This window comes from Metapseudomonas resinovorans (genome assembly GCF_002003485.1).
Classification (GTDB): Bacteria; Pseudomonadota; Gammaproteobacteria; order Pseudomonadales; family Pseudomonadaceae; genus Metapseudomonas; species Metapseudomonas resinovorans_D.
Map to the genome: position 1 here is coordinate 1 of NZ_BDMA01000081.1, position 55,216 is coordinate 55,216.

Consider the following 55,216-nt stretch of genomic DNA (forward strand, 5'->3'; position numbering starts at 1 on the left):
CCCGACAGGCGTTACCCATGTATCCCGGCTGAACACACAGCGCACCCTACGGTCCAGCGCAGTGAGGCTTTTCGTGCCTTCACCGTACGTCGCCAAGACCTTGGCACGCCGACGCATGGCAGCCCGAAGTCAGGTTTACAACTGATCAAAAACTATACTGATCGTGCGGTGGTAAAGGCCGGGGGGACCATGCAGGAGGGCTCGCCATGCGTATCCTCAAACCGTTCGTCTTCTTCCTGGCCTGCGCGGCCAGCGGGCTGGCCCTCGCGCAGCAACCTTGGCCAACCTCCAGCAGTTCTGGCGAAACCCTGCTTGCCTGGAATGGCGGCGGTCACGGCGGTGGCAAGCACTTCAAGGGCAATCGCCACGGCTATGGCCACAAGCACTACTACCGCCACCGCGGCTACTACAACCACGGCCCGCGCGTGATCTACGCACCACGCTACTACGGCGGTTACTACCTCGGTGAACGCCCCTATTACTACCAACGCTACGGCAGCCCCCGGATCGTGATCCAGTACTACGACCCGAGGCTGGGGATATTCATCGGGTCGGATATCGGGGGGTATTGAGCAGGTACCTGAATGGCTGGCCGGCACTTGCCGGCCAGCAACCGAGCGAGCGCTCCTGACGTAGCCGTACGTTACTTCGCAGCAGCCAGGTAATGCGCCACCAGCGCATTGGCATGTCCGTGGCCCAAGCCATGTTCGGCCTTGAGCCAGGCCACCATTTCCATGTGCTTCTTGCCGCTCAGGGTTCCCAGCAGATTCAGCCAATGGCTGATCGGTTGTCCGTATTTCTTTTCGATGGAGGGGAAGTAGGAGGCCGGTCCTTTTACCTTGGTGTCTTCCGACATGATGAAACTCCTTTGGATGCATTTGGGCGTATCTACGTTAGTTCAGGACTGAACGTGTCGCCTATCGGCCGTGTGCTGATTGCTCCTACAAGTGTCTTGCGTTCGATGCCGCTTGCCGTTCGGGCGCGCTTGAGCGTCAGCTGGAGACATGCCGACAGCTGGCAGGGAAGTGTGAGATTGGAGATTGTTGGAAAAGGGGTAGAGCGGGGAGAAAGCAGGCGCCGCCAAGCGGCGGCGCCCTGGAACCATCAGTCTTGACGGCTGGTGACTTCCAGCAGGTGGTAACCGAACTGGGTTTTCACCGGGCCTTGCACGACGTTCAGCGGGGCGCTGAATACGACGGTGTCGAATTCCTTGACCATCTGGCCACGGCCGAAGGAGCCGAGGTTGCCGCCGTCGCGGCTGGAGGGGCAGGTGGAGTGTTGTTTGGCGATTTCAGCGAAATCAGCGCCGCCTTCGATAGCGGCTTTCAGTTCGTTGCACTTCTCTTCGCTGGAAACCAGGATGTGGCGGGCGGTGGCGCGTGCCATGGTGGGTACTCCTCGTCTATTGAGGGGGCAGAGCCTAGCGGATTTGGCTGCTGATTCAAGATGCCTGGTTGGTCGGAGTGCGGTCGGGGCGGGTATTGGCCGGTCCTGCGGACCGGTTAGCGAATGAACTCGCCCCCACAAGGCAGTGATGGGCTCCGAGCGGTGATTGTTTCCCTCACCCCCGGCCCCTCTCCCGGAGGGAGAGGGGAGAAAAGCGAAGGGGGAGGGGACCTGGGCGCGCATCAGGCGAAGACGAAGTCGTCAGCGGTGATGTTCGCGGCGGGGACCCCGGTCAGGGTGATGCTGCCGATCTCGCCATTTACGTCGGCGGTCACCGTGATCTGGGTGCTGCCGAAGAAGTCCGCGATGGTGAGGTCGGCGAAGGTCTGACCGCTGGCGCTGAGGTCGACTTTCTCGACGCCGTCTTCGAAGTCGAATATCTCGTCCTGCCCCCAGATCGCGCCGAACTTGAACTGGTCCGTCCCTGCTGGTGGCTCGAAGAAGACGTCACCCACCATGAAGTCGTTGGCGCTGCTGCTCACCAGCACGTCGTCGCCCGTACCCCCCTGCATGACCGCACCAGCTTCGCCTGAAGTCAGGGTGTCGTTGCCGGCGTCACCGTTGAGGTTGGTCTGGAAGCCGAAGGGGTCGGCCCCGCCGAACAACTGGTCGTCACCGTCGCCGCCGTTGGCATTGGCGAATTCCTGGACGATGAGGGTGTCGTTGCCGGTGCCACCGAACAGCTCGTCGAAGCCCGGCCCGCTGTCGATGACGTCGTCACCACTGCCGCCGTCGAGGAAGTCGGCGCCTTCCAGGCCGAAGATCTGGTCATTGCCGCCCAGGCCGAAGATGCGGTCATCGCCGGGGGTGCCGATGAGCACGTCGTTGCCGTCGGTGCCGGCGACGATGAAATCGGTGTTTCTACCGAAGTCGTCCTGCGTCAGGTTGTGTGTGCCTTGCAGGCGCAGGGTGAAGTCGAGGCTGTCGAGCAGGCCATCGTCATTCTCGTCGGCGATCAGCCAGGTGTTGCCTTGGCGCAGGGTATAGAACAGGTCGGTCACGCCGTTGCCACCGCCGACCAGCACGGCACCCAGTTGCGGATTGATGTTGACCTGGCCGCGGAAGAAGAACTCGTTGTTGAGTTCCAGGGTGTCGCCGCCCACTGCGCCGGCGCCCTGGAAGTCGGTCAGGGTGTCGAAGGTGGCGAATGGCGAGCTGGGGTTGAAGCCGGTGAAGAATTCGAACTCGTCGTCGCCAGTGCCACCGGTGAGGGTGTCCCGGCCCGCTTCACCCATGATCAGGTCATTGCCGGCGCCGCCATTGAGTACGTCGTTGCCGGGGCCGGCGAAGATCTCGTCGTTGCCGTCTTCGCCGAAGATCTGGTCATTGCCGTCTCCGCCGAAGAAGTCGTCATTGCCCACGCCGCCGTTGAGGACGTCGTTGCCATCGTCGCCGTCGAGGGTGTCGTTGCCTTCGCCACCATTGACGATGTCATTGCCATCGCCACCGGACATTGTGGTGTCGTTGCCGGCGCCGCCGTTGAGGATGTCGTTGCCAGCGTTGCCGATCAGGAGGTCGCGGTCGGCTTCGCCATTGAGTATGTCGTTGCCGGCTCCGCCGGTGAGGCGGTCGATACCCGCGCCGCCGTTGAGGGTGTCGTTGCCGGCGCCGCCATCGACGATGTCGTTGCCGCCGAGGCCGTTGATCACGTCGCCGCCGCCGAGGCCGAAGATGGTGTCGGGGTCGTTGGTGCCATTGATCACTTCGCCGCCTTCGGTGCCGGCAATGACGAAGGCGGTGGCGCCGAAGTCGCTCCTGACGAGGCTGTGGATGCCATCCAGTTGCACGGCGAAGTCGGTGGCGTCGAAGATGCCGTTGTCGTTGGAGTCGGCGAACAGCAGGGTGCTGGCGGCGCCGATGGCGTAGAAGACATCGGTGAAGCCGTTATTGCCGAAGCCGAGATTGCTTCCCACCGTGGGTACCCCGTTGCGGGCGCCCTGGAAGACCAGGCGGCTGGGGAAGCTGGAGATCCGCAGGATGTCGCCGCCGGGCGCGCCCGAGCCTTCGAAGTCGGTAACGCGGTCCAGGCTCACGGAGCTGGATTCGTTACCGGTTTCGACGGTCCAGAAGTAGCTGTCGACGCCGGCACCGCCGGTGAGAATGTCGGCGCCACCAAAGCCGAACAGGTTGTCGTTGCCGGCCAGGCCGGATATTTCGTCGTCTTCCTCGGTGCCGAACAGGTCGTCGTCACCAGGGGTGCCAGGGATAGTAGCCATGGATCATTCCTCCCACAGGGGAAAGAGCGAACCGTTACGGCGGGTTCGAGGTTAGGTATAGACAGGCCAGTCCGGGTGGTCTGAGCGGCTGGACGCCCGGTGTGGCGACCGACGGGCAAGCCATGTGACACCTCATATCAACGCGCCCGATGGGCTCGGGTGTTGCCGGCCGGCATGTGCACTTTTGCGGTGCACCGATCATGAAGTGCTCTGTTACATCTGCTCGTCGTGGGCTTCGACCACCAGCCATTCAGCCAGTTCAAGCAATTGTGGGCTGGCGCCTGGACGCTCCGGATAGACCAGGAAATAGGCGCCGCCAGTGGGCACCTTGAGGTCGAAGGGGGCCACCAGCCGGCCGGTAGCGATGTCCTCGCCGATCAGCGCCCAATCGCCCAGGGACACGCCATTGCCCTGGGCCGCGACGGACAGGGCCAGGTCGAGGGTGTCGAAGTGGTGCCCGCTACCGAGTTTGTCGAGGGTGGCGCCAGCGGCCAGCAGCCAGGTTTTCCAGTCCTGGTCATCGCGGGTGGGGTGGAGCAAGGTGTGCAGGGCCAGGTCGGCGATGCTGGTGAGCGGCACGGGGCCGTTCATCAGTTGCGGGGAGCACACGGGCGTGAGCTGTTCATCGAACAGGTGGTGGGCGACCTGGGCGCTGCCGGGCTGTGTGCCGTAGATGACCGCGGCGTCGAACTCTTCGCGGCGAAAATCCACGCCGTATTGCACGGTGGTGGTCAGCTCCACCGGTACGTCCGGGCGTTCCGCCTGCCAACGCATCAGGCGCGGCAAAAGCCAGCGCATTACGCAGGTAGGGGCTTTGAGTTGCAGGGCTTCGCGCTTTGCGCCCACTTGTTCGACGGCCTCATCGATCAGGTTGAACACCTGCTGAATGCGCGGCAGGAGTTCTCGACCCTGGGTGGTAAGGCTGAGCCCCCGCGCCTGACGCTGGAAGAGTGGGTACCCCAGGTGGCTTTCCAGCCCGGAAATCTGCCGACTCACGGCGCCCTGGGTGAGGTGCAGCAGTTCAGCGGCACGGGTGAAGTTGCAGCACTGGGCGGTGATCAGAAAGGTATGCAGGGCGGGCAGGGGAGGCAGGCGTTTCATTGTATGAGCCATGACGTTAGGGCATGGCTAGTATGACGATTTTTGCCTTGTCAGGCACACCGCTCGACGGCTCAATAGGCGCTAGTTGTGGTCCTCCAGCCGTTTTTTGTTCCTTGCGCAGGGAGTGGCCGCCATCAGTCTCTCTCATGGAGCCCATACAATGTCGAATACCTTCCCGACCTTCCCCGAGACCCTGGCCGGCGTTTATATCAACGGCCAATGGCTGCCCGGTGGCACCGTGCTGGATGTGGTGAATCCGTCTACCGAAGAGCGCCTGGCGAGCATCGGCACCGGTGATGCCAATGACGTCGACCAGGCCGTGCAGGCTGCCAGCCAGGCGTTCCCGGCCTGGGCACGTAGCAGCGGTGCCGAGCGTGGCGCGCTGCTGCGCCGCATCGCCGAAGGCGTACGCCAGCGTCGTGAAACCCTGGTCCAGCTGCAGTCGCTGAACAACGGCAAGCCGCTGTTCGAAGCGGCCATCGACGTCGATGACGTGATCGGCACCTTCGAGTACTACGCCGGTCTGGCCGAAGGCCTGGACGCCCAGCAGGACCGTCCGGTGGAATTGCCGACCGAAGACTTCGCCGCTCGCCTGCGCCGCGAACCCGTTGGTGTCGTGGGCCTGATCGTGCCGTGGAACTTCCCCATGGTGACCACCGCCTGGAAACTCGCCCCCGCCCTGGCCGCCGGTTGCGCGGTGGTGCTGAAACCTTCCGAAGTGACGCCGCTGCCGGAGCTGGAACTGGCACGCATCATCGCTGAGGCCGGCCTGCCGGCAGGTGTGCTCAACGTCGTATGCGGCACCGGCCTGGCGGTGGGTGCGCCGTTGTCGTCCCATCCCAAGGTGGCCAAGGTGTCCTTCACCGGCAGCAACGCGGTGGGGCTACAGGTGATGCAGCGCGCGGCGGAAACCGTCAAGGGCATCAGCCTGGAACTGGGCGGCAAGTCTTCGCTGCTGGTGCTGGAGGAGGCCGAGCTGGACCTGGCCGTCGAACTGGCCTGCGGTGGTGCCTTCTTCAACGCCGGGCAGATGTGCTCGGCCACTAGCCGCGTGCTGGTGGCAGAACCCCTGGCGGCCGATTTCCTCGCCCTTGTGCAGGCTCGCGCTGAAGCGACCCAGGTGGGTGAGCCCTTCAGCGAAGGCGTGGAGATGGGCGCCTTGGTGAACCAGGCGCAGTATCAGCGCGTGCGCGGCCACATCGAGCGCGGCATCGCTTCCGGTGCGCGCCTGGTGTGTGGCGGTGGGCGTCCGGCCGAGCTGGAGCGCGGTTTCTTCCTCAAGCCCACCGTGTTCACCGATGTGCCCAAGGACAGCGCCTTGTGGAACGAGGAAATCTTCGGACCGGTGCTCTGCGTGCGCAGCTTCTCCACCGAGGAAGAGGCCATCGAACTGGCGAACGACAGCGAGTTCGGCCTGGTAGCCAGCGTGGTGAGTCGCAACCTCGAAGCGGCTGAGCGCGTCGCCAATGCCCTGCAGGCCGGTATGGTGTGGATCAACTCGCCGCAGGTGATCTTCCCGCAGACCGCCTGGGGTGGTTACAAGCAGAGCAGCATCGGCCGCGAACTCGGTCCGTGGGGCCTCTCCTCCTTCCAGGAAATCAAGCACGTGGTAAGGGCTGTCTGATGCCTGCGCTGGTTGTGGGAGCGAACTTATCGCGAATGAATTCGTTGCGCCTTCTCCTGTAGGGGCGATTTCAATCGCCAAGCAGAGCGAAGGCCTGCCTCTCGATGCGTGAAGGGGCCCTGCGCGGCCCTTCGCGAATGAATTCGGCCCCACAAACAACTGCATCAAGCCCAACAGAGCCGCCTTCGGGCGGCTTTGTCATGTCTGGGTCCCAGCCATGCATTCAGGACATGGCTCCGATGACGAATTTTCGATTGTTGCGCCCTGCGGTGCGACGCAGGATGACCGCGCCGGCCACTTCGCTGCCGTAGCTCCATACAAGAACAAGAGGAGTCCTCAATGGGCGAGCATGATCTGAGCAGAAGAAATTTCATCAAGACGGTAGGTGTCGCTTCGGTGGCCGCTGCCACCCTGTCGATGCCCTTCATCCGGGCCAGTGCCAGCGATACCCGTTTCCAGGGCAAGACCTTGCGTCTGCTGACCTGGTCGGACGACACCGGGCTCGCGGCATTGCGCAATATCGCAGCCACCTTCGAGGCCAAGACTGGTGCCAAGGTGATTGCCGACCGCACCGGCAGTACCTCGGAAATGGTCGCCAAGCTGAAGGCCGGTGGTGATCGCCCGCAGTACGACATCATCACCCTCGCCGGGGTGGGCGCCGAAGGCCTGGCCAGCGCCGGGCTGCTGGAAAAACCCGACCTCAACCGCATTCCCAACCTCAAGGACGTGCCCGCCCAGTACCAGACTGGCGCCAACGGTCACGGTATCGGCTACCTGTTGTGGTGCAACAGCCTGGTGTACAACACGCGCACCGTGAAAGACGTACCGGACAGCTACGCCGCGCTCTGGGACCCGGCCTACGAAGGTCGCCTGTTCCTGCCGCCGCCGAACTGGACCGAGGCCATGGACCTGATCATCATCGCGGCGAAGCTGGCCGGTGGTGATGTGCATAACATCGAGCCGGGCTTCAAGAAGCTGGAAGAGCTGAAGGACCGCGTGATGACCCTGGGGGAAAACCCCAATCAGATCGCCGAGTTGTTCCGCACCAACTCGCTGGATATGGGCGGCCTCTACGCCCCGGCGTTCTTCCCCAAGCAGATCCGCGACCCCGCCTACAGCCTGGGTGCCACCTTCGGCATGAAGGAAGGCTTCTACACCGACCTGATGCTCTCGGTAATGCCCAAGCATCGTCCGGGCGATACGGACCTGGCCTACGCCTTCCTCGACCATTCGCTGGACCCGCTGGTGCAGGGCAAGATGGCCGAAGACATCTTTAACGGTCCGGTCAACTCCAAGGCGATCATCTCCGCTGAGGCGCGCAAGAGCCCCTTCATCCTCACGCCGGAGCAGATCGCAGAGAAGGCGATCATGCACGACAACGCCTTCCTCGCCACGGTCCACGACCAGTGGATTCGCCGCTACACGGAAATCTTCTCTTCCTGATGCAGCCACGGCGCCTGCCGTGAGTCGCGCTGGGCGGCTGGCCTTCGGCCGTCCGCCCGGACGCGTGGTTTCCCTGTTCTGACGAGACGAGCGATATGGAACACATTGATCTGACCGATCCGGTCGGCGCGGCACCCCTGCGCCCGACAAAGGCGGTTTCCCCTACTGTGCGGGCCTGGCTCTTCCTGACTCCTTCGATGCTGTTCCTGGCCGTGCTGGTGGCTGCCAGCCTCCTGGTGCTGCGCATGAGCATCGGGGAGAAAGGCGCTGAGTGGAGCGGGTTCAGCCTGGCCAGCTATGCCCAGCTGGCCGAGCCCTACTACCTGAAGTCCCTGTTGCTGACCTTGCGCCTGGCGCTCTTCAGCGCGCTGATCGCGGTGGCCCTGGCGATTCCGGTGGGCTACTGCATGTCGCGCCTGCAGTCGCCGTTCCTGCGCCGGATATTCCTGGCCGCGGTGCTCCTGCCATTGCTGGTGAACCTGCTGCTGCAAAGCTACGGCTGGCTGGTGATCCTCGGTCCGGCGGGCATGCTCAACCAGGCCCTGATGGGGCTGGGGCTGGTCGACCGGCCGATGATGCTGCTCTACAACCAGACCGGCGTGCTGATGGGCCTGGTGCAGACGGCCTTCCCTCTGGCGGTGCTGCCGATTGCCAGCGCCATGCGCGGCGTGTCGCGTACCTACGAAGAGGCCGCCGCGACCCTGGGCGCCAGCCGTGTGCGGGTGTTTTGCCAGGTGGTGTTGCCGATGAGCCTGCCGGGCGTCTTCACCGGCGCCACCCTGGTGTTCGCCTACAACGCCAGCAGCTTCGTGGTACCGCTGCTGCTCGGTGGGCGGCGCGTGCCGATGCTGGCGGTGATGGTGCATGACCAGATCGCCCCGCTGATGAACTGGCCCGCGGCCTCCGCCGCTGGCGTAGTGCTGATCGTTACCACCCTGGCGATCATGACCTTCTCCGAGTACGTCACTGGCCGTCGCCGCCGCATGCTGGAGGCTTCGCAATGAGCAATCCGTTCCGTTCCCACGCGGCGCTACCGGGGGAAACCGGCCGCTTCGCGATGATTCTTTCCGGCATCATCCTGCTGCTGGCGGTGCTGCCGATCCTGACCATGATCGTGATGTCCTTCAGCGGCGCGTCGAACCTCGACTTCCCGCCGTCGAGCTACAGCCTGCAATGGTACGAGGCGGCCTGGCGCACCTTCGTATCGCCTGACGCCAGCGATGTGCTGAGCCTGGGCCAGGCGCTGACCACCAGCCTGCTGGTGTCCTGCCTGACCATGGTGTTGGCCACCCTGGTCGCGGTGCCGGCGTCCTACGCGCTGACCCGCTGCGAATTCCGTGGCAAGGCCGTGGCGCTGCAACTGATGTCGCTGCCCCTGGTGTTCCCCATGGTGGTGCTGGGGCTGGCGTTGTTACTGGTGTTCGACAGCCTGCCGTTCCACATGGATACCTCGCGGCTGGTGATCGCCCACGTGATCCTCGCGCTGCCCTTTGTGGTGAAGAACTGCACGGCCGCCATGGTTTCCATCGGCACCGAAGTGGAGGAGGCCGCGCAGATGCTCGGCGCGTCGCCACTACGGGCAATCCGCGATGTGGTGGTGCCGCTGATGCGCTCGGGCATCCTGGCCGGGATGCTGCTGGCCTTCATCGTGTCGTTCAACGAGTTCACCGTTACCTACTTCCTCTACAACATCGATGTGATGACCGTGCCGATCTGGATGTACAGCCGCACGGTGTCGTCTCTCGATCCCACCGTATTTTCCTTTGCCGTGCTGATCGTGCTGATCGACTTCGCCCTGATCTGGGCGTTGGAGAAGCTGGTTGGCGATGGCGGCGTGTCGTTCTGAGTCGAGGTGAAGCATGTCTGGACTGATTCTGCAAAATGTCGAAAAACGCTATGGCTCCATCTGTGCCGTGACGGACGTCAACCTGCACCTGCCAGAGGGAAAGCTGGTGTGTTTCCTCGGCCCCTCGGGCTGCGGCAAGACCACCCTGCTGCGGATGATCGCCGGCCTCGAGAGCCTGAGCTCCGGGCAGATCCTCCTGGATGGCAAGAACATCGGCTACACCCCGGCGCACGAGCGCAACTTCGGCATGGTGTTCCAGTCACTGGCGCTGTTCCCGCACATGACGGTCGGCGAAAACATTGCCTATCCGCTGCGCCTGCGCAATGTGCCCAAGGCCGAGCAGCAGGCGAGGGTGGCCGAGCTGCTGCAGATGATCCAGTTGCAGCAAATGGTCGACCGGCCGGTGTCGCGGCTTTCCGGCGGGCAGCGCCAACGCGTGGCCATTGCGCGTGCTATCGCCTCGCACCCCAAGCTGTTGCTACTGGATGAGCCTTTGTCGGCGCTGGACGCCAAGTTGCGCGAGTCGATGCAGATCGAGATCCGCCAGCTGCAGCAGCGCCTGAACATCACCACCATCATGGTCACCCACGACCAGCGTGAGGCCATGACCATGGCCGACATCGTTGTCGTACTGGGCGAGCACCGAGTGCAGCAGGTGGGTACGCCGATCGAGATCTACCGCAACCCGGCCAACGAGTTCGTTGCCGACTTCATTGGCACTGGCAACATTTTCCCGGCCACTGCCCTGGGCAGCGGGCGCGCGGGCCTGCCCGGTGGCGCGGCGATCCAGGCACCGATCTGCAGCAGCATCCAGGCCGGCGCACCGATCAAGCTGCTGGTGCGCCCGGAAGACCTGCAACTGTCGGCGCCCCAGGCCGGCGGGGCCAACAGCGTGCCGGGTACGGTGACCTTCGTCCGGGACATCGGCGCCACCATCGAGACCACGGTGGAGTGCTCCGGCGTTTCCCTCACCGCGCTGACCACGCCTTGCCAGGATATTGGCCTGGCCATCGGCAACCCGGTGTCGGTGACCATTCCGGAGCATGCCTGCCGGGTGCTTTCGGCATGAGTGAGGCAGCGTCGATTGCGCATTGGCCTGCGCCACTGCTGGGTGCACACTGGCGGGTGAATCTGGAAATGGAGTGCTGATCATGGACCTTCAACTTGAGAACCGCAGTGCCCTCGTATGTGGCGGAAGCTCCGGGTTGGGATTCGGTGTGGCCGAGGCCCTGGCCAGGGAGGGGGTGCGGGTCTGCCTGCTGGCGCGCAACCTGTCCAAGCTTGACCTGGCCGTGGAGCGCATCCGCCGGAACGGTGGCGAGGCGCAGGCGGTTGCGGTGGACTTGAACGACCTGGGTGCCGTGGATATGGCCATCGAGCAGGTGGTCGCGGCCATCGGCGCGCCGGACATTCTGATCGCCAACAACGGTGGGCCGCCGCCGATCAATGCCGTGGAGTTCGATCCGCAGCTTTGGCACGGCCAACTGGACGCCATGCTGCTGAGCACCATGGCGCTGGTGAACGCATTCCTCCCCGGCATGCGCCAGCGTCGTTACGGTCGCATCCTGATGATTTCGTCCACCAGTGTGGTGGAGCCGATTCCCGGCCTGGTGCTCTCCAGCGCCTTGCGCAGCGCCCTGGCCAACTGGGCCAAGACGCTCTCCGCCGAAGTGGCCGCCGATGGTGTGACGGTGAATACCCTGATGCCCGGTTCGTTCTGGACCGAGCGCACCGAAACCCTGTTGCTGCGTGCAGCCGAACGCAGTGGTGCGTCGGTTTCCAGCCTGATGGCCAAGGAGCAGGCGGCGATTCCGGTGGGGCGCTATGGCGCGGCGGAGGAGTTCGGTGCGATGGCGACTTTCCTGGCCAGCCCGCTTGCCAGCTATGTCACCGGGACGCTGATTCCGGTGGATGGTGGGGTGCTCAAGGGGTGACTCTGTTTCGCGATGAGGCCGCGCGCGGCCCTTATGGACTCACCACGCGCACGACGGCTCGAAGCTGTCCGCGCGGGCCATGGCCCACATCCGTTCGTAGAAGTCCGCCTCGATCTTTTCCTTGAGCAGGTCCCCCGGCTGCAGGAACACGTGAATCTGCGAGAACAGGCGGATTTCCTTGTCCGAAACGCGCCGTACCAGGTGGCGGGGTTCCAGTTGGTTGGGATGATCCAGGCCGGCGGCGGCGAGCATCTCGGCCAGTGCTTTCAACGTGTTGCGGTGGAACATCTGCACCCGCTGTGCCTTGTCCGGCACCACCAGGGCACGCTGGCGCAGTTTGTCCTGGGTAGCGACGCCGGTGGGGCATTTGTTGGTGTGGCACGACTGCGACTGGATGCAGCCAATGGCGAACATGAAGCCGCGTGCCGAGTTGGCCCAGTCGGCGCCAATGGCCAGCACACTGGCGATGTCGAAGGCGCTGATGATCTTGCCGCTGGCGCCCAGCTTGATCTTGTCCCGCAGGTTCAGCCCCACCAGGGTGTTGTGCACGAAGAGCAGACCTTCACGCAGGGGCACGCCGATGTGGTCGGTGAATTCCAGCGGCGCCGCGCCAGTACCGCCTTCCTTGCCGTCGACGACGATGAAGTCGGGGAGGATGCCGGTTTCCAGCATGGCCTTGGCGATCCCCATGAACTCCCAGGGATGACCCAGGCAGAACTTGAATCCCACCGGCTTGCCGCCCGACAGCTCTCGCAGTTTCGCGATGAACTGCATCATTTCGATGGGGGTGGAGAAGGCGCTGTGGCGCGAGGGGGAGATGCAGTCTTCGCCCATGGGCACGCCACGGGTGAGGGATATTTCCTCGGTGACCTTGTGCTTGGGCAGGATGCCGCCGTGCCCGGGTTTGGCGCCCTGGCTGAGCTTGATTTCTATCATCCTTACCTGCGGGCTGCGCGCCTGGGTGGCGAAGCGCTCGGGGTCGAAGTGGCCGTCGCTGGTGCGGCAGCCGAAGTAGCCACTGCCCAGTTCCCAGACGAGGTCGCCGCCGTTTTCGCGGTGGTAGGGGCTGATGCTGCCTTCGCCGGTGTCGTGGTAGAAGTTGCCGAGCTTGGCGCCACGGTTGAGCGCGCGAATGGCGTTGGCGCTGAGCGAGCCGAAGCTCATGGCCGAGACGTTGAAGACCGAGGCCGAATACGGTTGGGTGCATTGTGGCCCGCCGACCACCACGCGGAAGCTGGACGGGTCGCTGAGTGGCGCCGGGCGCATGGAGTGGCCGATGAATTCGTAGCCGGCGCGGTAGACGTCGATCAGGGTGCCGAAGGGTTTGTCGCCACCTTCATTCTTGGCCCGCGCATAGACCAGCGAGCGCTGGGCGCGGGAGAAGGGGAGGCGGTCGTCATCGGCTTCCAGCAGGTACTGGCGGATCTCCGGGCGGATGCCCTCCACCAGGTAGCGGATGTTGCCGAGGATCGGGTAGTTGCGCCGCACCGCATGGCGCGACTGCAGCAGGTCGAACACGCCCAGGGCGCTGAGTACCGCGCCGAGCAGGGTGAAGGGCCAGACCCAGTCGTGGCCGATGAAGGGCAGGCTGAAGAGAGTGAACAGCACGCAGAAGGCGAAGAAGGCGTAACGGCTCAGCAGCGAAAGGCTCATGCGGACTCCTTGTTTGCAGGTACCGGCACAGCGTAGTGCGAATGCGCGGGAATTGCCTTGCCGGGGCTCAAGATCGGGATTCCTGGGCGCTTCCTGTAGGTTGGTCTGAGGAACGAAGCCCAACACAGCAAGGCTGGACTACGCATCGTTGGGCCTCGCTGCGCTCGGACCAACCTACGGTTTGCAGTCGTGAATGAACGCGTTCCCTTAAACAAGAAAAGCCCGGCATTTGCCGGGCTTCGAGGTTTTGTAGCGAGTTGCGATCAGCTGACGCGTTGGGCTTGCGGCAGGCGGTCGGAGCCCCCTTCAGCAACGCGGAAGGCATTGGTGCGATCGGAGCCGCTTTCGGCGATGCGGTTGGCACCGGTGCGGTCGGAACCACCTTCAGCGATACGGTTGGCACCGGTGCGGTCGGAGCCACCTTCAGCGATGCGGTTGGCACCGTTGCGGTCAGAACCACCTTCGGCGAAACGGTTGGCACCAGTGCGGTCGGAACCGCCTTCGGCAACGCGATCCAGCACCATGTAGCCTTCAGCAACAACCGGGTTGGTGGTCTGGGAGGAGGACGGCAGAGCGAAAACAGAGCTGCTCAGGGTGGCGATGAACAGTGCGGCGATGGCTTGAGTTTTCATGGTCTGGGCTCCTCGAAGGGGGGCTGGAAACTGAGTACGGAGCCAATCTTACGGATGGGTGGATGATTAAAAAGTGATCACGCCCGATAGAGACCATCAACGCCGTTGATGGTTGGTTTAATCCTTTGGCATCAATGGCTTGTGTTGTTTTATCCACCGGAGGGTGGCCGAACCAGACTCCGCTGGTGGACCGGAAAGGCGTGGTCCACCGTACGAAAGCAGCCCAATGTTGGGAGTCGGAAGGAAAAAGCCTTGTAGGGTGGAAATCGCTTTTCATTTCCACCGCTCGTGCCTGAGTCGGGCTCCGATGGTGGACCGGTGGAGCGTGGTCCACCCTACGAAATCGCCCGTGCGCAGAAAAAGAAAACGGCCCCGAAGGGCCGTTTCTTGTGCAGCGAGGTCGTTAGCCGCCGAGGTAGGCGTCGCGGACCTTGGGGTCGTTGAGCAGGTCGTCGCCGCTGCCCTGCATGACGATGCGTCCGTTCTCCAGCACGTAGCCACGGTCGGCCAGCTTGAGCGCCTGGTTGGCGTTCTGCTCCACCAGGAAGACGGTCACGCCGTCCTTACGGAGCTGTTCGATGATGTCGAAGATCTGCTGGATGATGATGGGCGCCAGACCCAGGGACGGCTCGTCGAGCAGCAGCAGCTTGGGCTTGCTCATCAGCGCACGGCCGATGGCGAGCATCTGCTGTTCGCCGCCTGACATGGTGCCGGCGCGCTGCTCGAAACGTTCCTTCAGGCGCGGGAACAGGTGCAGCACCTTGTCCATTTGCTCCTGGTAGTCGCCCTTTTCGGTGAAGAAGCCGCCCATGGCCAGGTTTTCTTCGACCGTCAGGCGGGCGAACACGCGGCGGCCTTCCGGCACGACGGCGATGCTCTTGCGCATGATGTCGTAGGACTCCTGGCCCACCAGCTCTTCGCCTTCATAGCGAATGCTGCCGCTGGCCGCGCGCGGCGAGCCGCAGAGGGTCATCAGCAGGGTCGACTTGCCGGCGCCGTTGGCGCCGATCAGGGTGACGATCTCGCCCTTTTTCACATCCATGCTGACGCCGTGCAGCGCCTGGATCTTGCCGTAGAAGGTGGAAACCTTGTCGAAAGTAAGCATGGTTCAGGCCTCCCCCAGATAGGCTTTGATCACGTCGGGGTTATTGCGGATCTGCTCCGGCGTGCCGTCGGCCAGGGGGGTGCCCTGGTTGATCACATAGATGTGGTCGGAAATGCTCATCACCAGCTTCATGTCGTGCTCGATCAGCAGCACGGTCACGTTGTGCTCGTTACGCAGCATGGCGATCAGTGCCTTGAGGTCGTCGGTCTCACGCGGGTTGAGGCCGGCGGCCGGCTCGTCGAGCATCAGGATGCGCGGACGGGTCATCATGCAGCGGGCGATTTCCAGGCGGCGTTGCTGACCGTAGGCCAGGGTACCGGCCGGACGGTTGGCGACGTCGGTCAGGTTGACCTTCTCCAGCCAATGCGCGGCGTAGTCCATGGCCTCGCGTTCGCTCTTGCGGAAGCCCGGAGTCTTCAGCAGGCCGGCGAGGAAGTTGGTGTTGAGGTGGCGGTGCTGGGCGACCAGCAGGTTCTCCACCGCAGTCATTTCCTTGAACAGGCGGACGTTCTGGAAGGTCCGCACCACGCCCTTGCGAGCGATCTTGTGGCCCGGCAGGGCTTCGATCTGCTCGCCATCCAGGCGGATGCTGCCCGAGGTCGGCTGGTAGAAGCCGGTCAGGCAGTTGAACACGGTGGTCTTGCCGGCGCCGTTCGGGCCGATCATGGAGACAACCTGCTTTTCCTGTACGGTCAGACCCACCCCGTTGACGGCCAGCAGGCCGCCGAAGCGCATGGTGAGACCGCTTACTTCGAGAATCGCGCGGCTCATTGTTTCAGCTCCAGGTGGGGGCGTTGCATCGGCAGGAGACCCTGCGGACGCCAGATCATCATCAGCACCATGAGGGCGCCGAACATCAGCATGCGGTACTCGCTGAACTCACGCATGAGTTCGGGCAGCAGGATCATCACGACGGCCGCGAGGATCACACCCAACTGGGAACCCAGGCCACCGAGCACCACGATGGCGAGGATGGTCGCCGACTCGATGAAGGTGAAGGACTCGGGCGTCACCAGACCCTGGCGTGCGGCGAAGAAGCTGCCGGCAAAGCCCGCGAAGCAGGCGCCCAGGGTGAAGGCGGAGAGTTTGATGAGGGTGGGGTTCAGACCCAGTGCGCGGCAGGCGATCTCGTCTTCGCGCAGGGCTTCCCACGCACGGCCGAGCGGCATGCGCAGCAGCCGGTTGATCACGAACAGGGCCAGCAAGGCCAGCAGCAGGGCGACCAGGTAGAGGAAGACCACCTTGTTCACCGAGTTGTAGGCAATGCCGAAGTACTCGTGGAAGGTCTGCAGGCCTTCTTCGGCGCGGCGCTCGAAAGACAGGCCGAACAAGGTCGGCTTGTCGATGTTGCTGATGCCGTTCGGGCCGCCGGTGAGCCAGGTCAGGTTACGCAGCAGGATACGGATGATCTCGCCGAAACCCAGGGTCACGATGGCCAGGTAGTCACCGCGCAGGCGCAGCACCGGGAAGCCGAGGATGAAGCCGAAGAAGGCGGCCATCAGGCCGGCGATCGGTAGGCACACCCAGAAGCCCAGGCCGTAGTAGTGCGAGAGCAGCGCGTAGCTGTACGCGCCGACGGCGTAGAAGCCGACGTAACCCAGGTCCAGCAGGCCCGCCAGGCCGACCACGATGTTCAGGCCAAGGCCGAGCAGTACGTAGATCAGGATCAGGGTGGCGATGTCCACTGCGCCGCGGGAGCCGAAGAACGGCCAGACCAGGGCGACCACGATCAGGCCGAGGATGACCCAGCGCTGGGTGGAGGGCAGGGTGAGGAAGTGCGCGGTGCCCTTCGACATGCCCGGCAGCTTGGGCGCGGCGGCCCAGGCGCCCTGCACCTTGTCGCGCATCATCTGCCAGATGAACATGGCCACGGCGCACGCCGCGATGGCCAGCAGGGTCGGGGTATTGGCGCCGGTGACCACCAGGCCCACGCCGACGACGCTGAGTTTCAGGCCGAGGACAGGGTAGGCGACGGCCAGCACCAGGAGGGCGCTGAAGAACGCCGTTTTGAGTCGAGTGTTCATACCTTCTCCACCTCCGGACGGCCAAGGATGCCGGTCGGCCGGAACAACAGGACCAGAACCAGCAGGCTGAAGGCCACGACGTCCTTGTACTGGTCGCCGAAGATGTCGGCGCCGAAGGCTTCGGCCACGCCCAGCACCAGGCCACCGAGCATGGCGCCCGGAATGCTGCCGATGCCACCGAGCACGGCTGCGGTGAAGGCTTTGATACCGGCGAGGAAGCCGATGTGCGGGTTGATCACGCCGTACTGCATGCCCAGCAACACCGCGGCCACGGCGGCCAGGGTGGCGCCGATGACGAAGGTCAGGGCGATGATGTTGTTGGTGTTGATGCCCAGCAGGTTGGCCATGCGGATGTCTTCCGCGCAGGCGCGGCAGGCGCGGCCGAGGCGCGAGCGGGAGATGAACATCGTGAGGCCGTACATCACCAGGAAGGTGACGACGAAGATCAGGATCTGCATGTAGGAGATCACCACGCCATTCATGGTGCTCTCGCCAAACACGAAGTTGCCCGGAATCAGGTTGGGAATCGCCTTGTCCTTGGAGTCCTGAGTCAGCAGTACTTCGTTCTGGAGGAAGATCGACATGCCGATCGCGGAGATCAGCGGGATCAGGCGGTTGCTGCCGCGAAGGGGACGGTAGGCGACCCGTTCGATGCTGTAACCGTAAGCGCTTGCAACGATGATGCTCGCGGCGAAGGCCGCGACAATGACGATCGGAAGGCTTTCCAGACCGAGCATGGTGAGCCCGGCAATCACGATGAAGGCTACGTACGAGCCAATCATGTAGACCTCGCCATGGGCGAAGTTGATCATGCCGATGATGCCGTAGACCATGGTGTAGCCGATGGCGATCAGGGCATAGGTGCTGCCAACGGTGAGCCCGTTAACCAGCTGTTGCAGATAGTGGTAGAGATCAGGCATTCCCTAACTCCTCGGGCATCACGAAAAGCGGCGCTTGTGGCGCAGCGGAGCCCGTAAAACACGGATAAACAAAGCCCACTGCCTAAGCAGTGGGCTTTGCGTTCAGGCGGGAAGCTTATTTAGCTTCGGTTTTGGTGCCGTCCTTGTGCCACTCGTACACCACGAAGCTGAAGTCCTTCAGATCGCCCTTCTCGTCGAAGGCCAGGTTGCCGGTCGGGGTAGCGAAGGAGTTGGCGCGCAGGGCGGCAGCTACCTTGGCGGTGTCGTCTTCGCCGGCTTTCTTGATGCCTTCGGCGATGACTTGTACGGCAGCGTAGGCCGGGAACACGAACGGACCGCTCGGGTCTTCGTTCTTGGCCTTGAAGGCATCTACCAGGGCCTGGTTCTTCGGATCCTGGTCGAAGGACTTCGGCAGGGTTACCAGCAGACCTTCGGAAGCCGGGCCAGCGATGGCGGAGAGCTCTTTGTTGCCCACGCCTTCCGGACCCATGAAGCGTACTTTCAGGCCTTTTTCAGCCGACTGGCGCAGCAGCAGGCCGAGTTCCGGGTGGTAGCCGCCGTAGTAGACGAAGTCCACACCGGCTTGCTTCAGCTTGGAAACGATGGTGGAGAAGTCCTTGTCGCCGGCGTTGATGCCTTCGAACAGGGCGACTTTCACGCCTTTGCTTTCCAGGGTCTGCTTGACGGCAGTGGCGATGCCTTCGCCGTACTGTTGCTTGTCGTGGATGACGGCAACGGTCTTCGGCTTGATGTGGTCGGCAATGAAGTTGCCGGCGGTCGGACCCTGCAGGCTGTCCAGGCCGATGGTGCGGAACACCAGCTGGTAGCCACGGGAGGTGATGTCCGGGCTGGTGGAAGCCGCGGTGATCATCAGGATGCCTTCGTCTTCGTAGATGTCGGACGCGGGCTGGGTGGAGCTGGAGCAGAGGTGGCCAACTACGTAGTGGATACCGTCGTTGACGATCTTGTTGGCTACGGCAACAGCCTGTTTCGGATCGCAAGCGTCGTCATAGACCACGCCTTCGAGCTGAGCGCCGTTCACCCCGCCGGCCTTGTTGATCTGCTCGATCGCCATCTTGGCGCCGATGAACTGCATCTCGCCGTACTGGGCAACCGCACCGGTCACCGGGCCAGCCAGGGCGATCTTGATGGTGTCAGCTGCTACGGAGTAGCTGGCGACACCGGCGAGAGCCATGGCGGCGAACAGTTTGGAAATCTGCTTGGTAGCCTTAATCATAGTGCTCCACTCTTGTGTTTTTCGTTGTTGTTGTCCTGTTTGCCGAAGCTACGGGACAAGGTATTGCACCCCGCCGACACGCCCCGACAACTGTACCGGAACAGTGTAGATTGCTGATTTACGGCTTGAAAAGTCGGGTATTGATGGCGGAATGATCTTGTGTCGCTTAATTGAAACAAACGTATAGAAATACGGCGTGTCTTGTGCGTGGTTGGCATCGTCAAGCAGGGCTTGTCTGAAAGTTGACCGGCGCTATCATTGCGCGCCCCCAAATCCTTTCGTTACCAACCAACTCAATACAAGCCATGAACGATAACGCTAGCACCCTCTATGCCAAGCTGCTCGGCGAAACCGCCGCCATCACCTGGGAAGAACTGCAACCGTTCTTCGCCCGGGGCGCCCTGCTCTGGGTGGACGGTGCCGCGGACCTGGTCGGCGTTGCACTGGCCGTAGCCGAAGACGACAAGGCACAGGTCGCGGCACTTCTGGCGGCCGGCAAACTCAGCAAGGTGGAGGAGTCGCGCGCCCAGGATCTGCTGGCTCGCGATCCGAAGCTCTGGGCCGTGGTGGTAGCGCCCTGGGTCCTGATCCAGGAGCGGGACGAGGCGCCGAGCCTTCACTGAGCCGGCGTCTGAGGGAGGCCAGGGAAGGCCTCCAGGAGTGTGCCGCCCGCCTGATCGTGCACCGGTCAGGGGCGGCCAGCGAAACTGGTGGAGCGGGCTAGACTCAATCCACCTTCTTCTCTTTGATAACCACAGGGAGCGTAACCATGTTCGAACCAGGCCATGTACATCGGGCCAGCGTGCCCGGTTTTCCGGGGCAGCAGTTCTCCATCGACCTCTACTACGAAGCGCGTCCGAATGCGAAGGAAGGCACCATGCTGCACTTCCGCATGGTGGGCGAAATCGAAGGCAAGTCATTCTCCGAAGAGTTCGAGATGCATCGCGATACCGCGTTCAACTTCGCCAGCGTGGTTTCCAAGGTGGCGGTGAAGAACGGACTGCACCCGAACACCACGCTGATCATGCGTAATCACAAGGAGTACGACTTGATCTTCGAAGACATCCGCCGCGTGCTGGGTGCCGAGCCCGGTGAGGCGGTGAACTTCGACCATCTCGATAAAGACGGTTTCTGACCGTTCCCCGGTGGAAACCGCCGTGCGGTTTCCACCTGTCCACAAAGGGGGCCTTCGGCCTCCTTTGTTTTTTCTGTGGGGCGATTTCCAGGCTGTAGGGTAGGTTGGGTAGAGGAACGAAACCCAACAAGCGGGGCCGAGGCCAATTACTGATCTTGTGCTTCGCGCTATCTACGCGCTGACCCAGCGCTGGCGCATCCAGCCGCTCAGGGCATCCACCGCCAATACCAGGATCAGCATCGCCAGGATCACGCTGGCAGCCTGGGCTTCCTGGAACAGTGACAGGCTCACGTAGAGCATCTGCCCCAGGCCTCCGGCGCCGACGAAGCCGAGCACGCTGGCCATGCGGATGTTGTTCTCCCAGCGATAGAGCATGTAGGCCACCAGTTGCGGCCAGACGCCCGGCAGCGTGCCGTAGCAGAAGGCGGCGACGCGTCCGCCGCCATTCAACCGGATGGCTTCGGCGGGTTCGGGCGGGGTGTTTTCCAGGGCTTCGGCGAACAGGCGGCCCAGGACCCCGGCGGTATGCAGGGCCAGGGCCAGGGTGCCGGCGTTGGGACCCAGGCCGGCGGCCAGCACCATCAGCGCCGCCCAGACCAGTTCTGGCACCGCGCGCAGTGCGTTGAGCAGCAGACGCGCGGCACCTTGGGCCAGGCTGCCGAAGCGCCCGGCGGCCGGCAGGGCGATGAGCAGGCCAAGCAGTGCTGCCAGCAGCGTGCCGAGTGCTGACATGGCGAGGGTTTCCAGGGCGCCCCAGCCGATGGCCTTGAGGTGCGCCCCGGAGAAATCCGGGCTGAGGAAGCGCATGGCGTAGCTGCCCATCTGCTGCAGGGCGTCGCCGCTGACGAGGGCGCCGAGGTCGATGCCCAACCAGACGAAGGACGCGATTGCCGCTGCCAGCAGGGCGAGGATCACCAGGATGTTGCCCGTCCTCACGCGAACCTCCCGCGCAGGAAGCGGCTGAGCTGGTCGGCCAGCAGCACCAGGACGAGGAAGGTCAGCAGCATGCTGGCGACTTCACCGCCGGCGAACATGCGCATCGACAGGTCCATCTGCTGGCCCAGGCCACCGGCGCCGACGAAGCCCATCACCACCGAGGCGCGCACCGCGCATTCCCAGCGGTAGACGGTGTAGGAAATCACTTCCGCCGCAGCGTTGGGCAGCACGCCATAGGCGAATGCGGCCAGGCGCGGGCTGCCTGCGGCAAGCAGCGCGCGACTGGGGCGCGGGTCGACGGACTCGAAGATTTCCGCGTAGACCTTGCCGAGCATGCCGCTGTAGGTGATGGCAATGGCCAGGACCCCGGCGGTGGGGCCGAGGCCAACGGCGCGGACGAACAGCAGGGCCCAGACGATTTCCGGCACGCTGCGCAGGAAGATCAGCAGTCCACGCACTGGCCAGCGCAGCGCTTGCGCCCACCAGGCCGGACGTCCGCTACGGTGCAGGGCTGACAGCGATAGCGCACGACTGGCCCAGAGCGAGGCGGGCAGGGCGATCAGCAACGCCAGGCTCATGCCGGCGGTGGCGATTGCCAGGGTTTCCAGCGTGGCGCGACCCAATAGCTGAAGGAATTCCTCGCCGTGTTCGGGTGGCCAGAAGGCGGACAGGAACTGTCCCATGGTGCGGGCGTTGCCCTCATCCAGCAGCACGACCGGGTTCAGCTCGCTCAGTTCGAATCCGGGCCAGAGCAGCGCCACGGCCAGCAGGGTGAGTAGCAGCCGAGGCAGCGCCGCGGGGTCGCGAGGGGCGGTTGTCAGCATCGCGGAATGTGCAGCGCGGGGGCCGCCACGGGCGGTGAGGATGGCGCATCGCCGCGCAGTTGCTCGTTGGCGTAGAGGGCATCCAGATCAGCCTGGCTGACGGCTTCTCGCGGGAGGTCGAACGCGACGCGACCGTCGCGGATGCCGACGATGCGTGGGAAATGCTCCAGTGCCAGCTCGACGGCGTGCAGGCTGGCCAGCAGCGTGACGCCACGGCGGCTGGCATCGGCGCAGAGTACGCCGAGGGTATGGTCGGCCAGCACCGGGTCCATCGCGGAAACCGGCTCGTCGGCGAGGATCAGGTCCGGCGCCTGGTAGAGCACGCGGGCGATGCCCACGCGCTGCAGCTGTCCACCGGAGAGCTGGTCGCAGCGTTCGAAGAGCTTGTCGGCCAGGTCCAGCCGGGCCAGGGCAGCTTGGGCGCCGGCGCTGTCCAGGGGGTGCAGCAGACTGAGCAATCCCTTGGCCAGGGGCCATTGGCCGAGCTTGCCGGCCAGCACGGCGGTGACCACCCGCTGGCGCGGCGGCAAGGGCGGCGCCTGATGCACCAGGCCGATCCGTGCCCGCAGACGCTGGCGCTCGCGCGCGGAGAGCGACCAGGGTGTTGCGCCGAGCAACTGGAGTTGCCCGGCGGCGGGTACGAGGTTGGTGGAGAGCAGGCGCAGCAGGCTGGTCTTGCCGGCGCCGGACGGGCCGATGATGGCGACCCGTTCGCCGTTGCCGATGGTGAGATCGATACCCAGGAGCGCAGGCTGGCCATTGGCGTGGACCAGGTCCACGCCGTGTAGCGAAAGACTCACTTCAACAAGCCGGCCGAGCGTGCGGCTTCCTCGATGCCCGCGTAGTTCTCGGGCTTGGTCGGAATGAAACGGCTGGCGGCCTGCAGGTCGAGGATCGCCTTGTGCTCCGGGTTGGCCGGGTCGAGTGCGAGGAAGGCCTGCTTGATCTTCTCGGCCAGGGCCGGGTCGAGGGTACCGCGCACGGTCCAGTTGTAGTCGTAGTAGGTCGGGGTGGTGGCGAAGACCTTCACCTTATTGGTGTCGACCTTGCCGGCGTCCACCAGCTTCTGCCAGACGCTGGCATTGAGCACGCCGCCGTCGACCTTGCCGGCCTGGACCCAGGCCACGGTGGCATCGTGGGCGCCGGAATAGGCGACGCGGGAGAAAAACTGCTCGGGCACGATGCCGTCCTTCTGCATGAAGTAGCGCGGCATCAGGCTGCCGGACGTGGAGGACACCGAGCCGAAGGCGAAGGTCTTGCCCTTGAGGTCCTGCAGGGACTTCACTGCTGGGTCGGCGCTGATGAACTTGCTGGTGAACTTCTCGTCCTGCTCACGTTGTACCAGGGGGATGGCATTGCCGGTCTTCAGGCGGGTCTGGACGAAAGTGAAGCCACCGAGCCACGCCATGTCCAAACGGTCGGCCGCCAGGGATTCGACCACTGCGGCGTAGTCGGCCACGGGGACGAACTCCACTTTCATGCCCAGCTGCTTCTCGAGGTAAGCACCGAGCGGCTTGAACTTGCGCAGCAGTTCAGTGGGAGCTTCGTCGGGAATGGCTGAGACCTTGAGGACTTCGGCGGCCTGGGAAACAGCAGCGGATACAGTCAGCGCGATACCTGCCACGAGGGCGAGAGAGCGTTTGAGCATGGGATTCTCCGGTTCAATAGCGGAAAAGGCAGGCGGATTATAGTGAGCGTCCGGAGGCTTGGAAGCTTCACGTTGCTGACCATGTGTTTAAGATGTGCGTTTCGCCAACTGCCTGGAGCTCCGGCATGACCGATTCGCTGCCTTCCATTGCCTTCGCTGGCATCGGCCTGATGGGCCTGCCCATGACCCGTCGCCTGCTGGCCGCCGGTTACCCACTGACCGTGTGGAACCGCTCGCCGGAGAAGTGCGCGCCCCTGGTGGAGTTGGGCGCGCGCCGCGTGAAGACCCCGGTCGAGCTGTGCGCCGAGGCGGACATCGTGATGCTCTGCCTGGCCGACACGCGCGTCGTACGCAAGGTGGTGTTCGGTGAGGGCGGCATTGCCGAAGGCGCCAAGCCGGGACAGGTGCTGGTGGACTTCTCCAGCCTCGAACCCGCCGCCACCCGCGAGATGGCCGCCGAACTGGAAGCCAGTACCGGCATGCGTTGGATGGATGCCCCGGTATCCGGCGGCACGTCCGGTGCCGAGGCCGGCACCCTGGCGATCATGGCCGGCGGTCATGAGGACGATGTGGAGCGCGTGCGGCCGATCCTCGGGCACCTGGGGCAGCGCCTGACCCGCATGGGTTCGGTAGGGGCCGGCCAGGTGACCAAGGTCTGCAACCAGATGATCGTGGCGTGCAATGCGCTGGTGATCGCCGAAGTGATTGCCTTGGCGGAAAAGGCTGGCGTGGATGCCAGCCTGATCGCCCCGGCGCTGGCGGGTGGCTTCGCGGATTCCAAGCCGCTGCAGATTCTCGCGCCGCAAATGGCCGCCAGCCATTTCGAACCCATCAAATGGCATGTGCGCACCCTGTTGAAGGATCTGGATACCGCCGTCCGCCTATCCCGTGAGCACGACTCGGCAACACCGCTCAGCGCTCTGGCGGCGCAACTGATGCGCTTGCACGGCAGTCAGGGCAATCTGGAACGTGATCCGGCTACGCTGGTGGAAATGTATCGGGAGAATGATTGATGAGAATCGCCGCCAACCTGTCTCTGCTGTTCACCGACCGCCCATTGATCGAGCGCGTCATTGCCGCCCGCGTCTGTGGGTTCGACGGCGTCGAGGTGCAGTTCCCCTACGAGTTGCCGGCGATCCGCATGAAGGAAGTGCTGGAAGCCGCTGGCCTGCCGCTGATCCTCTTCAACCTGCCGGCTGGCGACCTGATGGAAGGTGGCCCCGGTCTGGCCGCCGTGCCGGAGCGCCAGGAGCAGTTCGACGATGCCCTGGCCCAGGCGCTGAGTTATGCCGCGATGACCCGTCCGCGCTTCGTCAACGTGCTGGCCGGCCGTCAGGCCGAGGGCGTCAGCCGTGATCGCGCGCTGGCCTGCCTTGCGGCCAACCTGCGCAAGACCGCCGAAGCCTTCGCCGTGCTGCACATCGGCGTGGTCTGCGAGGCGGTCAACCCGCTGGATATGCCCGGCTTCCTGATCAACACGCCGGAGCAACTGGACCTGTTGCTGCGCGATGTCGATCACCCCAATCTCTCGGCCCAGTACGACCTCTACCACATGGCCCGACAGGGCGTGGATGCGGCGGCGGGCATCCGCCTGCTGGCGGGCCGAATTGGCCACGTGCAATTTGCCGATTGCCCCGGTCGCGGTGAACCGGGCACGGGCAATACTGACTTCGGGCCGGCCCTGCGCGCCCTGCAGGATGACGATTACCCCGGCTGGCTGGGCGCCGAGTACAAGCCCACCGGCGTCACCGCTGATACCCTCGGCTGGTTGCCGGACTGGAAGGCCAGGCTGGCTTGAACCAACGAATACGACGTTTGTAGGGGCGAATTCATTCGCCAAGGGCAGCGTAGCTGCCCCATTGCATTGCAGGGCAAGCCGTTGGCCTGCTTGGCGAATGAATTCGCTCCTACAGGAAACCCAATTGCTTTTCGTAGAGACGACCATGACCGACCCCATCCGCCTCACGCAGTACAGCCATGGCGCTGGTTGCGGCTGCAAGATTTCTCCCAAGGTGCTGGAAGTGATCCTCGCCGGCAGCGGCGCGCAGAACCTCGACCCGAAACTCTGGGTAGGCAATGCCTCCAGGGACGATGCCGCGGTCTACGCGCTGGACGACGAGCGCGGCGTGGTTTCCACCACCGACTTCTTCATGCCGATCGTGGATGACCCCTTCGACTTCGGCCGAATCGCCGCCACCAACGCCATCAGCGACATCTACGCCATGGGCGGCGACCCGCTGATGGCCATCGCCATCCTCGGCTGGCCGGTGAACGTGCTGCCGCCGGAAGTGGCCCGCGAAGTGATTCGAGGCGGCCGTTCGGTGTGCGACGAGGCGGGCATTCCGCTGGCCGGCGGGCACTCCATCGATGCCCCCGAGCCGATCTTCGGTCTGGCCGTCACCGGCGTAGTGGACAAGTGCAACATGAAACGCAACGACACCGCCACCGCTGGCTGCAAGCTCTACCTGACCAAGCCCCTCGGCATCGGCATCCTCACCACGGCCGAGAAGAAGGGCAGGTTGCGCGAGGCCGACGTGGGCCTGGCCCGCGACTGGATGTGCACGCTGAACAAGCCCGGCAGCCGCTTCGGCAAGCTCGCCGGGGTCAAGGCGATGACCGATGTCACCGGCTTCGGCCTGCTTGGCCACCTAGTGGAAATGGCCGACGGCAGTGGCCTGACCGCCCGTATCGACTACGCCAAGGTGCCCAGCCTGCCGGGCGTGGAGTACTACCTGGAACAGGGCTGCGTACCCGGGGGCACCCTGCGCAACTTCGATAGCTATGGCGACCGCCTGGCGCCTCTCGCCGAAGTGCAGAAACTGCTGCTTTGCGACCCGCAGACCAGTGGTGGCCTGCTGGTCGCGGTGGCGCCCGAGGGCGAGGCCGAGTTCCTGGCCGTGGCCGAGGAGCTTGGGCTGCAACTCGCGCCCATCGGCCAACTGCACGAGCGACAGAGTCTCGCGGTCGAGGTGTTCTGATGCGCCCGGATACCTCGAATTACCGCGAAATTTTCCTCAATGACCTGCCGATGATGGACGCCCGTGCGCCCGTGGAATTCTCCAAGGGCGCTTTTCCCCATACGGTCAACCTGCCACTGATGACCGACATCGAGCGGCAGAAGGTGGGGACCTGCTACAAGCAACATGGCCAGCAGGCAGCCATCGCCCTGGGCCACCAACTGGTCAATGGCGCCACCAAGACCGAGCGTATCGAGGGATGGGCTGCCTTCGCCCGCGCCAACCCCCACGGATACCTTTACTGCTTCAGGGGCGGCCTGCGCTCGCAGCTGGTGCAGGAGTGGCTGAAGACGGAAGCCGGCATCGAGTACCCCAGGGTGAAAGGCGGCTACAAGGCGATGCGGACCTTTCTCCTGGAAACCACCCAGGACGCGGTGGCCCGGTGCGATTTCGTCCTGGTGGGCGGCCTGACCGGCACAGGCAAGACCGATGTGATCTCCCGACTCTCGAACAGCCTGGATCTGGAAGGCCATGCCAACCACCGGGGTTCGAGCTTCGGCAAGCGCGCTACCCCACAACCGCCGCAGATCGATTTCGAGAATGCCCTGGCCATCGACATCCTCAAGAAGCGCGCGGCGGGCCACGAGCAGTTCGTGCTGGAGGACGAGGGGCGCATCGTTGGCAGTTGTTCAGTGCCGCTGGAGCTGTACCAGGGCATGCAGGCGTATCCGCTGGTCTGGCTCGACGACAGTTTCGAGGATCGGGTGGAGCGCATTCTGCGGGATTACGTGGTGAATCTGTGCGCCGAATTCATCGCCACCCATGGTGAAGAACAGGGATTCACCCGCTTCGCCGATCGCTTGCGCCAGAGCCTGGACAACATCGTCAAGCGCCTGGGCGGCGAGCGCCACCAGCGCATGGCGGACTTGATGGATCAGGCGCTGGTCGAACAGCAGTCCACCGGCAATGTGGAGCTGCATCGCGGCTGGATCGAGGGTTTGTTGCGCGAGTACTACGACCCGATGTACGCCTTCCAGCGCGAAAGCAAGGCGTCACGCATCGAGTTCGCCGGCGAGCAGGCGGCAGTACTCGAATACCTGCGCCAGCGCCAGCCGGTGCGGCGCTGACCTCGGCTTCAGGCCGGATTGGAATCCTTGGGTCGCAGCGGCAGTACGTTACTGCTGGTCAGTCCGTGGGAACGGCGGAGGAAGTCTTCGATGGCCTCCAGCGACTGCGGACGACTGAGCAGGTAGCCCTGGACGTAGTCGCAGCCATGGCCACGGAGGAATTCCAGCTGTTCGCGGGTCTCCACCCCTTCGGCCACCACGTGCAGATGCAGCGTATGGGCCATGCCGATGATGGCCTGGACGATCTCCATGTCGGCATGGCTGCCGGGGATGTCCATGACGAAGGAACGGTCGATCTTGAGCGTATCCAGGGGCAGGCGCTTCAGGTACGCCAGGGATGAATAGCCGGTGCCGAAGTCATCGATGGAAATGCTCACGCCCAGGCCGCGAATGCGCTCCAGCAGGTGCAGTGCCTGATTGACGCTGCACATCAGGGCGTTCTCGGTGACTTCCAGCTCCAGGCGTTGCGGCCGTATCCCGCTTTCCTCCAGGGCACGTTGCACCTCGTCCGCCAGTTCATGGCGGTTGAGGTTGAGCGCCGAACAGTTCACCGCCATCCGCAAATCATGGAAGCCCTTGGCGGCCAGGCTGGCCAGGTCACGGCAGGCACGGCGCAGCACCCAGCCATCCAGGTCGGCGATGAAGCCATTGGCTTCGGCCACGCCGATGAAGCGGTCGGGGGAGAGCAGGCCAAGTTGCGGATGCTGCCAGCGGACCAGCGCTTCCAGTTTGGTCACCTGGCCGCTGCTGAGGTCGAGGATGGGCTGGTAGTTGAGGAACAGGCCCTGGTCCTTGGCCAGTGCCAGGTGCAGCTCCTCTTCCAGTTGCAGTTCGAAGGTCGCCTTGTGCTTCAGGTGATGACTGAAGAAATGGAGGTTGTTGCGGCCGCTGCTCTTGGCCTGGTAGAGCGCGAGGTCGGCGTGTTTGAGCAGTTCCTCGCAGGTTTCGCCATCGTCCGGGAAGAGGCTGATGCCGATGCTGGTGGTCATGGTGACGTTGCGCCCGGCGAGGGTGATGGGCTCTTTCATGCGTTGCATGATGCGCTGGGACAGTGCCTTGGCTTCGGTCAGGCTACCGAGGCTGGCCAGCACGCAGAACTCATCACCGCCCAGTCGCGCGATGACATCCTCTCGGCGCAGCACGCTGCGTACCCGTTCGGCCACGACCTTGAGCAGCTCATCCCCGGCGTCGTGCCCGAGGCTGTCGTTGACACGCTTGAAGTGGTCCACGTCCAGGAACATGACGGCCAGCGGTTGCTTGAACTGGGCGTGCTGCTGGAGTTTCTCGACGAAGAATTCGTTGAAGGCACGGCGGTTGGGCAGGTTGGTAAGGGCGTCGTAGTGGGCGACGTTCTGCAGTTTGACCTTCACCTGCTCCAATTCATGCAACAGGTTGCTGACATGTTGCAGGTCGCGTTCCTTGCGTTGCAGCTTCTTGTCGGCCCAGGCCACGCACAGCGCGAACAGCAGCACCATGCCGGCGATCACCGCGAGGCTGAGACCGAGTTGTACGGCGTTGTCGGCTCGCTTGAGGTGAAGTTCGGTCCCCGCGGGAACCGCCAGTTGCAAGGCCAGCATGCCGGTGAAGTGCATGCTGCAGATTGCGCCGCCCATGGCCAGGCTGGCGGGGATCTTCAGCAACTGGTGGCCTTCGCTGCGCTCGCGGAAGAACGCTGAAAGCAGCATGGCAGCCAGGCTGGCGGCGACGGCTACACCCCCCGAAACGGCGACCATGACGGGGTGATAGTACTGGGTTGCCACCGAGCGGATCGCGGCCATGCCGCTGTAGTGCATGAGCGTGATGCCAAGGCCGATGGCCAGGGCCGCTGCCATGTAGTGGCGGGGTTCGACGTTGGGCCGACCGAGGGTGTACATGCCCACCAGTGAAGCGGAAACCACCATGACCAGGGAGAGCGTGGTGGTGGGGATGTCGTAGTCGATGGTGATAGGCGCTTCGAAGGCCAGCATGGCGATGAAGTGCATCGCCCAGATGCCGCCCCCCAGGCACCAGGCTCCCAGCCAGCACCAGCGTCGTCGGGTTTCCGGTTGCTGCGCATGGGCTACGCGTTCGGCCATGTCGAACGCGCAGTAGCCGGCGCCGGAGGCGACCAGGAAGGCCAGCAGCACCAGCCAGCTGTTATGGGTGCAAGCCAGGAGGATCTGGCCGTCCGCAGGAAGATCGGTACCGAAGCGCAGACCCAGCCAGTCCATATAAGGAATCCCATGCAGGCTATTGAATTTCGGGGGGAGGGAGTGCTTGCTGGCACCGTGCCTTCAGTATAGTCAGCACGCGGCCGCTTCCTGAGACGGACGTACCTGGGCGCTGAACGGTCGTCCGCGGCGGATGGCCGGCCGGCGTGGCAATTCGCCCCGGCAGCATCGGGTTACATAAATCACACGAATTTTCGCAGACAGTGGCTGGCCGCACGCTCTAGATTGCCGGATAGACCCCGGCTAGCGGTTGTCCGGGCGCACAACAAGAACGAGACCGACTCATGCAGCAATCTCCCCAAGTGGCCAATGCCTGGCGCGTGCTTTTCCTGCTCTTCCTGGCCAACCTCTTCAATTTCTTCGACCGGACCATCCCGGCCATCATCATCGAGCCGGTGCGCCACGAGTGGAGCCTGAGCGATTTCCAGCTGGGCCTGATCGGCACCGCCTTCACCCTGGTCTATGCAATCGCGGGTGTGCCGCTGGGGCGCATGGCCGATACCGGCGCGCGGAGGAAGATCATGGGCTGGGGCCTGGCCGTGTGGAGCGGCCTGACCGCCGTGAACGGACTGGCCTGGAACTTCTGGAGCTTCCTGCTGGTGCGCATGGGGGTGGGCATTGGCGAGGCGAGTTACGCGCCGGCGGCCAACTCATTGATCGGTGATCTCTTCCCTGCCCACAAGCGCGCCCGTGCAATGGGTATCTTCATGCTGGGCCTGCCGCTGGGGCTGGTGCTGGCGTTCTTCACCATCGGTGCGATGGTGAAGGCTTTCGATAGCTGGCGTGCGCCGTTCTTCATCGCCGCCGTGCCGGGGATCATCCTGGCGATCTTCATGTTCTTCATCAAGGAACCGGCCCGTGGCGCCGCCGAGGCCGTGCAGGTCTCCACCGCCACCCCGGTGGATAAACCGCTGCGCCGGGTGCTGGCGATCCGTACGTTCTGGTGGCTGACCGTTGCGGGCCTGACCTACAACTTCGCCACGTACGCGACCAACTCCTTCATGGTGCCGATGCTGCAGCGTTACTTCCTGATGCCGCTGGAGCAGGCGGCCATCGCCACCGGCATCATCACCGGCCTGACCGGGCTGGTTGGCCTGACCCTGGGTGGCTGGGTGGCGGACAAGGTGCACCAGAAATCCGAACGTGGCCGCCTGCTGCTGGCGGCATTCAGCATGGCGGTGGCGGCCATCTGCACCGGCTACGCATTGTTCGCCGGCCGCATCGAGATCGGCCTGTTCGTGGGTGTGTTCAGCCTGGGCTGGCTGTTCGCGTACAACTTCTATACCTGCGTCTATACCTCCATTCAGGATGTGGTCGAGCCGCGTCTGCGGGCTACCGCGATGGCGCTGTTCTTCGCCGGCCTCTACCTGCTGGGTGGCGGCCTTGGTCCGGTGGTCGTGGGGCTGCTGTCTGACCACTACTCCCAGGCGGCGATGCTGGCGGCCGGTGCCAGCGAAATGAACGAAACCTTCAAGGCCGTGGGGCTGCACAACGCCATGTTCCTTGTGCCGGTGGCGCTCACCCTCACCATGCTGGCGCTGTTCCAGGCGGCGCGCTGCTTCGTGCGCGATGCGGCGAACATGCGTCAGGGACTGCTGGCCGCGGCGGCCTGACGATTCGCTAGATGCAAGAAGGCCCGCATTGCTGCGGGCCTTCTTGTTGGTGGAGCTTTTTCCTGCGGACCCGCTGATTATCCCGCTACCAGCACCCGGATCGACTCCAGTCGCAGCGCAGCCTTGTCCAGCAGTTGCTGGCCTTCGTCACGCTGGTGACGGACAGCTTCCAGTTCGCTGTCGCGCACGCTCGGGTTGACCGCCTGGAGGGCGGTGAGGCGGGCCAGTTCTTCGTCCAGTTCGGCCTTCAGGCGGCGCTTGGCCTCGGCCACGCGCTCGGCATGGCGCGGGGCGATCTTGGCTTCGCTGGCGTTGATCTGTGCCGCGAGCACATCGCGCTGGGCCTGGACGAATTTGTTGGCGCTGCCGCGCGGCACGCTTTCCAACTGGTCGTTGAGGGTGTCGAAAGCCACCTTGGACGCCAGGTCGTTGCCATTGCCATCCACCAGGCAGCGCAGGGCCTTGGGCGGCAGGAAGCGGTTCAGTTGCAGGGCGCGCGGGGCCACGGCTTCGCTGACGTAGAGCAGCTCCAGCAGCACGGTGCCGGGCTTGAGCGCCTTGTTCTTGATCAGCGCCACGGCGGTGTTGCCCATGGAGCCGGAGACCACCAGGTCCATGCCGCCCTGCACCATGGGGTGTTCCCAGGTGAGGAACTGCATGTCTTCGCGGGACAGGGCCTGGTTACGGTCGTAGGTGACGGTCACGCCCTCGTCGTCGCCGAGGGGGAAGCCGGCGTCGAGCATCTTTTCGCCGGGCTTGAGCACCAGGGCGTTTTCGGAGTGATCCTCACTGTCGACCCCGAAGGCTTCGAACAGGGACTCCATATAGATAGGCAGGGCGAACTGGTCGTCCTGGTCGAGAATGTCCTCGACCAGGCGTTCGCCTTCGCCAGCGCCGCCGGAGTTGAGTTCCAGCAGGCGGTCGCGGCCATTGTGCATTTCGCCTTCCAGGCGCTTGCGCTCGGCTTCGGCTTCGTTCACCAGGGCATCCCAGGCGCTGTCATCGCCGCCGTCGAGCATCGGCAGCAGGCGCGGGCCGAACTTGTGCTGGATCGCGCTGCCGGTGGGGCAGGTGGCGAGGAAGGCGTTCAACGCCTGGTTGTACCACTGGAACAGGCGCTCCTGCGGACTGGTTTCCAGGTAGGGCACATGCAGCTGGATGGTGTGCTTCTGACCGATACGGTCGAGGCGACCGATGCGTTGTTCCAGCAGGTCCGGATGGGCCGGCAGGTCGAACAGCACCAGATGATGGGCGAACTGGAAGTTGCGGCCCTCGGAGCCGATTTCAGAGCAGATCAGCACCTGCGCGCCGAATTCCTCATCCGCGAAGTAGGCGGCGGCGCGGTCGCGCTCGAGGATGCTCATGCCTTCGTGGAACACGGTGGCGGGGATGCCGGAGCGCACGCGCAGGGCATCTTCCAGGTCCAGGGCCGTTTCCGCGTGGGCGCAGATCACCAGCACCTTGAACTTCTTCAGCATCTTCAGGGTGTCGATCAGCCATTCGACGCGCGGGTCGAAGCGCCACCAGCGCTCGGACTCGTCGCCGAAGTCCTGCTGGGACTGGAAGCTGACTTCCGGGTAGAGGTCCGGGTGCTCGCCGATGGGCAGCTCCATGTACTCGACCGGGTTGGGCAGCGGATAGGGGTGCAGCTGGCGCTCGGGGAAGCCCTGCACGGCAGCGCGGGTGTTGCGGAACAGCACGCGGCCGGTGCCGTGACGGTCCAGCAGCTCGCGCACCAGGCGCGGCGCGGCTTCCTCGTCGCCGCCGGCAAGGGCCTGCAACAGACCTTCGCCCTCTTCGCCGAGGAAACCCTTGATGGTCCCTTCGGCCTTGGCGCTCAGGCGGCCCTGGTCCAGCAGTTCCTGGACGGCTTCGGCGACCGGACGGTAATTGGCGCTTTCGGCGCGGAAGGCCTCCAGGTCGTGGAAGCGACTTGGGTCCAGCAGGCGCAGACGCGCGAAGTGGCTTTCCAGGCCCAGTTGTTCCGGGGTGGCGGTGAGCAGCAGAACGCCGGGGATGACCTCGGCCAGTTGCTCCACCAGCCGGTACTCGGGGCTGGCCTGTTCCGGGTGCCAGACCAGGTGGTGGGCTTCGTCGACGACCAGCAGGTCCCAGCCGGCGGCGAAGGCGGCATCCTGGGCGCGCTCGCTGCCCTTCAGCCATTCCAGGGACACCAGAGCCAGCTGGGTGTCTTCAAACGGGTTGCTGGCGTCGCTTTCAGCGAAGCGCTCGGCATCGAACAGGGCGACCTGCAGGTTGAAGCGACGGCGCATTTCCACCAGCCATTGGTGCTGGAGGTTTTCCGGAACCACGATCAGCACCCGGCTGGCGCGGCCGGAAATGAGCTGGCGGTGGATGACGAGGCCGGCCTCGATGGTTTTGCCCAGGCCCACTTCGTCGGCCAGCAGTACGCGCGGCGCAACGCGGTCGGCCACTTCACGGGCGATGTGCAGCTGGTGGGCGATCGGCTGGGCGCGCGCGCCTGAAAGGCCCCAGAGGGACGACTGCAGGAGGCGCGAGCGGTGTTCCAGCGTGTGATAGCGCAGGGCGAACCATTTGTGCGGGTCGATCTGACCGGCGAACAAGCGATCATTGGCCAGGCGGAACTGGATGAAGTTGTTCAGCTGGGTTTCCGGGAGGATGCGCGGCTCGTTCTGGGCAGTGATGCCGTGGTAGATCAGCAGCCCATCGATATCCTCGACTTCCTGGACGTTGAGCTTCCAGCCGTCGAAGTGGGTGATCTCGTCGCCTGGAGCGAAGCGCACGCGGGTCAGCGGTGCGTTGCGCAGCGCATACTGGCGGGTCTCGCCAGTGGCCGGGTAGAGCACGGTGAGCAGCCGGCCATCCGATGTCAGGATGGTTCCGAGCCCCAGCTCCGCTTCGCTGTCACTGATCCAGCGTTGCCCCGGTTGATACTGCTGCGCCATGCGTGTCTCCCTGAATTGAAAAAAGCCGCGTATGTTAACGGAACCGAGGGCGCAGGGCGACGCCGGATACGGGCCGACTATCCGCAAAAGTGTAGCGAGCGCCGGTAAAGAAACGCCCCAAGTGGCCGACAGACTGACCAAAGGAGGGCGTCATCATGCTGCCACCGATTCCGCAAGGCCTGGTCCCTGTCACGGCCCAGCAGGACGTGGTCAAACCGCGCCCCGACATCCCGCCCGTCACCCCCATGCAGGAGAGTGCACAGGAAAGCGCCGTGGGCCTGGAAAAGCGCCATCCCCAGGAAGCCGAGGAGTTGCTGCGTGAAGAGCAGCGACGTCGTCAGCGGCGAGGCTATACGCCCCAGGAACTCGCGGCCGGGGAGGTTGCAGAGGAGGACCAGGCGGTTCTCGAAGAACTGCCGCGCCAGGGGCTGTGGGTGGATGTGGAGGTCTGAGGCGCGCAGAATGAGTCGTCTCATTTACTGAAGCCGATAGCGGTGGACCTGTTCGACGATATTCCTCTCCAGCTGCCAAACGCCGAACTGCGCTACGAGCCGCATTTCCTTTCCCGGGATGAGGCCAGCGACTGGTTGACACGTCTGGTGGCCGAGACCGACTGGGAGCAGCCGCAGGTTTATCTGCATGGCCGTTTTTACCCTGTGCCTCGACTGGTGGCCTGGTACGGCGATGCCGAGGCCCGCTACCGCTATTCCGGACTGACCCACGAACCCTTGCCCTGGACGCCTTTGCTGGCGGAGATTCGCGCGCGGATCGTGGCGGCGGTGGGGCAGCCCCTGAATGGCGTGCTGCTCAATTATTACCGCGACGGCCAGGACTCCATGGGCTGGCACAGCGACGACGAGCCTGAGCTTGGGCGCAATCCGTTGGTCGCCTCGCTCAACCTGGGCGGCACCCGTCGCTTCGACCTGCGGCGCAAGGGTGGTAACCGCATTGAACACTCCCTGGAACTGGGCCATGGCGCACTACTGGTCATGAGTGGGCCGACGCAGCATCATTGGCAACACCAGGTGGCGAAGACCCGTACCCCTTGCGCCCCCCGGCTCAATCTCACTTTCCGTTGGATTCGCTGATGAGCAACGACGACAACCTGATCGATTTCGGCGCCGAGCGCGACAAGCGCATCCATGATGTCCATGACAAGCGCCTGGACGACATGCGCAAGGCCTTCGAGCAAGCCATGCCGCTGTCCAAGGGCAAGAAGGGCGGCAAGAAGCCGAAGAAGCGCTGAGTTTCTCGAATCCCTGTAAAGCCGATCCGGTAGGGTGCGCCGTGCGCACCGGCGGTTTGACGTGGCGCCGAAGCTGATCCTCATGCCGGCGCGCGCAGCGCACCCTACGATTTAGACCGAGCTAAAGAACTCGGCTTCGCTCCCATAAGTCCGTCATTCCGCGACTTCGACCCCCTCGAAAATTGACCTGGATCAGTCTCCCGCAAGCCTGCTCACGGGTGCTCGTCGCCTATTGATCCAAGTCAATTTCCCCTCCCTGCCGTGCGAGTAACTTGAACCCATCGAAGCAACAACGCCACAACGCAGGAGGCAGATCATGTTCGTCGATACAGTCGTTCTCGCCGGTATAGGCACCGTCGGACTCATGGTCGCTTTCTTCGCCGGTGTTGGTTACTTCATCTGGAAGGACTCGCACAAACGCAAGCCGCGTTGAGTTTTCTGGGTTTACAGGCACGCAAGGCACCTCGGGCGACTTCGGTCGCCCATTTTTTTGTCCCCACTTTTCTTCCTCCGCGGCCCGCGCCAGACTGGCGCCATGCCGATCCAGACCCTTTCCCGCCTCAATGAACTCGACCCGCAGCAATGGGATGCCCTGCTGCCGGACGATCAGCCTTTCCTGCGTCATGCCTTTTTATCCACCCTGGAAGAAAGCGGCAGCGTGGGCGGACGCAGCGGGTGGCATCCTGCCCACCACGTGCTGCGTGGACCGAAAGGCAAGTTGCGCGCCGCGCTACCGGCTTATCTGAAGAGCCATTCCTATGGCGAGTACGTGTTCGACTGGGCCTGGGCCGATGCCTGCCAGCGCGCGGGCATTCCTTATTACCCCAAGCTGCTTGCGGCCGTGCCCTTTACCCCGGTGGGGGGCGCGCGCGTGCTGGCGGTGGACGACGCCGCAGCCAGCGAGCTACTGGATGCGGTAGTCGCCGATGTGGCCGCCGACGACCTGTCCGGCTTGCACATCAATTTCACCGATGCCTTTGCCGACCACCATCTGCGCGGGCGTGAAGGCTGGCTGGAACGGCTGGGCTGCCAATTCCATTGGCGTAACCACGGGTATCGGGATTTCCAGGACTTCCTCGACGCCTTGAGTTCGCGCAAGCGCAAGCAGATCCGCAAGGAACGTGAACAGGTGGCGGGGCAGGGGATCGAGTTTGAGTGGCGTCAAGGCCGGGAACTGGGTGAAGCAGACTGGGATTTCGTCTACGCCTGCTACGCCAACACCTATCGGGTTCGGGGCCAGTCGCCGTACCTGACGCGTAAGTTCTTCAGCCTGCTGGCGGAGCGGATGCCGGAAGCCATTCGTGTGGTGCTGGCACTGCAGGCAGGTCGGCCGGTGGCGATGGCATTCTCGCTACAGGGTGGCGACACCCTGTACGGGCGATATTGGGGTTGCCTGGCGGAGTTCGACAGGCTGCATTTCGAAACCTGCTTTTACCAAGGCATCGACCAGGCGATTGCCACGGGACTTCAGTGCTTCGATGCAGGCGCTCAGGGTGAGCACAAGTTGATTCGGGGATTCGAGCCAGTGATCACCCGCTCCTGGCACTGGCTCGCCCATCCCGGCTTGCGGGCTGCGGTGGACGATTTCCTGGTGCAGGAGCGGGGTGGCGTGCTGGCCTACGCCGAGGAGGCGCGTGGCCTGCTGCCGTATCGGCGGGACTGATCAGCCGACTTGGGGGAGCTCGGGGGTGGCGGTGCTGCCGCCCCACTCGAGGAAGCGGAGTTTGTGGACTTCGCCGTCGCTGTCTTCGTAGACGAGGGTGACGGGGACGACGCCTGTCTTCTGGGAGGTGTCGGTGCGGTGAAGCACTTTCTGGATATCGACTTCCATCCCGTAGTGGTAATCCACCGGCGCAATGCCGGAGCCTTGATTCGGGGTGCCATCCTGGGCGAATACGCTGGGCGCGAGGCTAGTGAGCAGGGCGCTTACAACCGAGGCCATTTTCATAAGGCTTGTATTCCTCTGTTGGGTTTCGCTTACAAGGGACTTTATCTGACCGACTGAGAACGGTTAGTTCAAGTGCCCCCTCGGAGTGGTTCTGGTCTGAGCGTTTTTTGATCGCTCGCAATCGCCCATGCTTGAGGCGCTGCGACCGTTTGTCGCAGATTCTGAAATTTCTTCGTTCGTGGTCTAGCTGGTACGCCGGTGCAACACATCGGGAACCCTCTGGAGAGTTCCCGTTGCTTGCGGATCAGCTGTTGCTGGTGTGGCTGCCCCATTCGAGGAAGCGAACCTTGTGCAGGTCGCCCTGGCTGTCTTCGTAGACCATGGTGACCGGCACCACGCCTGCGCGCTGGGTTGCGTCGGTGCGATACAGGACGCGCTGGACGTCCAGCTCCATGCCGTAGTGATAGTCGACTGCGGGAATGCCGGCGCCTACGTCGCGCTGGTGGTCCTGGGCGAACACACTTGGAGCGAGGCTGGCAAGAACGGCGCTGACGGCGGATGCGATCTTCATGGGCTGATCCTCTTGGGGGGCCGTGGCGGGTTTCAGGTGAAACCGGATACGGGGCCCATATGACCAGCCGGATGCGCCCGAATGAAATCAAAGCGCCTTGTATTGGAGATCAGCCGCGTCGATGCAAGACGCGGCCAGAACTCATTCCACGCCGACGAATCCGCCTGTCTGGTGTTGCCAGAGGCGCGCATAGAGACCACCGTGCTCCAGCAATTGCGCATGGCTGCCACTTTCCACGATCCGCCCCTTGTCGAGCACCACCAGGCGATCCATGCGCGCGATCGTGGACAGCCGGTGGGCGATGGCGATGACGGTCTTGCCGCGCATGAGGGTTTCGAGGCTTTCCTGAATGGCCGCTTCCACTTCGGAGTCCAGCGCTGAAGTGGCTTCGTCGAGGATCAGGATGGGGGCGTCCTTGAGCAGAACGCGGGCAATGGCGATGCGCTGACGCTGGCCGCCGGAGAGTTTCACGCCGCGTTCGCCGACATGGGCGTCGAATCCGCGTCGGCCGTTGGCGTCCGAAAGCTGGGGAACGAACTCACCCGCACGGGCCTTGTACACCGCGTCCAGCAGTTCTGCATCACTGGCGCCGGGGCGGCCGTAGAGCAAGTTGTCACGGATCGAACGGTGCAGCAGTGAGGTGTCCTGGGTGACCATGCCGATCTGCGCCCGCAGGCTCTCCTGGGTTACCCGGGCGATGTCCTGGCCATCGATGAGGATGCGCCCGCTTTCCAGGTCGTAGAGGCGTAGGAGCAGGTTGACCAGGGTCGACTTGCCGGCGCCGGAGGGGCCGACCAGTCCGATCTTCTCGCCAGGTCGTACTACCAGGTCGAGGCCCTCGATCACGCCGCTGCCTTTGCCGTAGTGGAACGCGATGCGCTCGAAGCGCACCTCGCCCCGGTCGACCTTCAGCGGTTGAGCGTCCGGTTGGTCGGTCACCTGACGCGGCACGGCGATGGTCTGCATACCGTCCTGCACCTGGCCGATGTTGTCGAAGATGCCGGTGACCACCCACATGATCCAGCCGGACATGCTGATGATCCGGATCACCAGCCCGGTGGCCAGGGCGATGGCGCCGACGCTGATCAGCCCCTGGTTGCACAGCCACAGGGCGAGGCCACAAGTGCTGACGATCAGCAGGCCACCCATGATGGTCACGGTGGCGTCCATGGCGGTGATCACCCGCGCCATCGCTTGGGATTTGCGGGTCTGGTCGCCGATGGCCTCGCGGGCGTAATCCTCTTCTTTTCGGGTGTGGGCAAAGAGCTTGAGGGTGGTGATGTTGGTGTAGCCGTCGACGATGCGCCCCATCAGCCGCGAACGGGAGTCGGAGGACTCAACGGAACGCTGCTTCACCCGTGGCACGAAGTAGTGGAGGGCGTAGAGGTAACCGGCTATCCACAACACCAGCGGAACCATCAGGCGCCAGTCGGCTTCGGCGAACAGCACCAGCGAACTGATCGCGTAGATCAGTACGTGCCAGAGGGCGTCCACCGCTTGCACTGCCGAGTCCCGGAGGGAGTTGCCGGTCTGCATGATGCGCTGGGCGATGCGCCCGGCGAAATCGTTCTGGAAGAAGCCCAGGCTCTGTTTCAGCACATAGCGATGATTCTGCCAGCGGATCAGGTTGGTCAGTCCGGGCGTGATGCTCTGGTGCACCAGCAGATCGTGCAGGCTGTTGAACAGTGGTCGCAGGATCAGCGTCACCACGGCCATCCAGGCCAGTTCTGCGCCATGCAGCTGGAAGAGCTCGCCCGTGGGAGTGGCCTGGACCAGGTCGACGATGCGGCCGAGGAAGCTGAACAGTGCCACTTCGATCAGGGCAACGATCAGCCCCACCAACAGCAAGGCGCTGAAGATCGGCCAGACCTGGCGCAGGTAATAGGCGTAGAAGCGCAGTACGCTGCGCGGGGGCATTTCGTCTGGCGCCTGGCGAAACACATCGATCAGGCGCTCGAAGCGTTGGAAAAGCATGGCGAATCCATCCGAAGGTGGAGCGATCGACCCGGGCTTCCTGCCCGGGCCGAGGGCGTCAGAGCCGTTTGGCGGAGAGAATCACCACCGGTTGCAGCGGAACGTTCTGGAACATCCCGCGATTGCCGGTGGGGACGTTGGCGATCTGGTCCACGACATCCATGCCGCGTACCACCTTGCCGAACACTGCATAGCCGAAGTCGCGGCTGCCGTTGTCGAGGAAGGCGTTGTCGTTGTGGTTGATGAAGAACTGGCTGGTGGCCGAGTTAACCGCCTGGGTGCGGGCCATGGCCAGGGTGCCGCGCAGGTTGCGCAGGCCGTTGTCGGCTTCGTTCTTGATCGGATCACGGGTGTCTTTCTGGCTCATGTCGGTATCGAAACCGCCGCCCTGGATCATGAAACCGGGGATGACGCGATGGAACACCGTGCCGTTGTAGAAACCGGCATCCACGTAGTCGAGGAAGTTCTTCACGCTGACCGGGGCCTTGTCGGCTTCCAGTTCCACCTCGATTTCCCCGGCGCTGGTGGTCAGCAGCACGTGGGGCTTGTCGGCAGCCATCAGGTTCAGGGAGACGAACAGGGCGCAAGCGCCCAGGACAAGTTTCTTCAGCATGGGATTTGTTCCTTGTTGCGCTCCACTTCATCAATGAAGTTGAGCAGGGTGGCGTTGAAACGTTCGGGTTGATCCAGGGGAGTGGCGTGACGGGAGTTCTCGATGACCACCAGGCGCGCGTTCGGAAGTTCCTTCACGTAGGTCTCTTTCTGGTCGACCGGGGTGTAGTCGCTATCGGCAGTGATCACCAGGGTCGGGCACTGGATGCGCTGCAGACGATCGCGCACGCCCCAGCCAATGATGGCGTCCAGCGCGGAGAGATAAGCGCGCTTGTCGTTCTGCGGCCAGCGCTCTTCGATCTTGCGGCGCAGGTCGGCCTGCTCGGGCAGCGGGAACAGAAGGCCGCCGAGCGCCTTGGCGATGCTTTCGAGGCTGAGCAGGCGCGAGAGTGTCCAGCGTTTGGCGATCTCCAGGAAATCCTTCGGCGTGCGGGGTTTCACCTCGGGGCCGCTGTTGACGATGGTGAGGCTGCGCAGCAGTTCCGGGTGATCGACGCCGAGCTGGAAGCCGATCATTCCGCCCATGCTGATGCCGACCAGATGCACGTCGATCAGCTTGAGGTGCTCGATCAGCGCCGCCACGTCATCGGCGAAGGCGGCGATGCTGTAGCGCTCATGGGGCTTGTCGGAGCGGCCGTGGCCGCGCACATCGATGGCGATCACCCGGTAATGGGCGGCAAGGGCGGGGACCTGGTACTCCCAGTCGCGGGTGCTGGAACCGAGGCCGTGCACGAGCAGCACGGGCATGCCGCGGCCGTAGTCCTCGTAGTGAAGCTGGCAACCGTCGTTCTCGAAATAGGACATGTGACCTCCTGTCAGGCGCTGGGAAGCGGAGCGGCGAAGGGGGCATCCAGGGGGGCGGAGTCGAAGGTCTTGATCAGTTCGACCAGGATCTGCGACGCCGGGCCGAGGGCCTTGTCCTTGTTGGCATATAGATAGAAGGAAGGATGGCGACTACCACCTTGCTCCATGGGCAGCGGCTTGAGCTGGCCTTCCTTGAGTTCCCGCTCGATGAGGTGGCGCGGCAGCCAGGCGAAACCGAGGCCGCTGCTGACGAAGTTGGCGGCTGTGGACAGGCTGCCAACGGTCCAGCGTTGTTCCGCACCCAGCCAGCCGACGTTGCGCGGCTGGGTCCGGCCGGTATCGCGAATCACCACCTGCAACTGGCTTTCCAGGTCCTGGAAGCTGATCTCCCGTTGCAAGCGATGCAGGGGGTGGTCGGGGTGAGCGACGGCGACGAATTCCACCGAGCAGAGTCCGGCACCCAGGTGGCCTTGGATATCCAGCGTGGTGATGGCGAGGTCGGCCGAACCTTCCAGCAGCACTTCCTCCACGCCGGACAGCACTTCTTCCCGCAGGCGCACGCGGCAACCGCGGCTCTGCGGCATGAAGGCGGTGAGGGCGCGCACCAGGCGGGCATTGGGATAGGCCGCGTCCACCACCAGGCGTACTTCGGCTTCCCAGCCTTGTTCCATATGGTGGGCGAGCTCTTCCAATTGGCTGGCCTGCTTGACCAGTTGCCGCGAGCGTCGCAGCAGCACTTCACCGGCTTCGGTCAGTACTGCCTTGCGGCCTTCGATGCGCAACAGCGGAACGCCCAGCTGCTCCTGCATCCGCGCAACCGTATAGCTGACCGAGGATTGCGAACGATGGGTCGCTTCGGCGGCTTGGGCGAAGCCGCCGTGGTCCACGACCGCTTGCAGGGTTCGCCACTGGTCCAGTGTCACGCGCGGGGCTTTCATGCGGAGCTGCTCCTCTAGCTGCTTATGCCGGCAAATTGCGCGCGCTCATGGCGCTGATTCCGCTTGCGGCGCTCTGTTAAGCTGGCGATCTCTGCACTGGAGATCGCCCATGAAAAAGCTGTGCTGTGCCTTGTTCGCCCTGCTGCCAACCCTGGCCTTCGCTTACCCCATCGAAGTGGAGAAGCAGTACAACGGCGCCGAACTCGTCTACGACACCACTGACATCGACAACAACCTGGCCGCCATCAACATTCAGAACGTCGGTGGAACCCCGGCAGAGTGCAAGGTGGTATTCGTGAACGGCCCGGAGACCCCCAAGGTGCGCAAGGCCATCATCGAGAACGGCAAGAGCGCTTACCTGACCGCCAATTTCAGCCGCGCGATCATCAAGCTGCGGATCAAGCTGACTTGCAATCCCAAGTAGTCAAAACGCGAATTCGGGCACAGCAAGCAGCCTAGTGCCCCTCCTACTACAAATCAACTTTCTTGATATTTCGAAGCGGATATTTACGCTTTTTCATCGATTAGTGACGATCTAATCTGCGCCCCATCGACGCAATCAACCCCCGGTGGAGGTAGCCCAAATGTCCCGTGTACTCGTCATCGAAAGCAGCGCCCGTCAGCAAGGTTCCGTTTCCCGCCAGCTCACCCATGACTTCATTGCCAAGTGGCAAGCCGCCCACCCGGCAGATGAAATCACCGTTCGCGACCTCGCCATCGAGCAGGTCCCGCATCTGGACGGCGACCTGCTGGGCGGCTGGATGAAGCCCGCGGACCAGCAGAGCGCCAGCGAGAAAACCGCCCTGCAGCGTTCCAACCTGCTGACCGAGGAACTGCTGGCTGCCGATGTACTGGTCATGGCTGCCCCCATGTACAACTTCGCCATCCCCAGCACCCTGAAGTCCTGGCTGGACCACGTGCTGCGCGCCGGCGTCACCTTCAAGTACACCGAAACCGGCCCGAAAGGTCTGCTCACCGACAAGCGTGCCTTCGTCCTGACCGCCCGCGGCGGCATCTACTCCGGCAGCGCGATGGACCATCAGGAACCCTACCTGCGCCAGGCCATGAGCTTCATCGGTATCCATGACGTGACCTTCATCCACGCCGAAGGCCTGAACATGGGCAACGAGTTCCAGGAGAAAGGCCTGGCTTCGGCCAAGGCTCAACTGGCTCAGGTTGCCTGACGCACCGCTTCGCTCTCCGCTCCTCCAGGTGCGCGGACGCTCCGCGAGCGCACCTTGCCTGCCCGGCCTGATTCAGGTCGGGCTTTTTTATGCCTGGGAGGAGGGGAGGCCGGCGGCCTCCATGGCGAATGAATTCGCCCCTACAGGTAACGCAAGAGAGGGCGCTTCGCTAATCCGCCATGCCGTTTTCAACAATGCGGGCGACGGCCTTGCCCGGCTGGTCAGTTTTCGGCCTTGATAAGCTTTCGCTCGCGGCAAGGAAGGCGTATGTTCGCCGGCTGCTTTGCGAGGCCCCTGATGATTTCGCTCCATTCCTTTTCCTGCCTGCCGAGGCGGCCATGAAGCTGTCCGGTCGCGGTGTCGCGCTGTCGCTGACGGCGTCCGTCCTGTTTGCCCTGATGCCCGGATACGTGCGTGAGCTCGCGCCGCTGGATGGCGTGCAGATTTTCGCCCAGCGCGTCCTCTGGTCGATTCCGGTGGTGCTCCTGTTGCTGGCCCTGACTCGCCAGTGGTCCACCTTTATCAGCGTGCTGGGGCGTCTACGGCGCGAACCCTTGCTATTGGCCTCCTTGCCGCTCGCGGCGGTGTTGATCGGCCTGCAGTGGGGGCTTTTCCTCTGGGCGCCGCTGCAGGGGCGGATGCTGGAGGTTTCCCTTGGGTACTTCCTGCTGCCTCTGGCGATGGTCGTGGCGGGGCGGGTGTTCTACGCCGAGTACTTGCGGCCGCTGCAGTTGTTGGCAGTGCTTTGTGCGTTGGGTGGGGTGCTCCACGAGCTCTGGCTGACGCGGGCGTTTTCCTGGCTGACCCTGGTCACCGCCCTGGGTTATCCACCCTATTTCATGCTGCGTCGCTGGATGCGGCTGGACGCATTGTCCGGTTTCATCCTGGAAATGGCGGTGCTGGCGCCGCTGGCCATCTGGCTGATCCTGAACTTCTCGCCACCGGGGGCCTTCAGTCAGGCGCCGCAACTCTGGTGGCTGATTCCGGGCCTCGGGTTGTTGGGTACTCTGGCCTTCGCCGCGATGATGGCGTCCAGCCGACTGCTACCGCTCGGGCTGTTCGGGATTCTCAGCTATGTGGAGCCGGTGCTGCTGTTCGCGGTGGCTGTGGCCTTCCTCGGCGAGCCGTTCAATCCCGCACAGCTGTGGACCTACCTGCCGATCTGGCTGGCGGTGCTGCTGATTGGCTGGGATAGCGCCAAGCTGCTACGCAAGCAGGCCCGACAGGGCCTCTAGCACGTGGTCCCGCAGCAGCGGGGCGAGGTTCTCCGGATGGGGCTCGCCGGGCTCCAGCCAGGCCAGTTCCTCCAGTTCGGCCGCGGCTTCCACGCCGTGGGGCAGGCGGGCGACGAAGATCTCCGCGTCTACCCAGGTATCCGCCTCGTTGGCGGCCGGCGCGTTGAACCGACCCAACGGACTCAGGGCTGACGCTTCCAGGCGTAACTGCAGCTCCTCCCAGAGCTCACGCTGCAACGCTTGCAGCGCACTTTCGCCTGCCTCGCGCTTGCCTCCCGGCAACATGAACGCACGGGTGCCGCGCTTGCGCACCAGCAACAGTCGATCTTCGTGGTCCAGCAGGCAGGCGGCGGCGATGTTCAGGGTCGTCACGGTGTCTCGGCTTCCGGGAGGAGTTGGTAGTGCAGCTGCACCACGCCGGTGGGGAAGCTGCGCTGCTCGCGAAGCTGGAGGCGGCGCCCGAGTCCGGTGGCGAACATCGGGATACCTGCGCCCAGAAGCAGCGGTATGAAGCTGACGACCAGTTCGTCGAGCAGCCCGGCAGAGTAGCAGGTCCCTGCCAGCGAGCCACCCCCAACCAGCCAGATGCGTTTGCAGCCGGCGGCCGTCAGCTGATCGATGGCCTGGGCCGGTGTGTCGTGACTGATCTGCACTTCTGGCGCCACGGCCGGCAGGTCGCTCCGGCTCAGCACAATGCAGGGCTTGGCCGGGTAGGGCCAGTCGCCCCTGAAGGCCTGGATGGTTTCGTAGGTCGCACGTCCCATCAGCAGGCCGTCGATGCTGTCGTAGAAGGCCTGGTAGCCGTGATCCTCGCCGGATGCCTCGATGGGATCCAGCCAGTCGATGCTGCCGTCGGGACGAGCGATGTAGCCGTCGAGGCTCGCGGCTATGTAGTAAATCAACGCTGCGCGCATGACGAGGCTCCGGAAATGGGTGAGAAAAGGGTATACCCGCTGGGTGATTCCGTCGCTGTATCGCTCGGAAATCGGGCGTTTGCTCGCAACTCCGGGTAACCTATGCAGCTGTTTACGCTTTCGATCGAGGTAGTCCTGTGTTTTCCCAATTCGCCCTGCACGAACGTCTGCTCAAGGCCGTTGCCGAACTCAAATTCGTCGAGCCGACTCCGGTGCAGGTGGCGGCCATTCCGCCTGCCCTGGAAGGGCGCGACCTGCGGGTGACTGCCCAGACTGGCAGCGGCAAGACCGCCGCCTTCGTCCTGCCGCTGCTCAACCGCCTGATCGGCGAGGCCAAGCCGCGCGAACGCATTCGCTCACTGATCCTGCTGCCGACCCGCGAGCTGGCCCAGCAGACCCTGAAGGAGGTAGAGCGCTTCTCCCAGTTCACCTTCATCAAGTCCTGCCTGGTTACCGGTGGCGAAGACTTCAAGGTGCAGGCCGCGATGCTGCGCAAGCTGCCGGACATCCTGATTTCTACTCCTGGACGTCTGATCGAGCACCTCAACGCCGGCAACCTCGACCTGCGTGAAGTGGAAGTGCTGGTGCTGGATGAGGCCGACCGCATGCTCGACATGGGCTTCGCCGAAGACATGCAGCGCATCACCGAACTGTGCAACAACCGCGCACAGACCCTGCTGTTCTCCGCCACCACCGGCGGCAACGCCCTGCGCGAAGTGGCCAACAACGTGCTGCGCGATCCGCTGCACCTGCGCCTGAACAGCATCGACCAACTCAGCGAAGGCACCCGCCATCAGATCATCACGGCCGACCATCCTGAGCACAAGGAACAGCTGGCGCGCTGGCTGCTGGCGAACGAGACCTACCAGAAGGCGATTATCTTCACCAACACCCGCGTCCAGGCCGATCGCCTTTACGGCCATCTGGTAGCCGGCGGCTACAAGGCCTTCGTGCTCCACGGCGAGAAGGACCAGAAGGACCGCAAGCTAGCCATCGACCGCGTGAAGCAGGGTGGCACCAAGGTGCTGGTGGCGACCGATGTCGCTGCCCGCGGCCTGGATATCGAAGGCCTGGACCTGGTGATCAACTTCGACATGCCGCGTTCCGGCGACGAGTATGTACACCGCGTTGGGCGTACCGGCCGCGCCGGTGGCGAAGGCCTGGCGATCTCGCTGATCTGCCACAACGACTGGAACCTGATGTCCAGCGTCGAGCGCTACCTCAAGCAGAGCTTCGAGCGCCGCGTCATCAAGGAGCTGAAGGGCACCTACACCGGTCCGAAGAAGGTCAAGGCATCCGGCAAGGCCGTCGGCGCCAAGAAGAAAAAGACCGATAAGAAGGGTGACAAGAAGGCGCCAGCCAAGGCCGCCGCACCCAAGCGCAAACCGAGCAAGCCTCGCGAAGAGTCCCGTGTGGTCAGCAACGACGGCCTGGCGCCACTCAAGCGCAAGAAGCCGGCGGCGGAGTAACCATGCGCAGGGTCGCCGCCTTGGCTTCGCTGTCCGTGGCGGCCCCGGCATCGGCTGAGGTTTATCGCTGCGTGCAGCCTGATGGGGTTGTGCAGTACACCGATCGTGGCTGCGCTTCCCTGGATGCTTCGCAACCCTTGGCGAGCAATGACCCCAGCGCATTGGCGGGGCTGCTGCAGCATGCCGAGTCCGGTGTTCACCAGCTCCTGCCATGGCTGGGCGGGCTCAGCCTGTGGCAGCTGGTGCTGCTGGTCTACGCGCTTATGAGCCTGGTCTGCTTCGTAGCCTATTGGCGCGACAAGCGTTTCGCCGTGGCCGGGGCGCAACGCACTCCTGAATCCCGCCTCCACCTGTATGAACTTCTTGGCGGCTGGCCCGGCGGATTCCTGGCCCAGAGACTCATCCGCCACAAGAACCGCAAGGTGGCTTACCAGGTGAAGTTCTGGCTGATTGTGGCCGTGCATCTGGGGTTGCTGGGGTACTGGGCGCTACATTGAGGCGAACCCGGCGGACCTGCGGCCCGCTTGGCGAATGAATTCGCCCCTACAGGTGAAGCGTCGAGGTTCGGATTGCGGCCGCTCCCACTTGCAGGGGAGCGGCCTTTGATCGCGAATGAATTCGCTCCTACAGGGCAGGACTGCGTCCTGCTTCGCGATTGAAATCGCCCCCACAGGAAAAGCGTCGAGGCCCAGGTAAGGCACGTACTGCTCCCTCTCCCGCCTGCGGGAGAGGGCTGGGGTGAGGGCGCTTCTTACGGCACCAGCACGATCTTTCCGTCGCGCTCGCCAGCGGCTGCGGCGGCAACGGCTTCCTTGATCCGGCTGATGTCGTAGGTCGCGGCGATGCGTGCCTTGAGCTTTCCGGTAGCGATCAGCTGGATCAGTTCGCCGAACAACTGCATCTGCTGCTGCGGGGTTGCCTGGCGGAACCAGCGCGCCAGCCAGAAGCCCTTCAGGGTGACGTCGCGGAACACGAAGGAGCCAGGGTTCACCTGGCACGGCTCGCCACTCATGCGGCCGTAGTTCACCAGCACTCCACCTTCGGCGAGGCTGGCTGCGAGGTGATCCGTGGAAGCGCCTCCCACGGCATCGATACCCAGTTTCACCGGTGCACCGCCAGTGGCTTCACGGACGCGCTTGGGCAAGTCGGGGCCGTCCACCAGCACCACGTCGCCGCCTTCGGCTTGTACGCCGGCCACTGCCGATTCGCGACGCACCACGTTGATGGTTTTCAGTCCGCGAATCTTTGCCAGCTGGACCAGATAGCTGCCCACCCCCGAGTTGGCGGCGTTCTGGATCACCCAATCGCCCGGTTGCAGGTCGACGAAGTCGCGCAGCATCAGGTAGGCGGTGGGCGGATTGACGGTGAGCATTGCCAGTTGTTGCGGATCGGCGCTGGGCAACGGGATCAGTTGCTTGGCATCGGCGACCAGATGGGTGCGCCAGGTACCGCAGCCCACCGGCAGCAGCACGGTCTGGCCGGGCTTGAGACTGGTGACGTCAGCGGCCACTTCGAGCACTTCGCCAACGCCTTCATTGCCGCCGATGGCGGGCAGCGGCGGCAGCATGCCGTATTCCCCGGTCAGGGTGAGCACGTCGGACGGGTTGATGGGCGCCGCCAGCACCTTCACCAGCGCCTGGCCGGCGGCCACGGGCGGGAGTTCCAGTTCCACGGCTTCGATCACGTCCTGGGGCACCGGGCCACGGGTCTTGTATTCGGCTTTGAGCATGACGCTTCTCCTGGCGGCTTGAGGGGAGGTTGAGTCTAGCCGCAGGCGGGCGAGGGCGACTGAATCCAGCATTATTCCCACGGCTGATCGGATGGCGCGATGAGGACGCTGGAGGTCGTTCTGATGCGGGTCGCGTCCAGGGCCTTTGCTAGGTTCGGCGGCGAAGCAGGGTTCGGGGCTTCCTCACGCTCACGCAAATCATCAAGGGAACAAGAAGATGAAGATCGCCAAGACACTGATGTCCGTCGTGCTGTCCATCGGCCTGGCCAGTACCGCCCAGGCCGCTACCGAGTTGAAACACTGGCCGGAACCGGCCGCCAGGCAGTTGGATGCGCTGATCGCCAAGCATGCCAACCAGGGCAACTTCGCCGTGTTCGACATGGATAACACGAGCTATCGCTATGACCTGGAGGAGTCCCTGCTGCCGTTCCTGGAGATGAAGGGCGTGCTCACCCGCGAGAAGCTCGACCCTTCGCTCAAGCTGATCCCGTTCAAGGACGTCAATGGGCACAAGGAAAGCCTGAACAGCTATTACTACCGCCTCTGCGAAGTCGACGACCTGGTCTGCTATCCGTGGGTCGCCCAGGTGTTCTCCGGTTTCACCCTGCGTGAGCTGAAAGGCTACGTCGACGAACTGATGGCCTATGGCAAGCCGATCCCCGCGACCTATTACGAAGGGGATGCGGTGAAGACCATCGAGATCAACCCGCCGAAGATCTTCACCGGGCAGAAGGAGCTGATGAACAAGCTCAGCGAGAACGGTATCGAGGTGTACATCATCACCGCCGCGCTCGAAGAGCTGGTGCGCATGGTCGCCTCGGACCCGAAGTACGGCTACAACGTCAAACCGCAGAACGTCATCGGCGTCACTACCCTGTTGAAGGACCGCAAGAGCGGTGCCGTGACCACTAGCCGCAAGCAGATCACCGATGGCAAGTATGACGAGAAGGCCAACCTCGATCTGGAGCTGACGCCCTATCTGTGGACCCCCGCGACCTGGATGTCGGGCAAGTACGCGGCGATCCTCACCTACATCGATGAGTGGAAGAAGCCCATCCTGGCTGCCGGCGATACCCCCATCAGCGACGGCTACATGATGTTCCACGGCACCGACGTGGCCAAAGGCGGCATCAACGTGTGGGTCAACCGCAAGGCCAAGTACATGGACCAGATCACCGCCATGCAGAAGCGCAATGCCGAAGCCCAGGCCAAGCAGGGACTGCCGGTGACGGCGGACAAGAACTGGGTGGTGGTGGTGCCTGAAGAGATCCAGTAGTAGACGGCCCCGCGAAACGGCCGCCTTCAGGCGGCCGTTTCGTTTCATGCACTAGAGTCATTCCTGTCGGCTTGATTGGTGAGTCCCGCTGTCCCGGCTGGACAGTGAAGCCGTGTGGCATGGCTGCTACGCTGCCGGGCCTTGCTCGAAATCCAGTCACGGAGTGATCGATGAAGTACCTGGCGCTCGCCCTCAGCCTGAGCCTCGTCGGCTTGCCATCCGCCGCCATGGCCTGGTCCAACCATGCCTTGGGCACCGCCCTGGCGCTGGCAGGCCTGCCACAGATCAAGGATGCGCCGCCCGTGCCGGTGGAGAGCCTGGAATCCTTCCTGGAAGAGGAGGGTGTGGCCCTCGAGCAATTGCTGGACGAGCAGGAGGAGTTCTTCCAGGAAACCCTCGCGAATTACCCGGCTCGCCCTGACGACCTGCGTTGGATCCCGACCCATGGTGGCGACCATCGCAAGGCCTTCCTCATGGCGCTGCGGGTAAACCCGGAGATCAAGCTGGCGTACTTCGTCCAGGCGCTGCCTGGCATGGACTGGAGCGGACGAACGCCGCTCGATGCGTCCGACGTGCTGGTGTTCCGCAAGCTCAGCCTGTGGCGCGAATGGCGTTTCTACCAGGTGCAGCCCGGCGAATCCTTGCCGGCCCTGGCGGTGGTCGCCAGCGCTGCGGATGAGCCGGACTACGGCCATGACATCAATCTGTTCAGCGACAACCCCGGCGAAGTCGGCGCCCGCTACAACTTCGGCAAGCAGCCCTTCGGCGATGCCCGATTCGAATTCTCGTCCCAGGCGCCGTTCCACATCGGCTACTACCACGAAGACGAACTCATCTACCGGGCCGCACCGTACCTGGCACGCACCTATCCCGAGGTACGGGTCTACCAGTACCTCGGGCTGGCGCGCTTCGCCTTCGAGAGCGGCCACCCGTACTGGGGCTATCGCTTCCTCGGCTGGGGTCTGCATTACATCCAGGACCTCACCCAGCCCTATCACGCCAAGGCCTTGCCGGGGCACGGCACGCTCCGGTTGTTCTGGGTCGCCCTGAAGGCCGCGGTTGGACTGGACAGCGACAAGCTCGCGGCCATCGAGCAGGTGGCCAACCGGCATACCGAGGTGGAGCAGTACCAGGCCGACTGGCTACGCAAGCTGCTGCGCGAAGGCAGCAACGACAACCCGTTGCTGCGCGCTTATGCCGACACCCGTACCGACGCTGATTACCCGAGCTTCGATGGGGAATCCCTGCGGTTGGTGGTGTCCCAGGAGTCCTACGATGTCGCCGATGATTTCGACGAGCGCATCGCCCACTGGCTGGCGAGTGGTCAGTCGCAGGTTGGGTTCAGCCAGGGCAACCAGCTCGCACCGCTGCCAGAGGACGTCCAGCTCAACCAGATACTGGTGCGACTGATCCGCCACTTTGGCGCACACAGCCGCAACGCCACCCGCGCGACCTTGCCCTGATCCGCCTCAGAGGCGGATCACATGGCCCTCGTCTGCGGCTACGCGGCCATGGAAAAGGTTGGCGATCAGCTCCTGCGCCGCTTCGTAACCCTGGCCTTCCACCACCCGTAGCCAGGGGCGGGGCGGGCGGCTGACCTGCTGGTAGAAATCCACCAGCCCCTCGCCGATGTGCCGGCTGACCTGTTCCGGTCCCCACTCAGCGTTGCGCTTGCGGATCTGCACCGGCGCGAAGAAGAACTCGGGTTGCGGACCCACGGGGCAGCTCAGCGCGTTGGCTTCCGGGGTTTGCGCGGAGCCGGCGAAGCAGCTGTACACCAGGTTCGGACCAAAGTGCTGGTGTACGCGGGTACGCAGTGCGAGGTCGCCGGAAAAGTCGACGTAGAGGGTTGGCAGGTCGGTCGCCAGGCTTTCCAGCCGGTCGTAGGTGCAGCTCTGCTGGTAGCAGCCGAGGCCTTCGACAAAGTCGCTGTTGCGGGAAGATGTCATGGCGACCAGATGACGCCCTGCCTGGCGTCCGAGGCAGGCGGCGGTGCCATAGGCGGTTTTGCTGGAGGCGCTGGAAAACACTACCTGGCGAGCGCCGAACAGGTCGTTGTCGTCGAGGAAGTCCGCCAGCATGGACGAGGTCAGGAACAGCGGCTTGAGCAGGATCTGCAGCGCCTCGGTGTCGGGGCTGTAGTAGCTGTCCCAACTGCAGCGCGTGTACTGGTTGTAGGCCGAGGTGAGGGATCGGCGGTGTTCGGCGCCATCGTAGAAGCCCCGTGGCGTGACTCGCTCCGGTTGCATGCGGACATGGCTGGCGATGGGGAAGTAGCCGTAGAAACGCTCGCCGATCTCGATGCCCGCTACTTTCGAATCGAGCACGTCAGCAAAACCCCACACCGGCATATGACCCCAGCCTTCTTCGTGCGTGGGGAAGAAATGCCAGTACTGCATGGAGTCGCCGAAGGCGGCATAGGTGATGTTGTTGGTGGTGAGGGAGAACAGGTCCAGGCGCAGGACGATCTCCCCGTCGGCGGCTTCCAGGCTTTCTTCCTGTTGCACCAGGCGGGTCTGATCAAGGGCGCCCTTGCGGGTGAACAGGCGTGATACTGTGCTGCGATTCGACATTTCCGGCTCCAGGTTCGGTGGGGTTGGAACAGGCTAGCAAGAGCCCCTTCAGCTCGGGTTCGGAAACCGCAAGAGAGATCCATGGAGTCCGCAAAGCCCCGCAACAAGCCGCTCAAGCGGCCCTCACAGGCCCGCGCCCGATTCACGGTGGAGGCCATCTACGAAGCCTTCGTTCGGATTCTTCGCCAGCGCGGCTGGAACGGCGTGACTACCCGCGCCGTCGCCCTGGAAACCGGCGTTGCCGTGGGCACGCTCTACGACTACTTCCCCAGTAAGGAAGCCCTGCTGTCAGGCTATATCCGCCATCAGCTCGACCTGCTCCTGCAGCGTCTGGAGCGCGAAGTGGTGCTGGCGACGGGCGTCGATTGGCAGACCCGTGTACGCCGTCTGGTGCGGCTCTCCTGCGGCCATTCGCAGGAGCAGGCGAGGCCCTTCTTCGATACCGAGTTGATGGAGCTGGAGCGCCTCATCGCTGAACCCTGGCACCACCAGCGGGTGTATCAGGAGGTGGCGGGCAAGTGGCGCGAAGCGGTGGCCGCCTGTTCCGATATGCCGCGCCAGCCGCGTCCGGAAAGTATTGATGCACTGTTCGTAGCCGTATGGGGCGGGCGCCGTTACGGACTCACCGCGCAGCTGACGGCACAGCAGGTAGAGGCCTGGCTGCTGGAGATGGAAGAGCTTTGCTGCGCGCGCATCCTGATGGAAACGGCGCGCGCCGAGTCGGAAGCGGCGCCACAGGCTCCGACCTGAACCCAAAGGGGCCAGACGAAAGAAGGGCGGCCAAGCCGCCCTTTTTGTGTGAGCTCAAATCCGCCGCTCAGTGATACTGCTGCAACCGCAGTTCGGTGCTTTCCGGCAGCACAGCGCGCTCTTCGCCCGGATTCTCCAGTTCACTCTCCATTGCATCCTGTTGACGCGCCAGCAGGCCAAAGAGGGTGGTAATGGGGTGCAGCGGGCGCTTCTGAGCGACCTGGCCATTGCTGTCGACGGCCTGGGTGGGCGGCGGCAGCGGTTCGGTGCTGACCCGGAAGTCGCTGATCTCGATTACCCCTCGGCCTTCGGCCAGGAGGTGGAAGGAGAAGGCCTTGCGCGCTTCGGGGTTGTCGAAGGCGAATTTGACCTTGAGCGGCTTGCCCTGTTTCAGCAGCGGCATCTCCGGAATCGGCAGTGTCACATCACGCTCGAACTCCTTGGCTTTCAGGCGCAACTGGGCGCCTTGCTTGTCCATGCGCACGACCTTGATGGTCATTTGCACACTGGTCCGGCTGTCCTTCGGCAGTTCCATGTATTGGGCGCCGATCAGGTTGTCGGCCCAGTCGTCCTTGGCCTTCTCTTTCAGGCGAATGCGCTCGCGGGTGGCGAACTGGTATTCCTGGCCGAGGTTGCCGCCTTGTAGCGACTGGTCGAGCAACGCTGCGCGCTGGGACACCAGGCGGGCCTTCTTGCCGCTGAAGCTGCCCTGGTAGCGGGCCTCGTCGGCGATAAAACCCTCGCTCTGGTAGCGCCGGCAGACCTGGCGGAAGTCGCACTCGGTGAAGGTCTGCTTGCCGTCGTGGTAGCGCAGCTTGCCGTTGGTATAGGACATGATCTCGCGGCCCGTTTCGTAGTCGCGGAACAGCGAGCGGCCGGACAGGTTCTGTGGCAACCGATAGCCGAAGTAATCGAGTATCGAGGCGGTCAGGTCGACATGCCCGTACACACCGCTCTTGATCGGAGGCAGCGAGGCCTGCTCGGGAGCCAGCACCAGGTTGAAGCCCCACGCCGAGGCGAGGCGAACGTTCTCGATGCCGTGGGATTCATCGGAGGTGACGATCACCAGGGTGTTCTTAAGGACGCCCTGTTTCTCCAGACCGGTGAGGAACGCATCCACCGCGTCGTCCAGGTAGGCGATAGCCGCCTTCTTGGAGTCCGGATAGCGCATCAGGTATTCGACCGGAGCGGAGTAGGGCTGGTGGGTGCCGACGGTGAGCAGCGTGAGCATCCACGGCTTCTTCTGCTGGCGCAGTTGCTTCACGTAGGTCTGCGCGCCTTCGAAGAAGGACTTGTCATCCATGCCCCAGGGGAATTCCAGATAGGCCTTGTTGCGGAACCAGTCGCGTCCAAGGGTCTTGTCGAAGCCCATCTGCGGCATGATCTTGTCTTTGGCCATGAAGCGCAGCCCGGCACCCTGGAGGAAGTGGGTGCTGAAGCCGTGCTGGCGCATTTGCGCGGGCAGGCAGGCCTTGGCCCGGGCGGGATTGTTCAG

At 63.8% G+C, this 55,216-nt stretch carries 55 protein-coding genes (1 of these 55 cut by a window edge); 27 read left to right on the top strand and 28 right to left on the bottom strand.

The genetic code is table 11. The features are described 5' to 3' along the window. Window positions 1-206 precede the first annotated feature (206 nt). Window positions 207-572: a hypothetical protein gene (locus MnOB_RS21960; protein ID WP_077526347.1), complete on the top strand. Its 366-nt coding sequence runs from the start codon at window positions 207-209 to the stop codon at window positions 570-572. A 71-nt stretch (window positions 573-643) separates the two neighbouring features. Here the strand turns inward: MnOB_RS21960 and MnOB_RS21965 are convergent, their stop codons facing one another. The 4 genes from MnOB_RS21965 to MnOB_RS21980 all read right to left on the bottom strand — a co-directional run bounded on the left by MnOB_RS21965 (window position 644) and on the right by MnOB_RS21980 (window position 4,763). Next, window positions 644-856 carry a DUF4287 domain-containing protein gene (locus MnOB_RS21965; protein WP_077526348.1) on the bottom strand — a complete coding sequence of 71 codons (213 nt, stop codon included), beginning with the start codon at window positions 854-856 and terminating at the stop codon, window positions 644-646. Between the two features lie 248 nt (window positions 857-1,104). After that, the gene (locus MnOB_RS21970) at window positions 1,105-1,386 is read right to left on the bottom strand and encodes a peptidylprolyl isomerase (RefSeq protein WP_077526349.1); all 282 of its coding nucleotides are present in this window, start codon (window positions 1,384-1,386) and stop codon (window positions 1,105-1,107) included. Window positions 1,387-1,628: 242 nt separating this feature from the next. Then, complete coding sequence (locus MnOB_RS21975; RefSeq protein ID WP_077526350.1) at window positions 1,629-3,662, bottom strand: calcium-binding protein; 2,034 nt, start codon at window positions 3,660-3,662, stop codon at window positions 1,629-1,631. A 213-nt stretch (window positions 3,663-3,875) separates the two neighbouring features. Beyond that, window positions 3,876-4,763, bottom strand: coding sequence for a LysR substrate-binding domain-containing protein (locus MnOB_RS21980; RefSeq protein ID WP_077526351.1), 888 nt, complete (start codon window positions 4,761-4,763; stop codon window positions 3,876-3,878). 160 nt (window positions 4,764-4,923) lie between these two features. Here MnOB_RS21980 and MnOB_RS21985 point away from each other — a divergent pair, with 160 nt between their 5' ends. The 6 genes from MnOB_RS21985 (at window position 4,924) to MnOB_RS22010 (ending at window position 11,610) form a co-directional block, all read left to right on the top strand. Beyond that, window positions 4,924-6,387, top strand: a complete 1,464-nt coding sequence (locus MnOB_RS21985) for an aldehyde dehydrogenase family protein (RefSeq protein WP_077526352.1) — start codon at window positions 4,924-4,926, stop codon at window positions 6,385-6,387. Between the two features lie 339 nt (window positions 6,388-6,726). Continuing rightward, on the top strand, window positions 6,727-7,830 hold the full coding sequence (locus tag MnOB_RS21990; RefSeq protein ID WP_077526353.1) for an ABC transporter substrate-binding protein: 1,104 nt from the start codon (window positions 6,727-6,729) through the stop codon (window positions 7,828-7,830). Between the two features lie 95 nt (window positions 7,831-7,925). After that, a complete protein-coding gene (locus MnOB_RS21995) occupies window positions 7,926-8,834 on the top strand; it encodes an ABC transporter permease (RefSeq protein ID WP_077526354.1) in 909 nt (302 codons plus the stop codon). Then, complete coding sequence (locus tag MnOB_RS22000) at window positions 8,831-9,676, top strand: ABC transporter permease (protein ID WP_077526355.1); 846 nt, start codon at window positions 8,831-8,833, stop codon at window positions 9,674-9,676. The genes MnOB_RS21995 and MnOB_RS22000 overlap by 4 nt, the downstream gene beginning before the upstream one ends. A gap of 13 nt (window positions 9,677-9,689) precedes the next feature. Continuing rightward, a complete protein-coding gene (locus MnOB_RS22005; RefSeq protein ID WP_077526356.1) occupies window positions 9,690-10,745 on the top strand; it encodes an ABC transporter ATP-binding protein in 1,056 nt (351 codons plus the stop codon). A gap of 82 nt (window positions 10,746-10,827) precedes the next feature. Next, window positions 10,828-11,610, top strand: a complete 783-nt coding sequence (locus tag MnOB_RS22010) for an SDR family oxidoreductase (RefSeq protein ID WP_077526457.1) — start codon at window positions 10,828-10,830, stop codon at window positions 11,608-11,610. A gap of 39 nt (window positions 11,611-11,649) precedes the next feature. On the opposite strand, the gene MnOB_RS22015 is transcribed toward MnOB_RS22010, so the two are convergent. From MnOB_RS22015 to MnOB_RS22045, 7 genes are all read right to left on the bottom strand, one after another. Beyond that, a complete protein-coding gene (locus MnOB_RS22015) occupies window positions 11,650-13,263 on the bottom strand; it encodes an FMN-binding glutamate synthase family protein (RefSeq protein ID WP_077526357.1) in 1,614 nt (537 codons plus the stop codon). Between the two features lie 263 nt (window positions 13,264-13,526). Continuing rightward, window positions 13,527-13,895: a phage infection protein gene (locus MnOB_RS22020; RefSeq protein ID WP_077526358.1), complete on the bottom strand. Its 369-nt coding sequence runs from the start codon at window positions 13,893-13,895 to the stop codon at window positions 13,527-13,529. 403 nt (window positions 13,896-14,298) lie between these two features. After that, entirely contained in the window at window positions 14,299-15,000 is a 702-nt protein-coding gene (locus MnOB_RS22025; RefSeq protein ID WP_077526359.1) for an ABC transporter ATP-binding protein, read from the bottom strand. Between the two features lie 3 nt (window positions 15,001-15,003). After that, window positions 15,004-15,771: a high-affinity branched-chain amino acid ABC transporter ATP-binding protein LivG gene (gene livG, locus MnOB_RS22030; protein ID WP_077526360.1), complete on the bottom strand. Its 768-nt coding sequence runs from the start codon at window positions 15,769-15,771 to the stop codon at window positions 15,004-15,006. Continuing rightward, window positions 15,768-17,024 (bottom strand): high-affinity branched-chain amino acid ABC transporter permease LivM, encoded by a 1,257-nt coding sequence (locus MnOB_RS22035; protein ID WP_077526361.1) that lies wholly within the window; start codon window positions 17,022-17,024, stop codon window positions 15,768-15,770. Before MnOB_RS22035 ends, livG begins: the two co-directional genes overlap by 4 nt. Beyond that, entirely contained in the window at window positions 17,021-17,944 is a 924-nt protein-coding gene (livH, locus tag MnOB_RS22040) for a high-affinity branched-chain amino acid ABC transporter permease LivH (protein WP_069082863.1), read from the bottom strand. The genes MnOB_RS22035 and livH overlap by 4 nt, the downstream gene beginning before the upstream one ends. Before the next feature lie 115 nt (window positions 17,945-18,059). Then, a complete protein-coding gene (locus MnOB_RS22045) occupies window positions 18,060-19,181 on the bottom strand; it encodes a branched-chain amino acid ABC transporter substrate-binding protein (protein WP_077526362.1) in 1,122 nt (373 codons plus the stop codon). 305 nt (window positions 19,182-19,486) lie between these two features. Between MnOB_RS22045 and MnOB_RS22050 the strand changes: the two genes are divergently transcribed. Further along, on the top strand, window positions 19,487-19,804 hold the full coding sequence (locus tag MnOB_RS22050; RefSeq protein WP_077526363.1) for a DUF2288 domain-containing protein: 318 nt from the start codon (window positions 19,487-19,489) through the stop codon (window positions 19,802-19,804). Between the two features lie 146 nt (window positions 19,805-19,950). Further along, the gene (locus tag MnOB_RS22055) at window positions 19,951-20,316 is read left to right on the top strand and encodes a DUF5064 family protein (protein WP_077526364.1); all 366 of its coding nucleotides are present in this window, start codon (window positions 19,951-19,953) and stop codon (window positions 20,314-20,316) included. A gap of 171 nt (window positions 20,317-20,487) precedes the next feature. On the opposite strand, the gene phnE is transcribed toward MnOB_RS22055, so the two are convergent. From phnE to MnOB_RS22075, 4 genes are read right to left on the bottom strand one after another with little or no spacing between them, the layout of a single operon-like run. After that, window positions 20,488-21,252, bottom strand: a complete 765-nt coding sequence (phnE, locus tag MnOB_RS22060) for a phosphonate ABC transporter, permease protein PhnE (RefSeq protein ID WP_077526365.1) — start codon at window positions 21,250-21,252, stop codon at window positions 20,488-20,490. Further along, window positions 21,249-22,076 carry a PhnE/PtxC family ABC transporter permease gene (locus MnOB_RS22065; RefSeq protein ID WP_077526366.1) on the bottom strand — a complete coding sequence of 276 codons (828 nt, stop codon included), beginning with the start codon at window positions 22,074-22,076 and terminating at the stop codon, window positions 21,249-21,251. The genes phnE and MnOB_RS22065 overlap by 4 nt, the downstream gene beginning before the upstream one ends. Further along, complete coding sequence (locus MnOB_RS22070; RefSeq protein WP_077526367.1) at window positions 22,070-22,876, bottom strand: phosphonate ABC transporter ATP-binding protein; 807 nt, start codon at window positions 22,874-22,876, stop codon at window positions 22,070-22,072. The genes MnOB_RS22065 and MnOB_RS22070 overlap by 7 nt, the downstream gene beginning before the upstream one ends. After that, entirely contained in the window at window positions 22,873-23,724 is an 852-nt protein-coding gene (locus MnOB_RS22075) for a putative selenate ABC transporter substrate-binding protein (RefSeq protein WP_077526368.1), read from the bottom strand. Before MnOB_RS22075 ends, MnOB_RS22070 begins: the two co-directional genes overlap by 4 nt. A gap of 125 nt (window positions 23,725-23,849) precedes the next feature. On the opposite strand from MnOB_RS22075, the gene MnOB_RS22080 reads away from it, so the two are divergent. The 4 genes from MnOB_RS22080 (at window position 23,850) to mnmH (ending at window position 27,808) form a co-directional block, all read left to right on the top strand. Further along, on the top strand, window positions 23,850-24,737 hold the full coding sequence (locus MnOB_RS22080; protein ID WP_077526369.1) for an NAD(P)-dependent oxidoreductase: 888 nt from the start codon (window positions 23,850-23,852) through the stop codon (window positions 24,735-24,737). Then, window positions 24,737-25,522, top strand: a complete 786-nt coding sequence (locus tag MnOB_RS22085) for a hydroxypyruvate isomerase family protein (RefSeq protein ID WP_077526370.1) — start codon at window positions 24,737-24,739, stop codon at window positions 25,520-25,522. The genes MnOB_RS22080 and MnOB_RS22085 overlap by 1 nt, the downstream gene beginning before the upstream one ends. Before the next feature lie 145 nt (window positions 25,523-25,667). Beyond that, on the top strand, window positions 25,668-26,702 hold the full coding sequence (gene selD, locus MnOB_RS22090) for a selenide, water dikinase SelD (RefSeq protein WP_077526371.1): 1,035 nt from the start codon (window positions 25,668-25,670) through the stop codon (window positions 26,700-26,702). After that, window positions 26,702-27,808 carry a tRNA 2-selenouridine(34) synthase MnmH gene (gene mnmH, locus MnOB_RS22095; protein ID WP_077526372.1) on the top strand — a complete coding sequence of 369 codons (1,107 nt, stop codon included), beginning with the start codon at window positions 26,702-26,704 and terminating at the stop codon, window positions 27,806-27,808. Before selD ends, mnmH begins: the two co-directional genes overlap by 1 nt. An 8-nt stretch (window positions 27,809-27,816) precedes the next feature. On the opposite strand, the gene MnOB_RS22100 is transcribed toward mnmH, so the two are convergent. After that, entirely contained in the window at window positions 27,817-30,018 is a 2,202-nt protein-coding gene (locus MnOB_RS22100; RefSeq protein ID WP_077526373.1) for a putative bifunctional diguanylate cyclase/phosphodiesterase, read from the bottom strand. A gap of 284 nt (window positions 30,019-30,302) precedes the next feature. Between MnOB_RS22100 and MnOB_RS22105 the strand changes: the two genes are divergently transcribed. Further along, window positions 30,303-31,631: a spinster family MFS transporter gene (locus MnOB_RS22105; RefSeq protein ID WP_077526374.1), complete on the top strand. Its 1,329-nt coding sequence runs from the start codon at window positions 30,303-30,305 to the stop codon at window positions 31,629-31,631. A gap of 77 nt (window positions 31,632-31,708) precedes the next feature. Here MnOB_RS22105 and rapA read toward each other — a convergent pair whose 3' ends face one another. Next, complete coding sequence (rapA, locus tag MnOB_RS22110; RefSeq protein WP_077526375.1) at window positions 31,709-34,558, bottom strand: RNA polymerase-associated protein RapA; 2,850 nt, start codon at window positions 34,556-34,558, stop codon at window positions 31,709-31,711. A gap of 155 nt (window positions 34,559-34,713) precedes the next feature. Between rapA and MnOB_RS22115 the strand changes: the two genes are divergently transcribed. From MnOB_RS22115 to MnOB_RS22125, 5 genes are all read left to right on the top strand, one after another. Further along, window positions 34,714-35,010 carry an aspartate-semialdehyde dehydrogenase gene (locus tag MnOB_RS22115; RefSeq protein ID WP_077526376.1) on the top strand — a complete coding sequence of 99 codons (297 nt, stop codon included), beginning with the start codon at window positions 34,714-34,716 and terminating at the stop codon, window positions 35,008-35,010. 42 nt (window positions 35,011-35,052) lie between these two features. Beyond that, window positions 35,053-35,646 (top strand): alpha-ketoglutarate-dependent dioxygenase AlkB family protein, encoded by a 594-nt coding sequence (locus MnOB_RS22120; protein WP_077526377.1) that lies wholly within the window; start codon window positions 35,053-35,055, stop codon window positions 35,644-35,646. Next, the gene (locus MnOB_RS29080) at window positions 35,646-35,804 is read left to right on the top strand and encodes a hypothetical protein (RefSeq protein WP_179060845.1); all 159 of its coding nucleotides are present in this window, start codon (window positions 35,646-35,648) and stop codon (window positions 35,802-35,804) included. The genes MnOB_RS22120 and MnOB_RS29080 overlap by 1 nt, the downstream gene beginning before the upstream one ends. Window positions 35,805-36,120: 316 nt before the next feature. Then, window positions 36,121-36,237, top strand: coding sequence for a cytochrome c oxidase subunit CcoM (gene ccoM, locus MnOB_RS29440; RefSeq protein WP_280359762.1), 117 nt, complete (start codon window positions 36,121-36,123; stop codon window positions 36,235-36,237). Between the two features lie 102 nt (window positions 36,238-36,339). After that, window positions 36,340-37,467: a GNAT family N-acetyltransferase gene (locus tag MnOB_RS22125; RefSeq protein WP_077526378.1), complete on the top strand. Its 1,128-nt coding sequence runs from the start codon at window positions 36,340-36,342 to the stop codon at window positions 37,465-37,467. Here the strand turns inward: MnOB_RS22125 and MnOB_RS22130 are convergent, their stop codons facing one another. The 6 genes from MnOB_RS22130 to MnOB_RS22155 all read right to left on the bottom strand — a co-directional run bounded on the left by MnOB_RS22130 (window position 37,468) and on the right by MnOB_RS22155 (window position 42,591). After that, window positions 37,468-37,752, bottom strand: coding sequence for a DUF2790 domain-containing protein (locus MnOB_RS22130; protein WP_077526379.1), 285 nt, complete (start codon window positions 37,750-37,752; stop codon window positions 37,468-37,470). 244 nt (window positions 37,753-37,996) lie between these two features. Beyond that, window positions 37,997-38,263 carry a DUF2790 domain-containing protein gene (locus MnOB_RS22135; RefSeq protein ID WP_077526380.1) on the bottom strand — a complete coding sequence of 89 codons (267 nt, stop codon included), beginning with the start codon at window positions 38,261-38,263 and terminating at the stop codon, window positions 37,997-37,999. Window positions 38,264-38,404: 141 nt separating this feature from the next. Then, on the bottom strand, window positions 38,405-40,237 hold the full coding sequence (locus MnOB_RS22140; RefSeq protein WP_077526381.1) for an ABC transporter ATP-binding protein: 1,833 nt from the start codon (window positions 40,235-40,237) through the stop codon (window positions 38,405-38,407). A 58-nt stretch (window positions 40,238-40,295) separates the two neighbouring features. Continuing rightward, on the bottom strand, window positions 40,296-40,850 hold the full coding sequence (locus MnOB_RS22145; protein ID WP_077526382.1) for a peptidylprolyl isomerase: 555 nt from the start codon (window positions 40,848-40,850) through the stop codon (window positions 40,296-40,298). Beyond that, on the bottom strand, window positions 40,844-41,653 hold the full coding sequence (locus MnOB_RS22150) for an alpha/beta fold hydrolase (RefSeq protein WP_077526383.1): 810 nt from the start codon (window positions 41,651-41,653) through the stop codon (window positions 40,844-40,846). The genes MnOB_RS22145 and MnOB_RS22150 overlap by 7 nt, the downstream gene beginning before the upstream one ends. An 11-nt stretch (window positions 41,654-41,664) precedes the next feature. Further along, window positions 41,665-42,591: a PA3225 family LysR-type transcriptional regulator gene (locus MnOB_RS22155; protein WP_077526384.1), complete on the bottom strand. Its 927-nt coding sequence runs from the start codon at window positions 42,589-42,591 to the stop codon at window positions 41,665-41,667. Window positions 42,592-42,700: 109 nt separating this feature from the next. On the opposite strand from MnOB_RS22155, the gene MnOB_RS22160 reads away from it, so the two are divergent. From MnOB_RS22160 to rarD, 3 genes are all read left to right on the top strand, one after another. Next, on the top strand, window positions 42,701-43,015 hold the full coding sequence (locus MnOB_RS22160) for a 3-phosphoglycerate kinase (RefSeq protein ID WP_077526385.1): 315 nt from the start codon (window positions 42,701-42,703) through the stop codon (window positions 43,013-43,015). 160 nt (window positions 43,016-43,175) lie between these two features. Beyond that, window positions 43,176-43,775: an FMN-dependent NADH-azoreductase gene (locus MnOB_RS22165; RefSeq protein ID WP_077526386.1), complete on the top strand. Its 600-nt coding sequence runs from the start codon at window positions 43,176-43,178 to the stop codon at window positions 43,773-43,775. Between the two features lie 338 nt (window positions 43,776-44,113). Continuing rightward, window positions 44,114-45,010, top strand: coding sequence for an EamA family transporter RarD (gene rarD / locus MnOB_RS22170; RefSeq protein WP_077526387.1), 897 nt, complete (start codon window positions 44,114-44,116; stop codon window positions 45,008-45,010). Here the strand turns inward: rarD and MnOB_RS22175 are convergent. Together MnOB_RS22175 and MnOB_RS22180 are read right to left on the bottom strand one after the other, a co-directional pair. Continuing rightward, on the bottom strand, window positions 44,981-45,382 hold the full coding sequence (locus MnOB_RS22175; RefSeq protein ID WP_077526388.1) for an NUDIX hydrolase: 402 nt from the start codon (window positions 45,380-45,382) through the stop codon (window positions 44,981-44,983). The two genes, rarD and MnOB_RS22175, sit on opposite strands and share 30 nt — an antisense overlap. Further along, window positions 45,379-45,924: a dihydrofolate reductase family protein gene (locus tag MnOB_RS22180; RefSeq protein ID WP_077526389.1), complete on the bottom strand. Its 546-nt coding sequence runs from the start codon at window positions 45,922-45,924 to the stop codon at window positions 45,379-45,381. The genes MnOB_RS22175 and MnOB_RS22180 overlap by 4 nt, the downstream gene beginning before the upstream one ends. Before the next feature lie 137 nt (window positions 45,925-46,061). Between MnOB_RS22180 and MnOB_RS22185 the strand changes: the two genes are divergently transcribed. Continuing rightward, entirely contained in the window at window positions 46,062-47,393 is a 1,332-nt protein-coding gene (locus MnOB_RS22185) for a DEAD/DEAH box helicase (protein WP_077526390.1), read from the top strand. Window positions 47,394-47,395: 2 nt separating this feature from the next. After that, on the top strand, window positions 47,396-47,890 hold the full coding sequence (locus tag MnOB_RS22190) for a DUF1294 domain-containing protein (RefSeq protein WP_077526459.1): 495 nt from the start codon (window positions 47,396-47,398) through the stop codon (window positions 47,888-47,890). A 254-nt stretch (window positions 47,891-48,144) separates the two neighbouring features. On the opposite strand, the gene MnOB_RS22195 is transcribed toward MnOB_RS22190, so the two are convergent. Continuing rightward, window positions 48,145-49,122: a zinc-dependent alcohol dehydrogenase family protein gene (locus MnOB_RS22195; RefSeq protein WP_077526391.1), complete on the bottom strand. Its 978-nt coding sequence runs from the start codon at window positions 49,120-49,122 to the stop codon at window positions 48,145-48,147. Between the two features lie 217 nt (window positions 49,123-49,339). On the opposite strand from MnOB_RS22195, the gene MnOB_RS22200 reads away from it, so the two are divergent. Both MnOB_RS22200 and MnOB_RS22205 read left to right on the top strand, forming a co-directional pair. Next, complete coding sequence (locus tag MnOB_RS22200; RefSeq protein ID WP_077526392.1) at window positions 49,340-50,398, top strand: HAD family hydrolase; 1,059 nt, start codon at window positions 49,340-49,342, stop codon at window positions 50,396-50,398. Window positions 50,399-50,568: 170 nt separating this feature from the next. After that, window positions 50,569-51,861 (top strand): phospholipase, encoded by a 1,293-nt coding sequence (locus MnOB_RS22205; protein WP_077526393.1) that lies wholly within the window; start codon window positions 50,569-50,571, stop codon window positions 51,859-51,861. 6 nt (window positions 51,862-51,867) lie between these two features. Here the strand turns inward: MnOB_RS22205 and MnOB_RS22210 are convergent, their stop codons facing one another. Further along, window positions 51,868-52,971 (bottom strand): DUF2855 family protein, encoded by a 1,104-nt coding sequence (locus MnOB_RS22210; protein WP_077526394.1) that lies wholly within the window; start codon window positions 52,969-52,971, stop codon window positions 51,868-51,870. An 81-nt stretch (window positions 52,972-53,052) separates the two neighbouring features. Between MnOB_RS22210 and MnOB_RS22215 the strand changes: the two genes are divergently transcribed. Next, window positions 53,053-53,721 carry a TetR/AcrR family transcriptional regulator gene (locus MnOB_RS22215; RefSeq protein WP_107504119.1) on the top strand — a complete coding sequence of 223 codons (669 nt, stop codon included), beginning with the start codon at window positions 53,053-53,055 and terminating at the stop codon, window positions 53,719-53,721. Window positions 53,722-53,788: 67 nt separating this feature from the next. Here MnOB_RS22215 and MnOB_RS22220 read toward each other — a convergent pair whose 3' ends face one another. Then, a protein-coding gene (locus MnOB_RS22220) for an LTA synthase family protein (protein WP_077526395.1) crosses the window boundary here: on the bottom strand, window positions 53,789-55,216 show its 3' portion. Its footprint extends 906 nt past the window's final position; only the last 1,428 of its 2,334 coding nucleotides appear in the window; its start codon lies off the right edge, out of view; the stop codon is at window positions 53,789-53,791.

Bases quoted from the DNA above. Each gene is read 5' to 3' on its own strand.
- MnOB_RS22025 (WP_077526359.1), bottom strand. From the start codon at position 15,000: ATGCTTACTTTCGACAAGGTTTCCACCTTCTACGGCAAGATCCAGGCG.
- MnOB_RS22085 (WP_077526370.1), top strand. From the start codon at position 24,737: ATGAGAATCGCCGCCAACCTGTCTCTGCTGTTCACCGACCGCCCATTG.
- livG (WP_077526360.1), bottom strand. From the start codon at position 15,771: ATGAGCCGCGCGATTCTCGAAGTAAGCGGTCTCACCATGCGCTTCGGC.
- MnOB_RS22055 (WP_077526364.1), top strand. From the start codon at position 19,951: ATGTTCGAACCAGGCCATGTACATCGGGCCAGCGTGCCCGGTTTTCCG.
- MnOB_RS22210 (WP_077526394.1), bottom strand. From the start codon at position 52,971: ATGTCGAATCGCAGCACAGTATCACGCCTGTTCACCCGCAAGGGCGCC.
- MnOB_RS22215 (WP_107504119.1), top strand. From the start codon at position 53,053: ATGGAGTCCGCAAAGCCCCGCAACAAGCCGCTCAAGCGGCCCTCACAG.
- MnOB_RS22050 (WP_077526363.1), top strand. From the start codon at position 19,487: ATGAACGATAACGCTAGCACCCTCTATGCCAAGCTGCTCGGCGAAACC.
- MnOB_RS22205 (WP_077526393.1), top strand. From the start codon at position 50,569: ATGAAGTACCTGGCGCTCGCCCTCAGCCTGAGCCTCGTCGGCTTGCCA.
- ccoM (WP_280359762.1), top strand. From the start codon at position 36,121: ATGTTCGTCGATACAGTCGTTCTCGCCGGTATAGGCACCGTCGGACTC.
- MnOB_RS22165 (WP_077526386.1), top strand. From the start codon at position 43,176: ATGTCCCGTGTACTCGTCATCGAAAGCAGCGCCCGTCAGCAAGGTTCC.
- MnOB_RS22010 (WP_077526457.1), top strand. From the start codon at position 10,828: ATGGACCTTCAACTTGAGAACCGCAGTGCCCTCGTATGTGGCGGAAGC.
- MnOB_RS22145 (WP_077526382.1), bottom strand. From the start codon at position 40,850: ATGCTGAAGAAACTTGTCCTGGGCGCTTGCGCCCTGTTCGTCTCCCTG.
- MnOB_RS21990 (WP_077526353.1), top strand. From the start codon at position 6,727: ATGGGCGAGCATGATCTGAGCAGAAGAAATTTCATCAAGACGGTAGGT.
- mnmH (WP_077526372.1), top strand. From the start codon at position 26,702: ATGCGCCCGGATACCTCGAATTACCGCGAAATTTTCCTCAATGACCTG.
- MnOB_RS22135 (WP_077526380.1), bottom strand. From the start codon at position 38,263: ATGAAGATCGCATCCGCCGTCAGCGCCGTTCTTGCCAGCCTCGCTCCA.
- MnOB_RS22125 (WP_077526378.1), top strand. From the start codon at position 36,340: ATGCCGATCCAGACCCTTTCCCGCCTCAATGAACTCGACCCGCAGCAA.
- rapA (WP_077526375.1), bottom strand. From the start codon at position 34,558: ATGGCGCAGCAGTATCAACCGGGGCAACGCTGGATCAGTGACAGCGAA.
- MnOB_RS22105 (WP_077526374.1), top strand. From the start codon at position 30,303: ATGCAGCAATCTCCCCAAGTGGCCAATGCCTGGCGCGTGCTTTTCCTG.
- MnOB_RS22005 (WP_077526356.1), top strand. From the start codon at position 9,690: ATGTCTGGACTGATTCTGCAAAATGTCGAAAAACGCTATGGCTCCATC.
- MnOB_RS29080 (WP_179060845.1), top strand. From the start codon at position 35,646: ATGAGCAACGACGACAACCTGATCGATTTCGGCGCCGAGCGCGACAAG.
- MnOB_RS21995 (WP_077526354.1), top strand. From the start codon at position 7,926: ATGGAACACATTGATCTGACCGATCCGGTCGGCGCGGCACCCCTGCGC.
- MnOB_RS22195 (WP_077526391.1), bottom strand. From the start codon at position 49,122: ATGCTCAAAGCCGAATACAAGACCCGTGGCCCGGTGCCCCAGGACGTG.
- MnOB_RS22035 (WP_077526361.1), bottom strand. From the start codon at position 17,024: ATGAACACTCGACTCAAAACGGCGTTCTTCAGCGCCCTCCTGGTGCTG.
- MnOB_RS22130 (WP_077526379.1), bottom strand. From the start codon at position 37,752: ATGAAAATGGCCTCGGTTGTAAGCGCCCTGCTCACTAGCCTCGCGCCC.
- MnOB_RS22065 (WP_077526366.1), bottom strand. From the start codon at position 22,076: ATGCTGACAACCGCCCCTCGCGACCCCGCGGCGCTGCCTCGGCTGCTA.
- MnOB_RS22180 (WP_077526389.1), bottom strand. From the start codon at position 45,924: ATGCGCGCAGCGTTGATTTACTACATAGCCGCGAGCCTCGACGGCTAC.
- MnOB_RS22045 (WP_077526362.1), bottom strand. From the start codon at position 19,181: ATGATTAAGGCTACCAAGCAGATTTCCAAACTGTTCGCCGCCATGGCT.
- MnOB_RS22000 (WP_077526355.1), top strand. From the start codon at position 8,831: ATGAGCAATCCGTTCCGTTCCCACGCGGCGCTACCGGGGGAAACCGGC.
- MnOB_RS21965 (WP_077526348.1), bottom strand. From the start codon at position 856: ATGTCGGAAGACACCAAGGTAAAAGGACCGGCCTCCTACTTCCCCTCC.
- MnOB_RS22015 (WP_077526357.1), bottom strand. From the start codon at position 13,263: ATGAGCCTTTCGCTGCTGAGCCGTTACGCCTTCTTCGCCTTCTGCGTG.
- rarD (WP_077526387.1), top strand. From the start codon at position 44,114: ATGAAGCTGTCCGGTCGCGGTGTCGCGCTGTCGCTGACGGCGTCCGTC.
- MnOB_RS22115 (WP_077526376.1), top strand. From the start codon at position 34,714: ATGCTGCCACCGATTCCGCAAGGCCTGGTCCCTGTCACGGCCCAGCAG.
- MnOB_RS22200 (WP_077526392.1), top strand. From the start codon at position 49,340: ATGAAGATCGCCAAGACACTGATGTCCGTCGTGCTGTCCATCGGCCTG.
- MnOB_RS22155 (WP_077526384.1), bottom strand. From the start codon at position 42,591: ATGAAAGCCCCGCGCGTGACACTGGACCAGTGGCGAACCCTGCAAGCG.
- MnOB_RS21985 (WP_077526352.1), top strand. From the start codon at position 4,924: ATGTCGAATACCTTCCCGACCTTCCCCGAGACCCTGGCCGGCGTTTAT.
- MnOB_RS22190 (WP_077526459.1), top strand. From the start codon at position 47,396: ATGCGCAGGGTCGCCGCCTTGGCTTCGCTGTCCGTGGCGGCCCCGGCA.
- selD (WP_077526371.1), top strand. From the start codon at position 25,668: ATGACCGACCCCATCCGCCTCACGCAGTACAGCCATGGCGCTGGTTGC.
- MnOB_RS21980 (WP_077526351.1), bottom strand. From the start codon at position 4,763: ATGAAACGCCTGCCTCCCCTGCCCGCCCTGCATACCTTTCTGATCACC.
- MnOB_RS22150 (WP_077526383.1), bottom strand. From the start codon at position 41,653: ATGTCCTATTTCGAGAACGACGGTTGCCAGCTTCACTACGAGGACTAC.
- MnOB_RS21975 (WP_077526350.1), bottom strand. From the start codon at position 3,662: ATGGCTACTATCCCTGGCACCCCTGGTGACGACGACCTGTTCGGCACC.
- MnOB_RS21960 (WP_077526347.1), top strand. From the start codon at position 207: ATGCGTATCCTCAAACCGTTCGTCTTCTTCCTGGCCTGCGCGGCCAGC.
- MnOB_RS22080 (WP_077526369.1), top strand. From the start codon at position 23,850: ATGACCGATTCGCTGCCTTCCATTGCCTTCGCTGGCATCGGCCTGATG.
- MnOB_RS22100 (WP_077526373.1), bottom strand. From the start codon at position 30,018: ATGGACTGGCTGGGTCTGCGCTTCGGTACCGATCTTCCTGCGGACGGC.
- MnOB_RS21970 (WP_077526349.1), bottom strand. From the start codon at position 1,386: ATGGCACGCGCCACCGCCCGCCACATCCTGGTTTCCAGCGAAGAGAAG.
- MnOB_RS22075 (WP_077526368.1), bottom strand. From the start codon at position 23,724: ATGCTCAAACGCTCTCTCGCCCTCGTGGCAGGTATCGCGCTGACTGTA.
- MnOB_RS22140 (WP_077526381.1), bottom strand. From the start codon at position 40,237: ATGCTTTTCCAACGCTTCGAGCGCCTGATCGATGTGTTTCGCCAGGCG.
- MnOB_RS22160 (WP_077526385.1), top strand. From the start codon at position 42,701: ATGAAAAAGCTGTGCTGTGCCTTGTTCGCCCTGCTGCCAACCCTGGCC.
- MnOB_RS22020 (WP_077526358.1), bottom strand. From the start codon at position 13,895: ATGAAAACTCAAGCCATCGCCGCACTGTTCATCGCCACCCTGAGCAGC.
- livH (WP_069082863.1), bottom strand. From the start codon at position 17,944: ATGCCTGATCTCTACCACTATCTGCAACAGCTGGTTAACGGGCTCACC.